We start from the raw sequence: 56,910 nt of genomic DNA, 5'->3' as shown, positions 1-56,910 counted from the left end.
TCTTCGCCGTACTCGGCCTGGTTCGGTTCGGTCTTATCACCCGGCTGAAGCAGACCCTTACGCAGGTACATCTTGATCGTCGGCAGCGGCACGCCGGTCTCGGCGCTGAGCTGCGAGACCTTCATCGGGAGCCCTGGGGAGGGAGTAGGTGTTTCGGCATATCGGGAGCATAACAGATAGTGAGGCTATCCGATATCTTCAATATCTGCAGTGTCCGAAAAAAGCGCCGGAAGCGAGACGGCTATCCCGTCCGGCTTCCGGCGTCGGCCGAGAACTACAGGGTCTTCGCCAACGGATCCCAGTCCTCTGCGAGCGGCGGGGCCGCCTTGGCCGTGCTGTCGACGGCGACGAACGCGCCACTGTTCATCGACTCGGTGATCGACACCATGGTGTCGAGCACGTGGTAGGCGAGCTTGCCCTGCGCGCGGTGGGGTGTTCCGGATCGGATGGACCGTGCCATGTCGAGGACTCCGAGCCCTCGGCCGGCCGATGTGCCCGTCGACGGGATGGTCGTCCACTCGTCGGAGCCCGCGGCCATGATCTTCAGGTCGCCGTCGAAATTGTTCGGGTCGGGCACGGCGAGTGTCCCCTCGGTTCCCGTGATCTCGACGAAGCCCATGCGGGACAGCGGCGAATCGAAACTGAAGGTGCTCTGCGACGACGCTCCCCCCTCGAACTGCAGCAGCGCTTGCACGTGGGTCGGAACCTCGACCGCGAACTCCTGGCCGGCCTTGTCTCCGGAGCCCACGGTGCGCGTCGCGCGCGACTGGGAACCGATGGCCGCGACCGAGGCCACGGCGCCGAACGTCTGAATGAGCGCGGTCAGGTAGTAGGGCCCCATGTCGAACAGAGGTCCCGCCCCGTGCTGGAACAGGAATGCCGGGTTCGGGTGCCACGCATCGGGGCCGGAATACATCATCATCGTCAGCCCGGCCAGAGGTGTGCCGATGTCGCCGCGGCTGATGGCTCGCTGCGCGGACTGCAGACCGGCGCCGAGGATCGTGTCGGGTGCGCACCCGAGGCGGATTCCCTCCTTGGCGGCGATGTCGAGAAGCGCTCGCCCACTCTCGCGGTCTAGCGAGAAGGGCTTTTCGCTCCAGACATGCTTGCCTGCGCGCACCGCGGCGGTGGCCACCTCGACGTGTGCCGCCGGCGTGGTGAGGTTGATGATGATCTCGACATCCGGATGATCGAGCGCCTGTTCGACGCTGCCCGAGTCAGCAATGCCGTACTCCGCGGCGCGCGCCGCCGCGGCCGTGGTGTCGAGGTCGGAGACGACATGCACGACGAGGTCGGGAAACCTCGTGAGGTTGTCGAGGTACTGCGTGCTGATGTTGCCGGCGCCGATGATTCCGACGCCGACGGCTCCTGTGCCGGTCACGCGGTGACCGAGGGCTTCTGCAGAAAGGCGAGACTCTCGGCGATGCCCTCGAAGACGTCGCCCGCATAGTCGTCGAATTCGACAACGCCCACTTCGAGCGCTTTCGCTGCCTCGAGAACGTCGCGCACCGGGATGCTTCCTTGACCCGCGGGAACCTGGAGGCTCGTGTCCTGCGTCGCCGGCCCATCCTTGATGTGGATGAAACGAACCCGGTCGCCGAGGAGCGTCAGTATCTCGACCGCGTCTTGTCCGCCGACGGTCACCCAGTAGGTATCGACCTCCAGCACGATTTCGGGCGCCAGATAGGTGACGAAATGCTCGAGGGCGGTCTTGCCGTCGATGACGGATTCGAGTTCCCAGGCGTGATTGTGGTACCCCACCCGGATCCCGTAGCCGGCGGCTTTCACTGCGGCGGCATTGAGCAGCTCTGCCGTCTCTCGAATGTCTTCGAGGCGCTGCCAGTGCTCGGCCGGCCGCAGCGGCTCGATGACCGTCGCGATGCCGAGTCGTTGGGCCGCGGCGAAGATGACATCTTGATCGGAGGTCAGGAGAGGTGCGTGGCCTGACGGAGCGGTGAGCCCGTTCTCTTTCAGCGCCGCATTCAACTCATCGGCTGTTGCGGCGAAGTTGTAGGGCTCGACCTGGGTGAAGCCGATGGAGGCGACCTTGGCGATGGTGCCAGGCAGGTCTGCCTCGATCGCGTCACGAAGCGAATAGAGCTGAACTGAGTACGACATGATTTCCTGTTCGACGGTAGTGATGGATTGGTGACTATTTGATGCCGGTTGTTGCGACGCCCTGCACGAAGTAGCGCTGGAGCGCCACGAACAACACCACGATCGGCGCAATGACGAGCACGGCGCCGGCGAGAAGAAGTCCGTAATCTGTGGCGCTCTGCCCGGTGGAGAAGAGGGCGAGTGCCACCGGCAGCGTGTATTTCTCCTCGCTCTGCGCCGCGACGAGTGGCCAGAGGAAGTTGTTCCAGGATGCGAGGAAGGTGAGGATGCCGAGGGTGGCCAGGGGCGGGCCGCACAGGGGCATGACGATGCGAGCGAACGTTCTCAGCTCGCCTGCACCGTCGATTCGGGCGGCTTCGATGAGCGAATCGGGAATGCCCATCATGAACTGCCGCATGAGAAAGACACCGAGTGGCGATACCAAAAAGGGAAGGATGAGCCCGGGATAGGTGTTGACGATGCCCAGCTTGCTGACCATGACGAACAGCGGCACGAAGGTCACGACGCCCGGAACCATCAGCGTGACCATGACGAGGATGAACAGGAGGCGCTTTCCGGGGAACGACATCTTGGCGAGCGCGTACCCGACCATGGAGCAGAACAGCAGATTTCCCAAGACGGTGAAACCGGCCACGATCAGGCTGTTGACGAAGAACTGCCCGATGCCCAGGTCGTTGAACCACGCCGAGTAGTTCGCGAGGGTCGGCTCATCGGGCCACCAGGTGACCGGGCGACGAAGCAGCTCGCCCTGTGTCTTGAAGGAGCCGAGAAGCATCCACACGAAAGGCAGCAACGTGACGAACGCGGCGACGATCAGGCCGACGTAGGTCCACACGCGGCGGCTGCGGCGACGACGACGAGGCCCGGTCACGGGGACCGGCCTGGCTGGCTGATCGGAGACATCGATGGCGGGTAGAAGTTGAGTCACGAGGTGTTCTCCTTAGTCTTTCGATCGCAGTGCTCGAAATTGCACGAGGCTGAGGATCACGATCGCGACGAACAGCACGTAACTCGCGGCCGAGGCCTGGCCGTATTGACCGAAGCCGAATTCGTTGTAGGTGAAGTAGCTGACCGACAACGTCGAATCGAGCGGCCCGCCGCCTGTCATGACGAACGGTTCTTCGAAGAACTGCAGATAGCCGACAGACAGCAGCACTCCACCGAGCAGGAGGGTCGGGCGAAGCGCGGGAAGGGTGATGCTGAAGAATCGTTGCCGGGCGTTGGCGCCATCGACCTCCGCGGCCTCCAGCATCTCTTGGGAGATGGTCTGCAGACCGGCCAGGAAGATGATCATCAACGTGCCCATGTTGCGCCACACGGCCATGAGGATCATCGACGGCATGGCCCAGGCGGTGTCGTTCAGCCAATTGGGACCGGTCACCCCAATCGAGCCGAGGACGATGTTGATCAGACCGTCGTCTTGCAGGATGAACCGCCAGACGACCGCGATGGCCACGATGCTCGTCACCACAGGGGTGAAGAATCCGGTGCGGAAGACCGTGCGGAATCGGGTGATGCCGCTGTTCAATGCGACAGCGAGCGCGAGCGCCACAATCATCGTCAGCGGAATGCCGACGACGACGAAGTAGGCGGTGTTGATCATCGATCGACGGAACTGAGCGTCGGCGAAGAGTGCGGTGTACTGGTCGAGTCCAGTGAACGCCACCGCGAATGGCGACTGCACATCCCGGCTCGTGAAGTCGGTGAACGACATGACAAACGACGAGAGGAGGGGCACGAGCATGAACGCGCCGAAGATGATCACGAACGGAAGTGCGAAGAGCCAGGCGACAAGACCGTTTTTGCGCTGGCGGGACCGCTGGGGCCTGCTGCTGCGAACGGCAGCAGGCCCCGGCGTCGAGACGATGGTCGCCACTGTTAGTCGCCGGTACCGAGGGAGTCGGCGGCGCTCTGCAGAGCCTTCATGGCTTCAGCGGGGCTCTTGCCCGCTTTGACGATCTTCTCGAGTTCCGTGTCAGCAGCGGCACCCACCTGGGTCCAGGTGGCGACCGTCGGAGGCGAGTTGGTGTCTGTCAGCTGGTCGCCGAACTCGGCGAGCTTCTCATCCGCCGCCAGCTCTGGGGTGTCCCACGACTCGGCCACGGCCGGAAGGTCGCCGGCCAGCCGGTTCCACTTGACCTGGATCTCCGGCTGAGCGAGCCACTTCACGAGCTTCCACGAAGCATCCCGGTTGTCGGTGTCCTTGAAGACGACGAGGTCGCCGCCGCCCGTGAAGGAGGTGGAACTGGTCTGCGCGGGGACCCGTGCGACGGTGTATTTGTCGGCGAACTCGGGGCCGCCCGCGGCCGTGAGTTGACCGATCATCGACGGGCCGGCGAACAGCATCGGCGTCGATCCGTCGACGAAAGCCGATACATCGGCGCCCGGATCGGTCACCACATTCGGGTCGGCGATTCCCTCTGTGAAGAACGACTGGTAGTACTCCAGCGCCGAGACCATCTCGGGGGTGTCGAACGTCCATTCGGTGTCGTCGGCGTTGATCAGTTCAGCACCGTTCGACCAGGGGAAGGAGAGCATCGATTGGAAGGAGTCGGGACCACCGGTCGGCAGGTTGACGCCGAACTTGGCACCCGCCTTGGATTGGAACGCCTGGGCGAGCTGCTTGAACCCGTCCCACGTCTCCGGGAACGTCTCGAACCCGGCCTGGGCCGCGAGATCCGTGCGGTAGTACACCATTCTGGTGTCGACGTACCACGGGACCCCGACATTGGCGCCGTCGACCTCTGTGGTGCCTAGCGGCCCGGGGAAGAATCCGCTCGTGTCGATTTCGGCGGGAACCGGATCGAACGCGTAGCCGAAGTCGCCCATCCACGTCGTTCCCATGTGGGCGACGTCCGGAGCACTTCCGCCCGCGATTGCCGTCTGATACTTGTTGTGCGCGGCTTCCCACGGGATGGCGGTCACCTTCACCGTGACGTCGGGGTTCTCGGCTTCGAATTCTTCGAGGAGTTTCGGCAGGGCCTCGGCTTCGGCCGCCTGAGCCCACACGTTCACGGTGCCGCTGGCCTTGCCGTCGGTCAGCGCGGCGCCCTCTTTCTGTGCACCGTCACCGCCGTCGGACCGCCCGCAGCCGGTCAAGAGCAGCGTTGTCGCCAGCCCGATCGCAACGAGAGCTTTGGTCTTCATCTGGATCACCATTGTTCCTTTCGTGAAATGTACTGTGGCGCGATTTGCAGCGCTTTTCAGGACATGCCGCCGGGTAGTGAGTCCGTGAGCGGACGACGGCACTGTCTTGACGCTGGAATGCTTGTTTTAGTATCTAAGCGCATAGAACTGATAGGGGCAAGCGTTTTTCCGGCCCGGCACCGGCCGTCACCTGATTGTTATCAGCGGCCGCAACCGCAGCTCTCGCCGAGAACGATCTCGACTTTCAGTTGCTCATTTCTCGGGGGCAGATCCGGCTGCTCGGATCGTTCGATCAGGATCGAGGCCGCGATGCGGCCCATCTCCTCCATCGGCTGCCGGGCGGTTGTCAGCATCGGGGTACTCACCCGCCCCGCGACGACGCCGTCGAACCCGGTCACGGCCACATCCTGAGGCACCCTGATGCCCGCCGCGGTCAATGCGTCGATGAGCCGGAGTGCGTATTCGTCCAACGCACAGACGATTCCCGCGGGCAGCTCTTTCTGCGCGAGCAGACTGCTGACGACATCGGCTGCGGACCGCGCTGTGCCGGCGCCGAACGCGAGAAGGCTTCGAGGAGGATCGATTCCCGAATCGCGCAGTGCGTCTTGGAAGCCGTGGAAGCGTGCCTGGAAATCCGATGACGTATCCGCGGGGCCGGCGAAATGAAGCTCGGTCAACTGATGTTCGTCGATCAGGTGTTTGGTCAGGGAGTAGGTGCCGCTGGCGTTGTCGACGGTGACGTGGCTGAGAGCGTCGTTGTGCGACGGCTCAGACAGGTGCACGACCGGAATCCGGGATGCGATGAGCGCGAGCACGTCGTCGGGGATCGATCTGGCGAGGACCGCCAGCCCATCGACCTGACCCGCGATGTCCGCCGCGCTCCCGCTCGACGGCTGGCTTCCGCCTGAGACCATGAGGGTGTAGCCACGGTGCCAGCACTCCAGCGCGACACCCCGCTGAACTTCGTCGACGTACAACGGAAAGAGTCTGAAGTCGGAATTGTCCGCCCTCCCCCCAGAAAAAAGCGGCTGGTCCAATTTGTAGAAGTCGAAGGAATAGATGCCGAGGATGGCGGTCTTTCCGCGTGCGAGACCACGTGCTGTTCCGCTGGGGAGGTACCCGAGTTCCTGAGCGGCGGCGAGGACGGCATCACGAGTGGTCACCTTCACCCGATGCGGCTGACGGAACGTGAACGAGACGGTGGCGATCGACACGCCGGCGCGTTCTGCGACGTCGTACACGGTAGGACCTTTGACCACGCTGAACTCCGCTCTCGACCTCGACTCCGAGTTCAGGATAGAACCGGCACGTGCCCGACACGGCATTCACGACCCCTCGCTGGGTCACCGGTCGCTTCTCGCAGTACAGCTAGCCGATGATGAAGGTGGCCCCCGGCGCGGCGAAATCGATGGGGCCGGGGTAGTTCTCCGCGGCTCGCGTTGTTGCCTCGTGAGGGGTGAGAAACCTGCCCACATGTGTGACGATCAGTCGCTTGGCTCGAGCATGTCGGGCCGTCGCGCCCGTGTCTTCCGGGGTGTGGTGAACCTGGGGTTCATGCTCTGGCGCGGCAGTGCTTTCAGACTCGCACAAGAGAGCGTCGCAGTTCTGGGCGAGATCGATGAGGCTGTCGCACGGCGCCGTATCGCCCGAGAAGGCGAGCGATGTGGTCGGGCTCGAGATGCGAACGCCGAAGGCAGGAATTCCATGGGATACCGCCCGCGTAGAGAGTGTCACGTCGCCGACGAGGGCTTCGTGTCCGTCGTAGAGTTCGTGCACCTCGAAGGCCGCGGAGATCGGCGCCCGCGTAGCGCCGTTGGTCAAATAGTCTTCGAGCCGTTGTGCTATTCCTGGAGGACCGTACAGGGGAACCGGCTTGTTCCTGTGCACATCGGCCCAGACGAGCGCGTAGAACGCGGTGAGCAGATCGGCGCTGTGATCGGCATGGAGGTGGGAGATCCAGATCGCGTCGAGGGCTTCAAGGGTGGTGTGCCGTTGCAGCGGCGCCAACGTCCCTGTTCCGGCGTCCATCCAGATGGTGCTGGATGCCGAGCGCACCAGGTAACCGGAGCACGGGTTGTCGACGCTGGGGTACGGCGTCGAACTGCCCAGAACGGTCACGGTCAGCTGCTGAGTCGACATCAGGCAACGATATCGGCCGCCACGGCGAGACTCGGACGGATTCACACAGCGGCGGAGCGGCCCGACTGGTAAGGGCCGGGGATCTCGCCGGAGCCGCGGGCGATCAACGTGGTCTCGAGCTTGATGCGCTGGTGAGGTTGCTCGTCGCCCGACAACCGCTCGAGCAGCATCTCGGCGGCGAGGCGACCCATCAGGGCGGGGTCTTGTGCCACGACGGTGATGCCGGGATTCAGAACGTCGCTCAACTCGAAGTCGTCGAAGCCCACGAAGGCGGGCAATGGATGCACGTCCTCCTCCCTGAGATGACGCAGAAGTCGTACGCTCCATCGGTTGTTGCCGGTGACGACCGCGGTCGGTGGCTCGGCCCGGCGCAGCACCTCATCGATTCGTTCCGCCGACGTGTCTCCCGGCGCTCGCTGAACGATCAGCCCGCCGTCGGCCGCGATTCCCGCGGCGCGAAGCGCGGCGCTGTACCCGGTGCGTCGTTCGGCAGACGTGTAGACCGACTTCTCGTCGCCGAAGAAAGCGATCCGTCGATGCCCGTGCGCGATCAGGTGTTCGGTGCCGGCGGCCGCGCCGCCCACGTTGTCGGCCAGCACCGAGTCGGCGGCGATACCAGGAACCGGCCTGTCGACGAAGACCATCGAGCATCCGGCCGCGATCTCGGTCTGCAGAAAATGAGGATCGATGCCCGTGGCCGGAGCCATGAGGATGCCGTTGGCGCCGTGAGAACTGAACGACGCGACGGTGCGCTTCAGACGGGAATGGTCTTCGGCCGACGAGGCCGAGAGCAGCAGATAACCCTGTCGAAGCGTCACCTCTTCGACCGCGCGGGTCAAAACCGAGTAGAAGGGGTCGGCGACGTCTTCGAGAACGAGACCGATGGTGGCCGCCGTTCCCTGACGCAGCTGACGGGCCGATTCATTTCGTCGGAACTTGAGCCGATCGATCGCCGTCTGCACGGCGGCCAGGGTGTCGGCGCCGACATACCCCTCTCCGTTCACGACGCGGGAGACGGTCTTGAGGCTCACTCCGGCCGCAGCCGCAACGTCGACCATCGTGGGGCGCGAGCGCGGCGGAGGATTGCTCATGGGCAAAGGTTATCGCCTCTCCGTCGCACGACGCCGACAAATAGGACAACGTTGACAGACAACGTCGCCTGACAACGTTGACACACGGCCCGTGTTGTTGATAGCTTTGCGCTCGGTCGTGATCTATCGACCCTTCCCCTGCCGTTTCAGCGTCGAAAGGCCCCGCATGCCGGTGCACCGCTTACCCCTCCGTTCACCCCGCTTCGCTGCGAAGCATTTTCGCAAGGTCGGCGCGCCTCTCGCGGTCGCGGCCCTCGTCGCGGCACTGATCCCGATCGGCGCGGCACCCGCAAGCGCCGCCCCCGCGCCCGACTTCTCGAACTCGTTCGAAGACGCGCAGACCGCGCCCTTCGGAAACAGAGTCGAACTCGACGCCAACAACGCTCCGCAGCAGCTGAACGTTCACGGAACGTCGGGCGGCAGTGTTCTGCCCAGTGTCTCCACCGTCACCGCGAGCGGCCAGAACGCCCCGGGCGAGGCCGCCATCTGGGCGGCCGACGGCAACGCCGGCACGAAGTGGCTCGTGTTCACCCCCACGGGGTGGCTGCAGTATCAGCTTCGAAGCTCTGCCACCGCGACGAGCTACACCCTCACCTCCGGCGGTGACGCACCCGAGCGCGACCCGAAGAGCTGGACGATCAAGGGATCGAACGACGGAGCCGTCTGGACGACCCTCGACACGCAGACGAACCAGACCTGGGCCGCCAACGAGCGGGGAGTGAAGAAGACATATCAGATCCCCACGACGGGTGCCTACACGTACTATCGCCTCGACGACATCGTGAACCACTCGGGCAACCTCATCCAGCTCGCCGACTGGGATCTCATCGAGCCGACCGACACCGACCCGGGTAACACCCCGATCACCACCTCCGTGGGAGCCGGCCCGACCACGGGCTACAACATGAAGGCGCGTGTCGGATGGACGGGCACGCACTCGCTCCGCTTTGCCGGAGAACACAGCGCCGACGGCCCCGCCGCTGTCACCAATCGACTCTTCGACGTCTCGATCCCCGTAGGCGCGACCTCTCGTCTGAGCTACATGATCTTCCCCGAGCTCACCGCGAACGACCTGCAGTATCCCTCGACCTACACCGCCGTCGATCTGCGCTTCAGCGACGGGAGCCAGCTGTCCGGTCTCTCCCCGACCGACATCTACGGCCTGGATGCGACCGCGGCGGGTCAGGGCGCGAGCAACGTGCTCTACCCGAACCAATGGAACAAGGTGCAGATCGACCTCGGGCCCGTGGCCACTGGCAAGACGGTGACCTCGGTGCAGTTCCGCTACGACAACCCCAACGGTTCGGCGAAGACCGCGTTCTCGGGGTACCTCGACGACATCACGATCGAAGCGACGCCTGCCACCATCGACGGGTCGAGCCTCACGAACTACGTCGACACGCGTCGCGGCACGAACTCGTCGAGCGCTTTCTCTCGCGGCTCGAACGAGGCAATCACGTCGATGCCGAACGGGTTCAACTTTCTCGTTCCTCTGACCAACGCGGGCGCCAATTCGCGCGAGTACTCGTGGCAGCAAGACAACAACGACCAGAACCGCACCCGCTTCGAAGGCCTGGGCGTGTCGCACGAACCCAGCCCGTGGATGAGTGACCGCAACCAGTTCTCGGTCATGCCCGTTGCCGGCTCCGGCGTTCCGGCGGGCGACTGGCACCAGCGCGCAGGCTCCTTCGGCCACGACAAAGAGATCGCTCAGCCCGACTACTACAGCGTCACCCTCGACAACGGCGTGAAGGCCGAGATGACCCCCACCGATCACGCCGGAGTTCAGCGCTTCACCTTCGCGGGCGATTCCGGAAACATCGTGATCGACGCTCCCAACGGCAACCCGAACGAGGGCAGCTTCACGATCGCGGCCGACGGCACCGTATCCGGCTGGGTCGAGAACGGCGCCGCGGGCAACACGGGCCGCACGCGCATGTTCGTCTCCGGCACCTTCGACCGCGCCCCTGCCTCGACCGGCACAGCCCCGAACGGTCGTCAACTCACCAAGTACGCGGCGTTCGACACCAAGTCCGACACGACCGTCGAGTTCCGTTTCGCGACGTCGTTCCTCAGCCTCGACCAGGCGGCTGACAACCTCAGCATGGAGATCGGCGACAAGTCCTTCGACGATGTTCGCGACATCGCGAAAGCCGCCTGGACCGACCGCCTCGGCGTCATCGCGGTCGAAGGTGCCTCGGAGACCGAGCAGCGCACCCTCTACAGCAACCTCTACCGACTGAACCTGTACCCGAACTCGCAGTTCGAGAATGTCGGAACCACCGCGGCGCCCATATACAAGTACGCGAGCCCTGTCTCTGCCCAGACTTCTCAGAGCACAGACACGGTGACCGGCGCAGCCGTCAAAGACGGCAAGATGTATGTCAACAACGGCTTCTGGGACACCTACCGCACCACCTGGCCCGCGTACTCCATCCTCTACCCCGAGCTCGCGGCCGAACTTGTAGACGGCTTCACCCAGCAGTACCGCGATGGCGGCTGGATCGCCCGCTGGTCGTCTCCCGGTTACGCGAACATCATGACGGGCACCAGCTCAGACGTGGCGTTCGCCGACAGCTACCTGCGCGACGTACCGCTGGTAGACGCGCTCGCCACCTATGACGCGGCGGTGAAGAACGCATCGACCCCCTCCAGCAACGAGAGCGTCGGGCGCAAGAGCCTGTCGACGTCGATCTTCCTGGGCTACACCCCCGCATCGCAGGGCGAGAGCGTCTCCTGGGGAACAGAGGGCTACATCAACGACTACGGCATCGGAAACATGGCCGCAGCGCTCGCTGCCAACCCCAATACTCCGGCAGACCGCGTGGAGCAGTTGAAGGCCGACAGCGAGTACTACCTCGATCGCGCCACCGGCTACGTCAACCTGTTCGATCCCGCCATCGGTTTCTTCCAGGCGCGCAATGCCGACGGCACCTTCGTCACCCCCGCGAAACAGTACGACCCGAAGAACTGGTGGGGCCCGTACACCGAGACCAACGGCTGGAACTTCGCGTTCCATGCTCCTCAAGACCCCAACGGCCTCGCGAACCTCTATGGAGGCCAGAAGGGCCTGGAGAAGAAGCTCGATGATTTCTTCGCGACTCCCGAGACCACGCTGGGCGGCATCCACGAAATGGTCGAGGCGCGCGACAGCCGATTCGGCCAGTGGGGCGTGAGCAACCAGGTCAGCCACCACATCCCGTTCTTCTACAACGAAGCCGGTGCCCCCTCCAAGGCACAGGCCGTCGTTCGCGAAGCACTGCAGCGTTCCTATGCCGGCGGAGAGATCGGCCAGGGTTACGCGGGTGACGAAGACAACGGCGAGATGAGCGCCTGGTATATCTTCAACGCACTCGGGTTCTATCCGCTGCAGGTCGGTTCTGATCAGGTCGTATTGGGGTCGCCGTTGTTCACCAAGGCGACCGTGAACCTGGCCGGAGGCAAGAAGCTGGTCATCAACGCACCCGAGAACAGCACGAAGAACATCTACGTGCAGTCCGTGAAGGTCAACGGCGAAGATCACCCGACAACCTCGATCGACTCCCGCATCCTCACCGAGGGCGCCACGCTCGACTTCGCGATGGGCTCCGAGCCCAGCGCGTGGGGCACGGGAGAGAACGCCGGTCTGCCCTCGCTCACAACGGGAGAAGCCGTAGCCACCCCGCTGGTCGACTCGACCGGGCCGTCCCTCGTCTTGGCGAGCAGTGCCGGCGGAGAGAACGTGACGGCGCTCGTCGACGGCACCTCTCGCAGCCAGGTCACCTTCGCCTCGGCGACGCCGGCCGTGACCATGAAGTACAAGGGCGCCAAGCAACGTCCGACGTTCTACACGCTCACTTCTGCGGCCGCCACGGCGGCGGGCGACCCGACCGCGTGGACCCTCGAAGGCAGCAACGACGGACAGAACTGGTCGCCGGTCGATTCGCGAACGGGCCAGAAGTTCGCAGAGCGCAATCAGACGGTTCCGTTCAAGATCCCGAACCCCACCGCCTTCCAGCAGTTCCGGCTCTCGATCACTGCCGGCGCAACCGCGGGAACGAATGTCGCACTGTCAGAGCTCGAACTCCTGACCGACGGAACGGGTTCAGAGTCGAACGAGCTCGCCTTCAACCCGGGCACGGGGCTCTCGACCGCGACCGGAACCTCGGCGCAGTTCGAGCTCGGCGTGATCTCTGGAGGACAGGCCAGCGGCTACAAGGCCACCGTCAACTGGGGCGACGGATCAGCTTCCGAAGCCGCGGCGATCAGCACCGCAGCACTCGGCAACTACCCCGTCACCGCAACCCACGCATACTCCGAACCGGGCGTCTACCAGGCGACCGTCACGGTGACCGATGGGGTCTCCACGGTCTCGGCCTCGACCTCGATCAGCGTCGAGTACGTTCAGCCGGGCGGATTGCGCGATGCCTTCGACACCGTGTGCATCGGTGACGATGGTGTCGGTGCGAACTGCGACGCGAAGAACTTCTCGTTCCCCCGCGCCGGACTGAAAGAGGGTGGCCTGACGGCCGGAATCCAGCACGATGTTCCCGGCACCGACCTGCACTTCACCCTGCCGATCGTTCCCGCCGGAGCGCCCGACAACGCCACCGGCGACGGCCAGACCATCGCGGTCGACCTCGGCGCAAACGCGACGAAGTTCTCGTTCATCGGAGCGGCGACGGAGCGCAACCAGGACACGACGGCGACGGTGACGTTCACCGACGGCACGACGGCGGTCACACCCCTGCAGTTCTCGGACTGGACCAAGGGTGCCAACCAGGCCGCAACGCCGCCCTTCGGCAACCTCGAGGCCGTGAAGTCGCCCTACAGGTTGAACGGCGGCGGGCGAGACGGAACCGCGTCGTACTTCTTCTCGACCGTGCCGTACTCCATTCCCGAGGGCAAGACGGTGCAGAGCATCACCCTGCCCGATCAGGAGGGCGAGCCCGGCGTGACCGGACGAGTGCACATCTTCGCCATCGCGACCAACGGCGTCGAATCCGACCTCGGCTTCACCGTCGAGGCAGGTGATGACTTCGCCGCGACGGCCGGCGAATCGGTCAGCGCATCGCTCGCAACCGTCACCACGGCATCGGAAACGACCCCGGTCGTGCGAGTGCAGTGGGGTGATGGATCCGTGACGGAAGACGCCACGGTCACGTCTGAAGATGACGGCACCCTCACCGTGTCGGGCACGCATGTCTACACAGCAGCGGGCAGTTACGACGTCTCCGCGACGATCGCAACGGCCGACCGCACCGAGCATGTGGCGCTGAAGGCAACAGTCGAAGCCGCTCCCGTCTACAACACCACCCTGGCGGCAGATCCCGTCGACGAGGTGCTTGCCGGCACAGACATCACGGTGTCCGGCGACGGATACAAGGCCGGCGAGACGGTGAAGATCGAACTGCAGACGCCCAAACCGGTGTCTCAGACGGTCACAGCCGATGACTCGGGCCGCATCACCGCGGTGCTGACCGTGCCGGCCGACACCACTCCCGCGATCTACCCGATCGTCGCAACGGGAGCCGAATCGAAGATGCCCGCGACGGTGACCATCCAGGTCGTGCCCGTCGTCGCTCCTCCGGTCTACACGCCGCAGCTGCACGCCGACTCGAACTCCGGTCGCCCCGGTGACCTCGTGACGGTAATCGGTGAGGGCTTCGCACCGGGCGAGCAGATCGCTGTGGAACTGCGCTCGGACCCTGTGTCCGTGGGCACGGCGACTGCCAGCGACAAGGGTGCGTTCAGCCTCACCTTCGCGCTGCCCGAGGTGCCGGTGGGTGACCACACGATCGTCGCCGAAGGAGCAACGTCGAACGTTCCGGTAGCGCTGCCCTTCGAGGTGCTCGCGCCTCAGCTGCCCGGTGACGGCAGCACGGGCTCGTCCGGAGCTACCGACACGTCTGTGACGGATCGACTGAGTTCCACCGGAATCGATGGATCGAGCCTCGGAGTTATCACAGGAGGTGCACTGCTCGTCATTCTCGTCGGCGGCGTGCTGATGGTGCTGCGACGACGCCCACGTCAGTCCTGATCTAAGACGAACGCCTGGGGTGGGTCGGATCTCCGACCCACCCCGGGCGTTCGTCAGTTAACGCTGCGCGAACTTGACTCTGCACCGGGGTGCAGGGTGAACAGTGGCAGAATGACTTCACTTCGTGTTCGACGCACCGTTCGCATCTCTGCTCTCTACGATCTCGTTGTCACCGCCGGCTTCGCGCTGCTATTCACGGCACCCGCCCTGTTCGACGCCTTCGGGGTTCTGCAATCGAATCTCGGGCTGCCGGGGGTCGTGCCCGACGCGGGCGACCCGTTCACGGTGATGGTCGCCAACCTGATGGGATCGCTGGTCGTGGTGTGGGCTGTGTTCAGGCTTGCGCGCCCCACCCGTGCCGCGGGCGCCGCCGACACCGCCGGCCGCACCCTGTTCTCGATCGGGATGGCGGAAGCACTCCTGCACGGCGCATCGCCGCTCGTCTTCGGCATGCTCATCCTCGAGGTGCTGTGGGCCGTGGTGCAGGGCGCCGTTGTCGCATCCGCTCGTCGCCCGGTCATGGCCTCAGGTCGGCATGTGCGCATAGCAGAGTTGGCCCGGCGAGCCGGAGTGACAGTGTCGACGGCGCGGTTCTACGAGAGATCCGGCGTTCTCGCCGGCGAAGAGACCGGGTCAGCCCCGCCAGCTGTGCTTCGGGTCGTAGCCGAGCAGACGGCGGGCCTTGTCGATCGACAGCAGCGTGTTCGTGTTGTCGAGGTCGCCCCGGGTCTCGACGCCCGGAAAGACCTCGGCCACGAGCTCGGCGTTCGTGCGGCTCATCACCGTGTCGGGTGACGCGATGATGAAGCGGTCGAATCCGGTGTGCTGCCACTCGAGCGCCTTCAGCACCGCCTGGGCTCCGTCTCGGGCGTCGATGTAGCTCCATAGGTTCCACTTGCGTGAGCGTGCGTCCGCGTCGAACGACGCGAACTCGGCGTAGTCGGATTCGTACATCACGTTCGAGAAGCGCAGGGCCACGATCTTCAGTTCGGGGTTCCAGCGCGTGAACTCGATCGCCATCGTCTCCTCGAGGTGCTTGACGAGGGAGTAGGTGCTTTCGGGACGCGCCGGATACCCCTCGTCGACGGGAATGTAGGGCGGCGGCGTATCGAAGGGCAGGCCGAGCACGGTCTCGCTCGAGGCGTACACGATATTCGTGATGCCGAGGCGCTTCGCGGCCTGGAACACGTGGAAGGTGCCGAGCATGTTGTTCTCGAACGTCGCGACGTCGCTGCGGATGCTCGGGGCCGGGATGGCCGCGAGGTGCACGACCGCGTCGAAACCGTCGGGTCCGTCGTCGACGCCGTGGAAGGCATCCAGCACGTCGCCGTAGTTCGCGAGGTCGATGCGCACGAAACCCTCACCCCGTTCGCCGATCGCGTCGAAGTTGGTCACGGCATGGCCCTGCTCACGCAGGTAGGGCAGCACCACGCTGCCGAGTTTTCCAGAACCACCGGTCAGGGCAATGCGCATTCGAACTCCCGTGTCGTGAAGCGAGGCGCGCGCGTGGTCACAGAACCCGATCACGCCGCGTCATCCCAGTCTGTCACCGGTCGTGGGAGAGAATAGACCGGTGACCCGTCAGCCGATGCTCTCCTTTCCGTGGGAAGAAGAGCAGAAGCCGGCCCGCCCCGCGCACCTCGATCGCATGGTCGCCGACGGCACGAATCGCGTCGAATGGCTGCGCGCCCGTAGCCGCGGAGTCACCGCCACCGACGTTGCCCGACTCACCGGGCCGCAGAACCTCGAATCGGTCGCCTTCGACAAGATCAATGGCACGGGCTTCGGGGGCAACATCTTCACCGACCACGGCAAAGACCGCGAGCCGCACATCGCGCGCTACGTGCGGGCCATGTTCGGCGTGCTGCCCAGCTCGTCGCTGTTTCACGCAGAAGGCGAACGGCGGCACCTCGCGACCCCCGACGGGGTTGCGGTCACGAAGCACGGCACCCTCGAGCTCGCCGAGATCAAGACCACGAACAAGGCCTGGCGCTCGATTCCCCGGCACTATCTGCGGCAGGTCTGGTGGCAGCAGTACGTGCTCGGGGCCGAACGCACCATCGTGGTGTGGGAACAGCACGACAACTTCATGCCCGTCGATCCCGAACCGCAGAGCCGGTGGGTCGATCGCGACGAGAACGAGATCGCGCGCCTCGTGCACCTGGCCGACAGGCTGCTCGCGCTCCTCCAGCCCGCCCGATGACCGTCGCGCTGCTACACGGCGTGGGCGGTGGCAGCTCCCAGTCGCTCAGCCTGTTCCTTCAGGCAGGCGCGTGCCCATGCGAGAGGGTTGCTGTTTCGAGCTCGCGTCGTGAAGAAACCCCAACCTTCTTGTAGATGCTCTGGAGTTGGGTCTTCACCGTGTTGACGGACACAAACAATGCGTCGGCTACTCGCGGAATACTCTTGCCTGTCAACAACTCCGACAAGACGCTGCGTTCTCTCGCTGACAGCGAACCGAAAGGGTCAGTGCGATCGGTTCGCGCGTGGGCCAGCACCACCGGCTGTGTCTCGATCGGCAGGGCATCCGGACACAGAGCGATGAGCTCTTCAAGTTCGGGCGCGCTCAGCACGGTAAAGGAATGATGGAGGCGGTGCTGACGGGCGAGAGTCCCCGCTCGGGTGAAGGATTCGATCGCGCCGGTTTCATCGTTCTGGCGCAGCCGGCTGACTGCCGTCAACGCGAGAGCCGTGACATAGGGGCGCGGAGATGAAATGGGCATCGCTCGGATCGGAGCCACTCGCCTTATCGCGCCTGCGTAATCGCCCGCACGAACGGCAAGATCCGCTTGGGCGCACCACACCATCTGCTCGGGGAGAGTGGTCGTGTCCGCGTGGACGACATCCAGAGCCTTTCTCGCGCCTGCGCCGTTGCCGAGACGGTGATGGAGCAGCGATCGGGCAAGAGCCGCGACCACGGCATTCGCCCCCCGACGGGCGTCCGTCTGCCGGAATGCAACGGAAGACGCATCAATCTGGGACAACAGCGCGAGTGCGGTTGCAGGTTCGGGTTCGAGTGTTGCGGCCAAGAACTTCTGGAACGGCCACCGCTCGGGTGCCGAAACCAGGTTGATCCGAGACAACTCGCTCCGAGCCTCATCTATTCGTAGGTCATCGATTAGAAGAAGAGGTCTCGCGAGGATGGCAGGCGCGGAACTGCGGCTCTCCCACCAGGTACCAGCACCGTCGGGCAGCCGATCCAGCCACTGGGTGGCCTGGATGTTTCGCCCGGCAAAGGCGTGCACCCAGGCGAGGGCACCGGCTGCCTTAGTCTGAGCCATCTCGTTTCCGTCTCGAACAGCCGCGTCGAAACTCTCGACATACTCGTGGGTCGCGCGGTCGGAATCCCCGACGTACTCCCAGACCATGCCCCACTCGAACTGCAATTCCGGAAGGGCCGACGACAATCGCATCACGGCATCGGGAGTCGCCCCATCGAGCAAACCCCGTGCCTCCGCCGCCGCCGAAGCGGATTCATCGATCCGCCAGCTCTGCCGCGCTGCAGCACCTCGACTGGTCAGCTGCGCCAACGCGTCGAGCAGGCCACGAGGCGCGGCTACCGGCACGCCGCCCCGGAACCGGGTCGTGGCAGCAGTGGGGCCCCCGACGAGTTGATCGAGGTACTCTCGAGCCAACCCCCAACGAGGATTGCTCGCCACGACAGAGCTGGGCAGATCAGTGACGACGTCGCGAATGAGTTCGGGTGCCGCCGATATCAACTCGGACCACTGCTCATCGAGGATGCGAACGACCTCCCGCCATTCGCCTCGATCGACCGCGCGGGTCAACATGCTCACGGAGTCAGGCAGGTCGGCAGGTAGCGATGAACTCACTTGAGGCAGCTTAGCCGTCCCCCCGAACGGGGTGGGATGACGGTGGGTCCGAGACCAGAGGAGCGCCGGCACCTTAGGGGGAAAGGCCGGCGCTCCAAGCAGACGTTAGTAGCCGCGTGCTCTCCTGCTGAACGAGAACCGGCTTTTTCACCCCGCCTTTCACCCCATCCCTGTGAGAGGCGTTCCTCGGCAATTGTTCGCGCGGCTGAGGCCGCGCCTTCGACGACCGCGCGCCGTCACGCGGTTTCTCGGCTGGAGCGCGACGTAGCACCGAGCAGCGCGAGCGCGAGTGCGGCGAGCCAGAGAAGTGCCACGGTGGTCGCGGCGAACTCGAGCAGGCCGCCGAGGTTCACCATGAAGCGGGCCAGAGACAGGATGCCGCCGGCTGCGGCGACGACCGCGACCACGACGGCCGAGACCAAAGAGAGACGGGCAAGACCCGGATGGTTCTTCGCCGTCGCGACCTGCAGCATCGCGACGCAGGCCGCCGCGAATCCGAGCACGGCGATGCTCGTGTGGATCAGGTCCTGCCAGGTGAACGACTCACCGACCGGAAGGGGGCAGCCGCTCGTGCAGGTGACCTGCGAGGCGATCGCGAAGAATGCGCCGGCGACGACGAGCGATACCGACGGCGTCCACAGCGCCAGGAGTCGCACCCGCGAGCGCAGGGTGCGACCTGCCGCGGCGACGATCACGGCGGCCGACGCGACGAGCAGCAGCGCCCAGCGGAAGGCCCACGCGGTGGGCTCCCCGTCTGCCCCGAGTTCGCTGACGTACGCGAATCGGTTCGCGGCGACGCGCGCTCCCCACAGCAGGGTGAGCCCGAAGATCACCGCCACGGCCGCGAGCACGAGAAGGGTTCGACGCAGCACGGATGACGCGGCGAGGGGAACAGAGACTGTCACGATATGCGAATCGTACCCGGGGTGCCGTTTGTTTGCCTCGGCCGTTTGTTTGCCTCGCAGGAACACCGCCGTAACACCGGTGAATCAATCGACCGATTGACTGGAGCCTGCGGGACGCACAGGCCCCGCCGATGAAAGGCCAGCGATGACGCAGCACGAGACCCGTTCGACACCCCCGAGCTCCGTCAGCACTCCCCCGTCGATGCCTCCCGCCAGCATGCCTCCCGCCAGCATGAAGGCGATCGTGTTCGATGAGCCGGGCGACCCATCCGTTCTGCGTCTGGCCGACGTGCCGACGCCGGTACGGGTCGGCTCCGAGGTTCTGGTGAGAGTGCTGGCCGCGGGAGTCAATCCGATCGACGCGAAGACCCGGGCCCAATCCGGCGTGTCCGTCGCCATCCCGCTCTACCCCGCAGTGATCGGCCTCGACTTCTGCGGCATCGTCGTCGAGAGTCCCTACGACGGGCATCCGCTCAAGCCTGGTGACGAGGTCTACGGCATCACGGCCGCGCCCCGGGCGTTCGGGTCGTATGCGCAGTACGTGTCGGTTCCGAGCCTGCAGGTCGCCCGCAAACCGCGTCGGCTCACGCCCATCGAGGCCGGTGCCGTGCCGACCGCGGCGCTGACGGCCTGGGGTCTCGTCGTCGACCTGGCCAAGGCGCATGAGGGGCAGCGGATGCTCATCCACGCGGGCGCGGGCGGCGTCGGCCACCTGGCGGTGCAGCTGGCCGCCTATTTCGGGGCGCGGGTGATCGCCACGACCTCCACCGCCAACGTCAGCTGGCTGCGCGAGCTCGGCGCCGAGGAGGTCATCGACTACACGACGACGCGCTTCGAAGACCGGGTGTCGGATGTCGATGTCGTGATCGATCTCGTCGGCAACGTTCACGACAACACCGGAACACGCTCGCTCGCCGTGCTCCGCCACGGCGGACTCATCATCTCGGTGCCCACCGGCGGCTGGCCCGGTCTCGCGGCGGAGGCCGAGGAGGCCGGTGTGCGCTATAGCGGGTTCGCCGTCTCTCCCGACGCCGCGTGCCTGTCCATCGTCTCGAGGCTCATCGATTCGGGAGACCTGCACGTGCGCGTCTCCGAGATCTTTCCCCTCGAAGACGCGGCCGACGCGCACGCCCTGCTCGAGCGCGGGCACACGCGTGGAAAGATCGTGCTCGAGGTTTCCTGAGCGGTCGGCATAGTGCCGTGTCGCGGGCTCCGCGTACGCTGGGGCGCGTGACCAGATCCCCGCTCCGGCTGACGACATCCATGCTGACGACATCCACCGACGACCGTCTTGCCGCGGCGATCTCGGCCATTCGCACAGACCTCGACCTGCCCGAGTCGTTTCCACCCGATGTCGAGCGCGAGGCGCAGCGCGTTGCTGCCTCGAATCCCCTGCCCACCGCCGACCTCACCGACGTGCCATTTCTCACCATCGATCCCGAGGGATCCACCGACCTCGACCAGGCCCTGCAGATCGAGCGGCGGGGCGACGGATTTCTCCTGCGTTACGCCATCGCCGACGTGCCGGCGTTCGTCGAGCCGCGTGGCGCGGTCGACGCCGAGGCCAGGCTCCGAGGCCAGACGTTCTACGCACCCGACGGGCGCATTCCCCTGCATCCACCCGTCATCAGCGAGAACGCGGCCTCGCTGCTGCCGAACGTCGTGCGCAGCGCTTTCGTGTGGCAGTTCGCGTTGGGGCCCGATGGCGCTGTGCTCTCGACCGACCTCGCTCGTGCGCGCATCCGCAGCATTCGCCAGCTGTCGTACGTCGACGCGCAGCGTGAGATCGACGCGGGCGCCGTCGAGTCGGGCGCCGCGGCGCCGACACTCCTGCTTCTGGCCGAGGTCGGTCCGGCACGCCGCGTGCTCGAGCGGTTGCGAGGCGGGGCGAGCCTGTCCCGGCCCGAGCAGCTCGTGACCTCGGTCGACGGGCACTACACGCTCGAGCGTCGATCGCCGCTGCCCGTCGAACAGTGGAACGCGCAGATCTCTCTGCTCACCGGCATGGAGGCCGCACGCATCATGCTCGACGGTCGCGTCGGCATCCTGCGCACGATGCCTGAACCCGACGCCGAGACCATCGAGCGGTTTCGGCTGCGCACCGCGGCGCTCGGCCACGCCTGGTCGGCCGATGTTCGCTACGGCGAGTACCTCTCCTCACTCGACCCGACCGACCCCCTGCAGCTCTCGATCACCCACGCCGCCGGCTCCCTGTTTCGAGGCGCCGGCTACACGGCTTTCGACGGCGAGGTGCCCGATCAGGCGATCCAAGCGGCGGTCGCGGCACCCTACGCGCACACCACCGCGCCGCTCCGGCGACTGGTCGATCGCTTCACCCTCGTGGTGTGCGAGGCGTTGAGCGCGGGCGAGGCCCCGCCGCAGTGGGCGCGCGATGCCCTCGCATCCCTGCCCAAGATCATGTCTGCATCCGATTCGCGAGCCTCGCAACTCGACAACAGGGCTGTGGCGGCCGTAGAGGCGGCGCTGCTCTCGGCTCGCATCGGCGAGCTCTTCGATGCGGCGGTCATCGCGGCGAAAGACGGTGGCGGCGTGGTTCAGCTCATCGATCCCGCGGTCGATGCCGAGTGCACGGGCAGCCTGACGCCCGGCGATCGTGTGCGCGTGCGCCTGGTCGAGGCCACGATCGAGACCGGGCGGGTGCTGTTCGAGCTCGTGGCGTAGGCCGTCGCGTTTGCCTGGTAGCTACCCGTTTCTCAACCCGCCGGGGCGTCGAGCACCAGCTCGCGCACGAAGTCGTCTTCGTAGGTGTCGCCCACGAGAAAGCGCTTCGTGCCGACTCTTACGAAGCCGTTCTTCTCGTAGAACCGATTGGCGCGAGCGTTCTCCTCGTTGACACCGAGCCACACTGCGGCCGCCCCTCGGCGCCGCGACAGGGTGAGCGTCTCGGCCATGAGATCGGCGGCGACGCCCTGGCCGTGGTGGCCCGGCATCACATAGAACTTGCTCAGTTCGATCGAGGGCCGCGTCGTCAGGGCCTGTGACACCACCGGATCGGACGGCTCGGCGAACACCAGCATCGTATAACCCACCGCCTCGCCCTCGATCTCGGCGATCAGAATGTCGCGGGCCGGGTCTGCGAGGTAGCCGTCGAAGCTCGTTCGGCTGAGGTGGGTCGCGATGAAGGCGGCCTTGGCCTCGTCGGTGGTGTGCTGAGGACACGCGAGCGGAAAGGTGACGGCCGCCACCCGCGCGAGCACCTCGCTGTCAGCGGCGACGCCGCGCCGCACAGAAGTAGCCATCCGGCCAGGATACCGCGCCGCTGCTGCACTGTTTCGGGCCGCGAACGCAGAACGGCCGCCCTCGCGATGCGAGAGCGGCCGTTCAGAAGCGCTGAGCCTAGATGGCGTTGACGTCGAGCGGGATGCCCGGGCCGAACGTCGTGGAGACCGTGCCCTTGTGGATGTAGCGGCCCTTGGAGGACGACGGCTTCAACCGCACGACCTCTTCGAGGGCGGCCTTGATGTTGTCGGTGAGCTGGTCTTCAGAGAACGAGGCCTTGCCGGCGACGAAGTGCACGTTCGAGTGCTTGTCGACGCGGAACTCGATCTTTCCGCCCTTGATCTCGTTGACGGCCTTGGCGACGTCGGGCGTCACGGTGCCGGTCTTCGGGTTGGGCATGAGGCCGCGGGGGCCGAGCACCTTTCCGAGACGACCGACCTTGCCCATGAGCTCGGGGGTGGAGACGGCCGAGTCGAAACTCGTGTAGCCGGCGGCCACCTTCTCGATCAGCTCGTCGCCACCGACCTCGTCGGCGCCGGCCGCGATGGCGGCTTCGGCGGCGGGGCCCGTCGCGAAAACGATGACGCGGGCGGTCTTGCCGGTGCCGTGAGGAAGAATCACGGTGCCGCGAACCATCTGGTCGGCCTTGCGGGGGTCGACGCCGAGCTTGAGTGCAACCTCGACGGTGCTGTCGAATTTGGCGGAGCCGGTCTCGCGGGCCAGGGCCACTGCCTCGGTGGGCGAGTAGACCTTGCCCTCTTCGATCTTTGCTGCCGCGGCCTTGTAGGCCTTGGAGTTCTTTGCCATTATGCGATTCTCCTGAATCTGAGAGTGTGGTTTACGTGAGCCTGGCTGGCTCTCCCACGTCGTGCGGTGAAACGGTGAGGTCAGGCCTCGACCGTGATGCCCATGGAGCGAGCGGTGCCGGCGATGATCTTCGATGCGGCCTCGACGTCGTTGGCGTTGAGGTCGGCCATCTTGGTCTCGGCGATCTCGCGCACCTGGGCCTGGGTCAGCTTCGCAACCTTGACGGTGTGCGGCGTTCCCGATCCCTTGGCGACGCCGGCTGCCTTCTTGATGAGCTCGGCTGCGGGGGGCGTCTTCAGGATGAACGTGAACGAACGATCTTCGTACACGGTGATCTCAACCGGGATGACGTTGCCGCGCTGGGCCTCGGTCGCCGCGTTGTACTGCTTGCAGAACTCCATGATGTTGACGCCGTGCTGTCCGAGCGCCGGCCCGATGGGCGGTGCGGGGTTGGCGGCGCCGGCCTTGATCTGAAGCTTGATCAGACCGGTAACCTTCTTCTTCGGTGCCATTCTTCTTCTCTTCCTTTTATGTGTCGAGCTCGCCCTGATTGGCCAGCTCTCCCGCCGTTCGGTGAACGCGGTCTGTGGCCGACTTCGTCAGCGCGTCAGAGGGCGCGCCGGTATGAGGACAACCCTCCAAGCATACGCGATGGATGCCCGGGGCGAAAGTGCGGCCCGGCCCGGCCGAGGGGCCGCGCGTTCTCGAGATGCCCGGCCGCACCAGTGTCGGTGGCTGCGTATTGAATTAGAGACATGGAGACACTCGGCTACTACTCGCAGCAGAGCCGGCCCGAGGTGCGCATCGATAACGCACTCGCGGCGGCGCAGTACGAGCAGCGTGCCGTCAACTCCCACCATGCGGCGACGATCGTCGCCGTGCACGAGGTGCTGCACGAGGCTCGCGAGAATCCTGAGGTCTACATCGGCGACCACGCCTCGCGATCGAACCGCGATCACGTGCAGTTCGCCGAGCGGGCCGCAGTCGCCGACCTGGCCGTGAGGCTCGCAGTGTCAGAGAACACCATTCGGGCCCACGACCATCAGGCCGCCGTCATGATCTCCCGCACTCCCGACGTGTGGCAGAAGTTCCGCTGGGGCGAGATCTCCGCCGCCAACGCCCGTGCGGTCGCCGAGTTCGCATCCACCCTGCCCGACGGCGACGCCTCGACGTTCGCCGCGTTCGATTCAGCGCTGGCCGAGCCCGCGGGCCGAATGGCGCCCGCGCGGTTCCGTTCACACGCGCGCAGGCTGCGCGAGACCCTGGTCGCCGAGACCGCGGCCGACAGGCACGAGACCGAGAAGGCCACGCGCCGCGTCGTGTTCGAGCCCGACATAGACGGCATGGCGTGGGTCAGCGCCTACCTCCCCGCCCAGGTCGCCACCGCAGCGATTGTGCGGCTCGATGCCGAAGCCCTCGCCCTCGTCGCCGCACCCGCAGAAGACCGCACGATGGCGCAGCTGCGGGCAGACATCTTCGGCGAATGGATGACCGGGGTCGGCAGCTCCGCGCCGGTCGGGGTGCGGGTGGGCGTGCTCGTGCCCATGCTCAGTCTCTTCGGGCTCTCCGAACAGCCCGCGAGCCTCGAGGGCTACGGCCCCATCGACGCTGAGACGGCCAGGCAGCTCGTCGATGAGGCGAGCTCTTTCTTCCGCGTGCTCACCGATCCGGTCTCCGGCGCGATCCTCGACATCGACCAGCCCACGAGGCACATTCCCCAGGGCCTGCGGCGCATGCGGCAACTGATCGACGAGACCTGCACCTTCCCCGGGTGTGGCAGACGCGCCCAGAACTGCGACCTCGACCACACCGTCGACAGACAATTCGAGGGCAGAACGAAACTCACGAATCTGTCGCACCTGTGTCGCAAGCACCACCGCGTCAAACATCAGACGGGGTGGGCGATCACACAAGACGAGTCGCGCACCATCCAGTGGACGAGCCCCACCGGGTACGTCGCGAAGCCCGATCCGCCGCCGTTCTAGCGGGCGCGTTCCAATTAGAAGTTCTCAGCCGGCTGCCCGCTCGACGGCGACCACGGTGTCGAACAGTCCGTAGCGTCGGAGACCTTCGTGCGACTCGATGCCGGTATATGCGAGCGAGGCGTCCTCGTAGCGCCGGAAGGCGAACACCGCCTGGTTCATGTGCCCCGCGTTGAACACTCCGAGCGAGACGAGCAGGTTGAAGTCGGCGACCGTGAGTCCGGTAACAGCTTGAAAAAGTCCGGGCTCGATCTTCGTGATGACGTCGTAGAGCGTGTTCTCGCGATAGTCCGTCAGGTACATGAAGGCCGGGATGCGCGTGGCGAACTTGATCAGCTTCTCCTGGATCTGCTTGCGCTTCGACTTGTACTCCTTCTCCTCCTCTGACAGCGACTTCTTCTCGCCCGGGGTGATGTCGTCGCCCTTCTCTTTCTTGGTCTTGCCCACGGCTTCGCTCTTGTTCACGACGGTCTCGAACACGCTCGAGCCGAGCGCCCGGAAGCCCTCGATGTTCATCACGGCATCCATCGCCGCTTGGGAGTCCATGATCTTCTTGAGCGTGTTGTTGTCGACGTTGACGAGGATCGCCGACTCCCACTTGCGTGCGAGGAGTGTGGCGGACGTTCCGGCCATCGCGATGTCGAGGATGCCGGCCGCGTCGACCTGGGTCATGTTCGATCCGTCGTACGCCAGCACCGGGAGGAATGCGACGAGTTCTTCGACCGCCCGCTCGGGATTCGGGGTCTCTGGCGAGAGTCCCCGGGCGTACTCGCTGATCTGTCGCAGCGCTCGGGTCGGGGCGAAGTCGAAGACGAAGCACACGGGCTTCAGGATCGCTTCTTCGTTCGGGTCATCACCGTTCGGGTTGCGGATGGCCCAGGGCGACTGCACCCGGAAGGCCGCCTGGAAGTAGGTCTCCGGCGCTTGCAGGTTGCGCAGCATCAAGATCGACGACCACTGCGGAACGGTCACCCCGGTGGTCAGCTTGCCGACCGTCAGAGTGATCGTCTTGGTGTCGAACCCGCTCTTGATCGCGTCGCGCACCGGCGGCAGCGCATCCAGCCCCACGCCGACGCCGGGCGCCGACACGTTCACGACCGCGTAGTCGCGCCAGAAGGCGTTCTGCGGCTCGGCCAGCAGATTGGCCATGGCGGCGCAGGATGACGTTCGCGGCAGCATCCAGAGCGAGTGCTGCAGGTAGGGCAGCAGGCGTGTGTCGGAGTAAGGAAACGGCGGCCGGGTGCCTGCCTTGAGCGCGTCGACCTGCGTCGGCGCGTAATTGCCGCGGATGATGTCGAGCCACTTTTGCACGTCGTCTTTGTAGGTGAACTGCGCATCGACGCCCACGCCTTTCGCCTCGAAGAAGGCGTTGAGGTCGAACTCATCGAACTCGCCCTGGCTGGCGATCGCGACGAGTTCCTCGGGCATCTGGTAGGTGAGCAGGCGCATCTCGGGCAGTGACGCGTAGGGGTTGGGCTCAGCTGGATGCTGCTCGGAGTACTCGGCCTTGGCTCGCTGTTCGTCGCTGTAGGTCCAGTTGAAGATCTGCTCCTCGATGAAGCGTCCCTCGCGCAACACCTTGAAGGGAGTGCCCGAGAGGTAGAGGTACGAGCGCGCCTTGATCGGCACGAAGGCGTCCTCGTCGCTGCCGCGTTCCTCGAGCTCCTCAGCGAAGGTCTCCTCGGCCGGCGAGAACTCGAGAGCCGCTTCCTTTTTGCGAACGGCGTCGTCTTCACCCTCGAACAGCTCCTTCGCCGTGTCGCGCCACGCGCCGAAGTGGTACTCGTCGAAGATCACGACATCCCACATCACCTCGGTGAGCCAGCGGTGTTTCGGCTTGAAGTTGCCAGCCGCGTCACGGCCCATCAGGTCTTGGAATGAGCCGAAGAAGACCAGCGGCTGGTCAGGATCGACCGCTTCCGGCTCTCCCCCGGTCGCCCGAGACAGGTACTGCCAGCCGTCGAAGTCGACGTGAGACTTGAGGTCGGTCTCCCAGGCATCCTCGACGGCCGGCTTGAACGTGATGACGAGAATTCGCTTCGCCTCGAGGCGCTTGGCGAACTGATACGCGGTGAAGGTCTTGCCGAAACGCATCTTCGCGTTCCAGAGAAACTCGGGAACCGCGTCGGAGTCCTCGGCCCAGATCGACTGGAAGTACTCGTAGGTCTTGTCGACGGCCGCGCGCTGCTCTGTGCGCAACGGGAAATCGGCGTGGTGCGAGCCCGAGTAGCTCTGGCCTGAGCGCAGCTCGGCGATGACGCCGCGCACGTCGTCGACGGTGCACTCCATCCACTCGAGCATCGGGTTGCCGAAGCCCTTCTCCTTGAGCCTGGCGCGAACATCGAAGTCCCGAAAGATAGTTCCGTCGTCCCTGTCGGCCGGCTCGTCGAGCACGATCTCGAAGTTCTGGATGGCCGCCGTCTTGAGCTGCTGTGCGACCCGCGTCTTCACGTTCTGCGTTGTGTGACCGACCTTCAGCAGTCCCGCGTGGGCGTCGTCGTCGATTGTGTACGCATAGATCCGAAGGCGAGCTGCAATTTTCGGCGCGAACAGTTCGTCGTCCGACTTACCCATGGCTGTTAGCCACGCCCGTTTTGTCGTCGTGCGCCGCGATCTGTGACTCCACGAAGGCGATCTCCTCGCCCGACAACTCGTACCGGTCATACAGCGCCGCGTCGGACCATTCGACCTCGAAGTCAAGAACCGGAACGAATGAGTACACGTCTCGGTTCGCGTGCTGTGTCGCCTTGCGCAACGAGACGAGGAACCGCACGAATCTAGACCGCAAAAAACTCGCAAACATTCTCGCTTGGTTCTCCGTCGCGAAGGCTGCTGCGACGAGGTAGGTCTCCGTGCACGCCGAGCCCGGGGGCGCGACGATCGGCTTGCTTAAAAATTTGGTTTCTACGGCCGCGCTTGTCCCTTGCACCGCTGTCATCAAGACCTTCCAGTCATCGATCCAAGCGGAATTCTGATGGATCACGGACCGCTCGACCCAAGTTATCTTTTGCGAGCCGTAGAGCTTGACTGGATCATTCAAACCTTTTTGCGACGCCTGCCCATGAAAGAACGTGCGAAGCCCGAACGGTTTACCCGCAGAGATGACTGACTCGAGAGTTGGTTCCTCGCGTGCGCGCACCTTCTTCAAGATGGAGATTGCCTCATTACGCCGCACGAGGACGTCGAACTCGTCAAGGTAGCGGGCCACGGGCTCGCCCAAAGGTTCGCCATCCCACATCGTCTGAATCACGCAAGCACCGTCATAGTCCCGATCCCGCAGAAAGTACGAGATTCCACCGCGGATCTTTACGCCGGGAAACGCGTCATACAACTTGGGATAGTCGACCAAGTGACGCAGGCGGCGAGATGCAAGCATCCTTTCGCGATACTTATCCAGACCGCGGCCGCCGGTGAACCACCTTGAGGGCGTCACCATCACAACGAACCGCGGATCAAGAGCGATTGCCGCATCGACGAAATGCTGATAAATCGGTGCAGCCGAGTTGTTATGGCCACCATCATCAAGCTGGTACGGGGGGTTCCCGATGACTACGTCGAATTGCATGCCGACTCCAAAGATTTCCTGGATTCGCTTCTTGACGTCGCGAGTATGTATGAAGGCGTACGCGTGCGTTTCTAGCTGATCAGAGCGGGCATACTCGGACCTTGCCGCACCGCAGTAAGCGCATTTGTCGCCAGCCCACGTGTGCTCGGTGCGCTCGAACCAGATGTTGCCCCAGTCGCGATCGAAGCTCGTCGCGATCGAGTGCTCGCCCGTCGCATCCTTCGAGCAATACACGCTGCGACGCGCGAGCAGGCTCGTGAGACGGGTGATTCCGATGCCATAGACCTGCTTGGCGAGGATGTGATCGACGCGCTCGTTAAGGTCTGGAATCTGAGATTTCAGCCCGGCGTTGAGACGAGACACGATCTCGCGAAGGAAGACCCCCGACTTCGCGAACGGGTCGAGGAAGGTTACGGTCGGGTCGGACCAGATGCTCGCGCCGTTGTTCGCCTCAGACCAGGCCACCTCGAGGCTGTCGAGCATCTGATTCGCCAGCTGTGGCGGGGTGAACACCTCGTCGTTGGACAAATTCGCGATGCAGGTGAGCACGTCGGGATTGTGACTGCGTAGCTCGAAGGGTGCCTGTGTGGCGAATTCGGTCGAACTCATGCGGTGAGCTCCCGCACCGTCGTCGCGGGGTAGGTGCGCAGCGGTGTGAAGATCTCGTGTTCTTCGAAATGCGTACCATTCCGTCGAGATGCCAGCGAACGCTGCTTGAGGCTGTCGTAACGAAAATCGCGCCGCTGATATCTGCCGCGGCCGAGGTAGCCCCACTCGGGAAAAGTGATCGGGTCACCGTCTGCCGTCGTCAACTTGAGCGCGTCGCCGTTAACGATGTTGACGGCCAATACTGAACGGGCGGCTTCCGGCCATTCGTCGCCGACGCGAGGTCCAACAAACTTCACGAACGCAACGAGCAGGTTCTCACGGCACTCGGCCACGTTGTCGGCGAGCAGCTCGATGCCGTAGACGCACATGAGGGCGAAGAGTGCGTAGTGGCGCTTCTCGAAGTCGCTTTGCGCATAGCGGGCCTGCACCGCGGCAAATTTGCGCTCGAGCACCGGAATGAGGAAGTTGCCCGAACCGCAGGCCGGCTCGAGAAACCGCGAGTCGATGCGCTCGGTCTCGCTGTGGACGAGGTCGAGCATGTCTTGCACGAGCCAGTCCGGCGTGAACACCTCTCCGTGGTCAGAGACCCGTTGACGCGACTTGATCAGCCTTCCGGCTTCGGTATCCCCTGTTGGCATACCTACGAGAGTACAAGTACCCGGTGACTTTGACTCTGGTACACACGCCCGGGCACTTACAGGCTTGGTGGATGCCTCGAGTTCCGTCAGACGCTGCCGCCCACGTCGGGCGTCTGATTGTCGAGAACCGGCTTCGAGTAGCCCTAACTCAGGACCAACTGGCGGCGGGCAGCGGAATCGACTCGTCGAACATTCGGGCGTTCGAGAACGGGCGCGCCATGCCGAGCGTTCACTCGCTGGTTCGGATCGCGGGTGCCCTCGGGCTGGAGCCCGGCACGCTGCTTGTGGGGCTCACGCCCGAGCTGTTCGCCGTGGCGGCAGACGACGGGCGTCGCCGCAGTGCCTGATGCGGCAGTGCGGGCGGAGAATTACACGCAGGAGCCGAGGAACCTGGCTACTTCGAAAAAACGCACACGAGCCCGCCGAATGAACGACGGGCTCGATGTGGTTTCGATACGCCGCAAGCGGCTACTCGACCAGCGCGACTGTGACCAGCGCGGTGCTAGAGCTTGGTGACCTGGTCGAAGCTGAGCTCGACGGGAGTCTCGCGCTCGAACAGCGACACGAGCACGGTGAGCTTGCCGCTCTCGGGCTTGATCTCGCTGATCGAACCGGGCAGGCCCGCGAACGAGCCTTCCTTGATCGTGATGGTCTCGCCGACCTCGAAGTCGACCTCGGCCGGAATCGAGCGCGAGACGGCCTTGCCGCCCTTGCCGCCGGCGGCCTTGGCCACCGGAACCTCAGCGACGACCACGAGCGACTGCAGCATCGAGAACGCCTCTTCGAAGCGCAGCGGCGTCGGGTTGTGCGAGTTGCCCACGAAGCCGGTGACACCGGGCGTGTGGCGCACGACGCTCCAGCTGTCTTCGTTCAAGAACATGCGCACGAGCACATAGCCGGGGATGCGAACTCGGGTGACGAGCTTGCGCTGGCCGTTCTTGATCTCGACGACGTCTTCCATCGGAACCTCGACCTGAAAGACGAAGTCCTCCATGCCCATCGAGGTCTTGCGGCTCTCGATGTTCTGCTTCACGCGCTTCTCGAAGCCGGCGTAGCTGTGAATGACGTACCACTTGCCGGGCAGCGTGCGGAGTTCTTTGCGGAACGCGTCATAGGGGTCGACCTCGGCGGCGTCGCCGCTTTCGCCCTCGGCTGCGTCGCCGGATGCCTCGGGCTGAGCCTCGGCGTCGATCGCGTCGGCCTCCGCCTCGGCTTCGGCAACCGCGGTGGCGATGTCGTCGGCGTCTCCGTTGAGAACAGTGCCCGCGTCGGGATCTTCGAGCACATCGAGGGCAGCAGCCGCCTCATCGGCGTCGCTGATGTCGAGGGCGTCATCGACGACCGCGTCGGCTTCGGGGTCGGGATTCGCGTCGATCGCTTCGAGGAGCGCATCGAGGTCGGCGGGCGTCTCGCGCACCGCGGAGCTCTGGGCGGGGGTCTCTTCGGCTGCGACGATATCGACGTCGTCGCGCTCTGACTCTGACACGTAAATCCGTTCCAATTCGTTGATTTCTGCGCACCGCGCATGAGGCCTCGAGCAGCGCTCTGCAGCGGGCCCGGCCGTACTACCCGTTCAGGTCGTACTCGTACTTCTTGTCTAGACGGGGTTTCCGAAGACCATCAGTGCAAGCCAGGCGAACACCGCGTCGAGACCCGATACCAGCGCCATCATGATGATGACGAAGACAAGAACGACCGCGGTGTAGCTCAGCAGCTCTTTGCGCGTCGGGGTGACGACCTTCTTGAGCTCTTGAAAGACCTGCTTGATGAAGAGCACGATACGGGCGAGCGGATTTCGGCGAGCCGCCCGCTCTTTTTTGGCGCTCTCGACGACGTCTTCGCTCGGTTCGTCGATTACTTTGCGTGCCACGTAAGTAGTTACCCTTCACAATTCGGCCATCCGGCCCAATCGCATCCGTTCTCCCCCGCCGAACAGCGAGGGCTACCGGATTCGATCAGCAGGGCGGACAGGACTCGAACCTGCAACCTGCGGTTTTGGAGACCGCTGCTCTACCAATTGAGCCACCACCCTTCGGGCTGAATCAGCCCGGAGCTCAAGCGAACCAAGACCCTCGAACCCAAAATGGGCACGAAAAAGCTTGGCAGACTTCAACTACCTCGACCAAGTGTAGGCGAGAGCAGAACGAGAGTAAAGCCAGTGCCCAGACGGGCCGGAGACGGCCCCGGTTACTATGGGGAAATCTTTTCGTCGACTTCAGGAGATCTCAGTGCGCAAGCTTCTCGTTACCGGTGGGGCCGGTTTCATCGGTTCGAATTTCGTGCACTACGTGCTCGAGAACACCGATGACCACGTGACGGTGCTCGACAACCTCACCTATGCCGGCAACCTCGCATCGCTCGACGGACTCGACCCCGAGCGCTTCGCATTCGTCAAGGGCGACATCGCCGACGCGGCCCTGGTCGACGGCCTCGTGAGAGACTCCGACGTCGTCGTGCACTACGCCGCCGAGAGCCACAACGACAACTCGCTGCACGACCCGCGCCCGTTCCTCGACACGAACATCATCGGCACGTTCACCCTCATCGAAGCGGCCCGCACTCACGACGTGCGCTTTCACCACATCTCGACCGACGAGGTCTACGGCGACCTCGAACTCGACGACCCGGAGCGCTTCACCGAGCAGACCCCGTACAACCCGTCGTCGCCGTACTCCTCGACCAAGGCCGGCAGCGACCTGCTGGTGCGCGCCTGGGTGCGCTCGTTCGGGCTGCGCGCCACCATCTCGAACTGCTCGAACAACTACGGTCCCTACCAGCACGTCGAGAAGTTCATCCCGCGCCAGATCACGAACGTGCTCACGGGCGAGCGTCCCAAGCTCTATGGAGCGGGCGAGAACGTGCGCGACTGGATCCACGCCAACGACCACTCCTCGGCCGTGCTCACGATCATCGACACGGGCGAGATCGGCGAGACCTACCTCATCGGCGCCGATGGCGAGAAGAACAACAAGCAGGTCGTCGAGCTCATCCTCGAGGCCCTCGGCCAGCCCTCAGACGCCTACGACCATGTCATCGACCGTCCCGGCCACGACCTGCGCTACGCCATCGACTCCACCAAGCTGCGCACGCAGCTCGGCTGGAGCCCGCAGTACTCCGACTTCGAGTCGGGTCTCGCCTCCACCGTGGCCTGGTACCGCGACAACGAGAGCTGGTGGAAGCCGCAGAAGGCCGACACCGAGGCGAAGTACCAGCTCCAGGGCCAGTAGGTCGTCGGCTATGACCTCGACTCCCCGACTCGTCGCCTTCGATCTCGACGACACCCTCGCTCCGTCGAAGACGGCGATCGACCCGCGCATGGCGAAGCTGCTCGTGACGCTGCTCGACCGTGTCGAGGTGTGCATCATCTCGGGCGGTCAATACGGCCAGTTCACCGCCCAGGTGATCAACAATCTCACCGGCGCAAGCCCCGAGGCGCTCGGGCGGTTGCACCTGATGCCCACCTGCGGCACACAGTACTACCGCTTCGAGAAGGGCTCGTGGAACCAGGTCTACGCGCAGAACCTCACCGATGACGAGAAGCAGCGCGCCCTGGCCGCCGTCGAGTCCGAGGCCAAGCGCCTCGGCTTCTGGGAGTCGGACACCTGGGGCCCCATCCTCGAGGATCGCGGATCGCAGATCACGTTCTCGGCTCTCGGTCAGGGCGCGCCCGTCGCCGCGAAAACAGCCTGGGACGCCGACGGCGTCAAGAAGAACACTCTGCGCGAGGCGGCGCAGGCGCTGCTTCCCGACCTCGAGGTGCGCAGCGGCGGGTCGACCTCCGTCGATATCACCAGGCGAGGAATCGACAAGGCCTACGGCATGACCCGACTGGCCGAGCTCACGGGCATCCCCCTCGACGACATGCTGTTCGTCGGAGACCGTCTCGACGTGAACGGCAACGACTATCCGGTGAAAGCGCTCGGCGTAGAGTGCCACGCGGTCGATGGTTGGCACGACACGGCCGACTACCTCGACGACCTCATCCCGACGCTGTAGTCGACGGGCCGAGGCGCAGCAGGCGACGCGCCCAGCGCAGCCACGGCAGGTCGTGCGGCCAGTGGATCACGAGCGAATGGAACCCGCGGCGAATGCGGGTCGCGAAGCCGCTCGCGTCGAACAGCGGGCGCATCGAGATGCCCATTCCGAGGCCGCGCACATAGCGGATGCGCTGGCGCGGCCCGATGTGCATCGACAGGTCCATGTCGTCGTGCACGAACGCGTCGCCGCGGTGCACCGCGTCGCTCACGGCCAGCCAGGCGTAGCGTCGCATCGCGAAGTTCGATCCGAACAGCGGAATGTGTCCCATGCCGAGGTACACCGTGCCGAAATACGCACCCAGGTAGAAGGCCGCCAGCGGCGCCCGCAGCAGCCGCGGCCCGTCGATGAAGTGCGCCGCGCCCGTGACGGCCACGGCATCCGGATGCCTGATGAACGCCCGTTCTACACGCTCGAGCCAGTCGCGCCCGGGTAGGCAATCGGCATCCAGCCTCGCGATGACCGCGCAGGCGGCCGCGTCGTAGCCGGCCGCACTGGCCGAGGGGATTCCGCCGCCGCCGACGAAGACGACGCGGGCGCCGGCATCCCTCGCCACCCGCGCGCTGTCGTCGCTCGAGCCGTTGTCGACGACCACGATCTCGTCGGGCCGACGTGTCTGCTCGGCGATCGCCTCGAGACAGCGCTTCAGCAGTTCGCCGTCGTCTTTGACCGGGATGACGACAGAGATCGTCAGTTCGATGAGAGCTCGTCTCCCGACGCCTCGAAGAGATCCGACTCCGCGTCAGCGCCTTCCTCGATGCGCTCGCCCGGCAAGCTCCGCTGCTCGGGCTCGTCTTCGACCTGCGGGTCCTCGAGCGTGGCAGACGCCGGGATGCGCACCCGCAGCGCCTCCGCATCGACCCAGGTGCGAAACGCGACCGCCGTGCCGAAGCTGTCGCCGTCGAGCTCGATGTCGTGGGCGCGGTCGAGCTTGACGACCAGCTCCTTGCCCTTGACGTAGTTGAGCGCGCGCACCTCTCTCGAAAGGCCGGCGAGGCGACGGCCCACGGCCGAGCGGCGCAGCACCCCGTTCTCCCACACGATCTTCACGATGATCTGCACCCAGCCCCCGACACCCTGGGGGCGCAGCATCACGATGTCGAACAGCCCGTCGTCGACGGCAGCCTCGGGAAGCAGCAGGATGTTGGCCGGCAGCGACCCGCAGTTGCCGATGATGATCGTGTGCGCGCGAACGGAATGATTGCCCTGCCCATCGAGGTTGTAGCGCATGCGCAGCTCGTTCTTGTCGCGCAGCGCCTTGCCGATCGCGCCGACGTAGGCGAGCCAGCCCACCCTTTTCTTGAGCTCGTCGTCGGTGTTCGCGATCATCGTCGCATCGATACCGAGGCCGGCCATCACGACGAAGGCGAACTTCTCGACCGACGAGTTCTCGCGCCGCACCTGGATGAGGCCGACGTCGATGGCGCGGTCGTCTCCCGAGAACGCAGTCTGCACGGCGTGGTCGAGGTCGTTGAGGGTGAGCTCGAGGTTGCGGGCGAGCAGATTGCCCGTTCCGCTCGGAAGCAGCGCGAGCGAGGCGTCTCCTCCGAGCAGAGCCTCCGCGACCGAGCGCACCGTTCCGTCGCCGCCGGCCGCGAGAACCATCGAGGCGCCGGCATCCAGGGCCTCGGCCGTGACACCCTGCCCCGGGTCGTCGACGCTCGTCTCGAACCAGAGCGTCTCGCCCCAGCCGTTCGGGCCCTCGTGCCTCGCGACGGCGTCGCGAAGCTCGTCGACGTCGACCTTGATCGGGTTGTAGACGACCGCGGCGACGGGCTTCTGCTCGTCGAATGCGTCGGGCTGGTTTTCGCTCATACCGACAGATTATGGGCCACTCGCCGAAGGGGTTGCATCTAGGCTTGACTCTCGTGACCGAACTCACCCGCATTTCGCACCGCATCGCATCCATCGCCGAATCGGCGACTCTCAAGGTCGACGGAAAGGCGAAAGCGCTTCAGGCACAGGGCCGCCCTGTGATCAGCTATGCGGCGGGCGAGCCCGACTTCGCCACGCCCGCGCACATCGTCGAGGCGGCGTCTCGCGCGGTGCTCGATCCGAAGAACTACAGGTACACCCCCGCGGCGGGCCTGCCCGAGCTTCGCGAGGCGATCGCGGCGAAGACGCTGCGCGACTCGGGCCTCGAGGTCTCGCCCTCGCAGGTCATCGTCACCAACGGCGGCAAGCAGGCCGTCTACCAGAGCTTCGCCACGCTGCTCGATCCGGGCGACGAGGTGCTGCTGCCCACCCCGTACTGGACCACCTACCCCGAGGCCATCCGCCTCGCGGGCGGCGTTCCCGTCGACGTCTTCGCGGGCAGCGACCAGAACTACCTCGTCACGGTCGAGCAGCTCGAGGCCGCGCGTACCGAGCGCACCAAGGTGCTGCTGTTCGTGTCGCCGTCGAACCCCACCGGGGCCGTGTACTCCCCCGAAGAGACGAAGGCGATCGGCGAGTGGGCCGAGGCGCACGGGCTCTGGGTCATCAGCGACGAGATCTACCAGAACCTCACCTACGACGAAGTGCGCGCGTTGTCCATCGTCGAGGCCGTTCCCTCGCTGGCCGACCGCACGATCCTGGTCAACGGCGTCGCCAAGACGTATGCCATGACCGGATGGCGGGTCGGCTGGATGGTCGGCCCGGCCGACGCCATCCTGGGCGCCGCGAACCTGCAGTCGCACCTGTCGAGCAACGTCTCGAACATCTCGCAGCGGGCCGCCATCGAGGCGCTGAACGGGCCGCAGGATGCGGTCGAAGAGATGCGGCTGGCGTTCGATCGCCGTCGCACGACCATCGTCGCGGGCCTCAATGCCATCGAGGGCATCGTCTGCCCCACGCCGGAGGGCGCGTTCTACGCGTACCCCGATGTCACCGGGCTGCTCGGCCGCTCCTGGGGCGGGGTCACGCCGACCACGTCGCTCGAGCTGGCCGATCTCATTCTCGACCAGGCCGAGGTCGCCGCGGTTCCGGGTGAGGCGTTCGGCCCGAGCGGGTTTCTGCGCCTGTCGTACGCGCTGGGCGACGAGCCGCTTGCCGAGGGAATCGCGCGGCTGCAGGCGCTCTTCGCGGTCTAGCGAGAATCCGGCCAGGGCGCTCGGCTACTTCGAAGACTTCTTCTCTTTCTTCGAGATCGTGGCCCGCTCGGCCTCGAGCGTCGCGCGCAGCGTGTCGTCGATGCGGTCGTCGACGACGCCGATGAACGGGTTCGTCATACGCTTCTTCGCCGGCAGCGACGAGAGGTAGGCGGTGGCCGCCTTCTGCACGCGAACGGTCGCCCGCTCTGTCTTCGAGACAGACGCATCGGGCGTGGCAGCGATCTCTGCATGCTTGCCCAGGGCCTTGATGAGTTCGGTCAACGCCGTGGTGATCTTCTTCGTCATGACTGCATTGTGTCAGGCGAAAGTTAACGCGCAAGTCGGTGTCATTCCTGCCTGCCGGGGCGCGAGGCGAGCGGCCCGCCTACCATGGAGGATGGGCCCCAGGGAGACACCGGATCGCCCCTCGCTCGCCCTCGACGAAAGCTCCTCCTCTCATGCGCATCGAACTCATCCGCCACGGCCAGACCGATTGGAATCGTGATGACCGCCTGCAGGGATCGAGCGACATTCCCCTGAACGCCACCGGACGCGCGCAGGCCGTCGAGACCGCAGCGGTACTCGCCGACCAGGGCCTCTCGGCGATCGTCTCGTCGCCCCTGATGCGCGCCCGCGACACCGCGCGCATCATCGCCGAGATCCTCGACATCGAGCTCGGGGCAAGTTACGACGACCTCATCGAACGCGACTACGCCAGCTTCGAGGGAACGGTGGCGTCGGGCCCCATGCCCGACGAGCCGGATGCCGAGTATCCCGACGTGGAGAGACGCGAATCGGTGACCGAGCGGGGCATGCGCGCGATCGCCGAGATCAAAGACACGCGTCTGCCCATCGACGGGCCGGATGCGACGATCGCCGCGGTCTGCCACGGCACGATCATCCGCTTCGTCCTCTCCGAGATCCTCGGCGAGGAGATTCCCCACATTCACAATGCCGCGATCAACTCGATCGAGTGGGTCGGAGACTCGTGGCGCGTCCTGAGCGTCAACGGCACCGCCAGGGCCCTGCGTTAGAGCGGCGCCACCAGGCCGAGCAGTTCGACCCGGCTACGTCTGGGCCCCACCTGGCCCACGACCCGGCCGCCGGCCATGGCCACGATACGGTCGCTGACAGCGTAGAGCTCGTTCAGGTCGGCCGAGGTCATGATCACCGCCTTGCCCGCCGCCGCGATCTCACCCACCAGACGCCACACCTCGGCACGCTGCTCGGGGTCGAGCTCGCGGGTCGGCTCGACGAGCAGCAGCACCCGATGCTCCGACGCCGGGAACAGTTCGAGCAGGCTGTGGATGCGCACCCACTCTTCGTCACGGCCACGCAGGCGCACGGCATCCAGCGCGCGGGCACCGGGAGTGGCCGGATGCGGCTCGTCGTCTCGACTCACCAGCCCCGTGTTCATCAGCGCGGGCAGCATCGACGGCGTCGCGGCAGCAGAGATGCCTCCGACGATGCGCACGCGGTACTTGGGCTGCACCGTCACGATCGCGAAGATGCCGGTGCGGATCGCGGCCATCGTGGTGCTCGTGTCGACCACGAGCCCCTCGAGCAGCACGGCCCCCGAGGGCACTGTGCCCGCGGTGCGCCCGAACACACTCAGCAGCAGCTCGTTGCGGCTGGAGCCGTCGAGGCCCGCGATCCCCACGATCTCGCCCGCCGCCGCGCTCAGCGACGCGTCGACGACGACCGGGGTGACGCGGTCGAACTCGTCGAGCGTGCTCCAGTTCACGATCTCGACGAGGGGTGCGGATGGCGACTGGGCCGCCCCGGCAGGTCGCGCGCTGCCGGCGGCGCCGCCCTCGTTGTCCGGCGCGCCGTCGGCCATGGCCTCGAGGAGCCGGCCACGGGCATCCACCCGGCCGTCGCCGGGCCGCAGCACGGCCGCGATAGATCCCGTTGACAGCCCCGACGAGAGCACCGACACCACGTCGCCGATCTCGAGGGCGAAGCTCGGGCGCTGGGATGCGATGACCACCGTGATTCCGTCGTTCGCGAGGCGGCGCAGCACCCGCGTGACCCGGTCTGCAGCGGCATCCGTGAGCCCGGCGGCGGGCTCGAAGAGCGCGAGAACCGTCGATTCGTGCGCGAGTGCGCGGGCCACTTCGACGAGCACACGCGACGCGCCGTCGAGCTCCGCCGCGAGCGTGGGCACGGGCGTGTAGACGTCGACCCTGCGCAGTAGAGCGGTCGCCCGCCTGCGCATCGCCGCATTGTCGACGATTCCGGGGAGGCCGAAGAAGCGACGGCGCGGCTCGATGCCGAGAAAGAGGTTGTCGGCCAGGCCGAGGGTGGGCGTGAGCGACGAGATCCGGCGCACGTGCGCGAACGGAGTTTCGCCCGCGAGCTTCGCAAGCACGGCGTCGAGCCCGGACGAGTCCACGCCGAGGACGACGTGGATCTCGCCCGGGCTCGGGCTGAACGCTTCTGAAAGCGACGTGGGGCTGATCAACGTCCTCCGGAGCGGCGCTTGTTGTAGACATCGAAGGCCACGGCGAAGAGCAGAACAAGGCCCTTCACAGCCTGCTGCCACTCGATGCCGATGCCCATGATCGACATGCCGTTGTTCAGCACACCGATGATCAGACCACCGATGATGGCGCCGCCGATCGTGCCGACGCCGCCCTGCACGGCCGCGCCACCGATGAAGGCGGCCGAGATCGCCTCGAGTTCGAAGCCGTCACCGGCCTTGGGGCCGGCGAGGTTGAGCCGGGCGGTGAAGATGAGGCCGGCGAGCGCGGCGAGGAAGCCCATGTTGACGAACAGCCAGAACGTGACGGTGCGGGTCTTGATGCCCGACAACTCGGCCGCGTGCAGGTTGCCGCCGATCGCGTAGATGTGCCGGCCGAAAACCGAGCGGTTCATCACGATGCCGTAGACGAGCACCAGCACGGCGAGAACGATCAGGGTGATCGGAATGCCCTTGTAGCTCGCGAGCGCGTAGGCGAAGAATCCGATGGCCACGGCGATGAGTACGAGCTTGGCGACGAACCAGACGAGCGGCTCGACGGCCTGGCCGTAGCTCGACCGGCCTTTGCGGGTGCGGAACTGCTGCACGACGAGCGCGATGATCGCGATCGCCGCGACGCCGAGGGTGAGCGGGTCGAGTTCGAGTTCGCCGAAGACGTTGCTGAGAAAGCCGTTGCCGAGAGCGCGGTACTCGGTGGGGAACGAGCCGATGTTGGCGTTGCCGAGCACCACGAGCGCCAGGCCCCGGAATATGAGCATGCCCGCGAGCGTCACGATGAACGCGGGTATGCCCACGAAGGCGATCCAGAAGCCTTGCCAGACCCCCACGAGGGCTCCGACCAGCAGCGACAACACGATCGACAGCCACCAGGGCAGGCCCCACTGAACGGCGAAGACGCCGGAGACGGCGCCGACGAACGCGGCGACCGATCCGACCGAGAGGTCGATGTGGCCGGCGATGATGACCATCACCATGCCGATCGCGAGAACGAGGATGTAGCCGTTCTGCACGATCAGGTTCGAGATGTTCTGCGGCCGCAACAGGATGCCGTTGGTCAGCACGCTGAACAGCACGACCACCAGGATCAGGGCGATGAAGATGCCGTTCTTGCCCAGGTCGCTCAAAATGTGGCTGAACCGTTCGGTGAACCTGTTCTCAATCGGGTTCACCTGGCTGCCGGCCGCGACGCCGTCGGCGGGTTTGGTCTCGAGGTCAGACATGTCGTTGTGCTCCTCTATCCACCAGCGCGAGCGCTAGCGGGCCTTTTCCATGGTCATGAGTTTGAGCAGAGCCTCGGGGCTCGCTTCTTCGATCGGCAGCTCGCCGGTGATGCGCCCCTCGCTGAGCGCATAGATGCGGTCGCAGATGCCGAGCAGCTCGGGCAGCTCGCTCGAGATGACGATCACGCCCTTGCCCTCGGCGGCCAGCTTGTTGATGATGCTGTAGATCTCGTACTTCGCACCCACGTCGATTCCGCGGGTGGGCTCATCGAGAATCAGCACGTCGGGATCGGAGTAGATCCACTTCGACAGAACGACCTTCTGCTGGTTGCCGCCCGACAGCTTGCCGGTCTTCGCCAGCACCGTCGGCGACTTGATGTTCATGCTCTTGCGGTACTCGTTCGCGACGGTCCACTCCTGGCCGTCGTTGACGAGACCGAGCCTCTCGAGCTTGTTCAGCGCGGCCATCGAGATGTTGCGCTTGATGTCGTCGATGAGGTTGAGGCCGTAGGTCTTGCGGTCTTCTGTCGCGTATGCCAGGCCGTTCGAGATGGCCTCCGACACCGTGCGGGTCTTGATCTCGGCGCCGTTCTTGAACACGCGACCGCTGATCTTCGAGCCGTAGCTGCGGCCGAACAGACTCATCGCGAACTCGGTGCGGCCGGCGCCCATGAGGCCCGCGATGCCCACGATCTCGCCGCGGCGCACGGTGAGGTTGACGTTGTCGACCATCACGCGGCCGGGGTCTTGCGGGTGGTGGGCCGTCCAGTCTTCGACGCGCAGGATCTCGTCGCCGATGTGCGGCGTGTGATCGGGATAGCGGTGTTCGAGGTCGCGGCCCACCATGTCTTTGATGATGCGCTCTTCGGTGACGTCGCTCTTCTTGATCGTCTCGATCGTCTTGCCGTCACGGATCACCGTGACGGAGTCGGCGACCTTCTTGATCTCGTTCAGCTTGTGGCTGATGATGATGGCCGTGATGCCCTGCTCTTTGAGGTGCAGGATCAGGTTCAGCAGATGGTCGCTGTCTTCGTCGTTGAGCGCCGCGGTGGGCTCGTCGAGGATGAGCAGCTTGACGCGCTTCGACAGCGCCTTCGCGATCTCGACGAGTTGCTGCTTGCCGACTCCGATGTCCATGATCTTGGTGGTCGGGTTCTCGCGCAGGCCGACCCGGGCGAGCAGCTTGGCCGCCTCGGCGTTGGTCTTGTTCCAGTCGATGAGGCCGAGGGCCCCGCGCTGCTCGTTGTTGAGAAAGATGTTCTCGGCGATCGAGAGGTACGGGCTGAGCGCCAGCTCCTGGTGGATGATGACGATGCCCTCGGCCTCGGAGTCGCGGATGTCTTTGAATTCGACCGTCGTGTTCTCGAAGACGATGTCGCCCGAGTAGGTGCCGAACGGGTAGACCCCCGACAGAACTTTCATGAGCGTCGACTTGCCGGCGCCGTTCTCGCCGCAGATGGCGTGAACCTGGCCCCGGCCGACCTCGATGGTGACGTCTTGAAGCGCCTTGACGCCGGGGAACGTCTTGGTGATGCCCCGCATCTCGAGGATGTTGAGAGGAGCGTCGACCGTGTCGGTCATCGTACGAACCTGCTTCCTTGCTGGTTGTGGTGTGAGACTGCCCATCGCCTCGGGCGGCGACGAAGAGAATGGATGCGCCGGGCGCGTGACCGTGTCGGGTCGCGCGCCCGGAACATCCGGCATCTTTTTCGGGTGTCAGCCCGTGATCTCGTCTTCGGTCCAGTAGCCGGAATCGACCAGAACCTCGGTGATGTTGTCTTTCACGACGATCTGCGACTCGAGCAGGTACGAGGGAACGACCTTGGAGCCGTTGTCGTAGTCTTCGGTGTTGTTCACCTCGGGCTTCTCGTCGTTCAGGATCGCGGTCGCCATGTCGACGGCGACCTTCGCGAGCTCACGCGTGTCTTTGAAGATGGTCGCGTACTGCTCGCCCGAGTTGATGGCCTTGACGCTGTCGAGCTCGGCGTCCTGGCCGGAGATCGTGGGCCATTCGGCGCCCACCGTGTAGCCCGCGTCGGTCAGTGCCGAGATGATGCCTCGCGACAGGCCGTCGTAGGGAGAGAGAACGCCGTTGACCTTGGTTCCGTCGGAGTACGTGGAGGTCAGGATGTCCTCCATGCGGCTCTGCGCGACCTCGCCGTCCCAACGAAGGGTTGCGACCTGCTCGAAGTCGGTCTGGCCACTGCCGACGACGAGAACGCCGCTGTCGATGAGGGGCTGGATCTCTTCCATCGCTCCGTCGAAGAAGAAAGTCGCGTTGTTGTCGTCGGGCGAACCGGCGAAGAGTTCGATGGTGAACGGGCCGGCCGGCGCGCCCTCGATGGGTGTTCCGTCGAGCTCGGTGAGACCGAGGCCGTTCAGCATCGACCAAGCCTGCTGCTGGCCGACCTTGAAGTTGTCGAACGACGCGTAGTAGTCGACGTTCTCGGTGTCGCGGATGAGACGGTCGTAGGCGATGACGGGGATGTCGGCGTCAGCGGCATCCTGCAGCACGCTCGTGAGCGTGGTGCCGTCGATCGATGCGACGATCAGGGCTTTGGCGCCCTTGGTGATCATGTTCTCGATCTGCGAGACCTGGGTGGGGATGTCGTCTTCTGCGTACTGCAGGTCGACGGTGAAGCCGGCGTCTTCGAGCTGCGACTTCACGGCGTCGCCGTCCTGGATCCAGCGCTCACTCGACTTGGTCGGCATCGCGACGCCGATGAGGCCGCCGTCTCCGCCGCCGTCGCCGCCACCGGAGCCTCCGGATCCGCCGGAACAGGCGGAGAGACCGACGATCATCGCGCCGGCGGCAACGCCGGCGAGGAGGGTTTTCATTTTCACTGTGTGAATTCCTTTCGAATGTGCACTAAACGTCGTTGTCTGCAGTGGTGCGCGAACCGGCATCGTCCCGGAGACCGGTTCGTTCGCATGCTTCGTGCGTGGTGTGAATTCACATTCCTTGTGAACGTTCACAACGCGTGTTCATAATAGACCCGCAGCAGACGACCGTGTCAACCATCCTCGTGCGACAGTGTCACGATCGTTACCGAGACGCTGGCGGCGCGGTCGATCCGCGCACGAGGAGAGTCGGCTGGATGCTCCCGGCGTATTCTTCGCCCGCCTCGAGACCGCCCAGCAGCAACGCCATGCACCGCCGGCCGAGCTCGACGAAATCCTGCCGGATCGTCGTGAGCGGCGGCCAGAAGTGTGCGGCATCCGGAATGTCGTCGAAGCCGACGATGCTGATGTCGCCCGGCACGTCGAGCGAGGCGTCGCGGATGGCGTGCATCAGCCCCAGTGCCATCTGGTCGTTCGCTGCGAAGATCGCCGTGAAGTCGCGCACTCGCAGCAGCTCGCGGCCCGCGAAGTACCCGAATTCGGCGGTCCAGTCGCCCAGGATCGGCGCCGTCGTGGGCACATCCTGCTCGTTCATCTCGTCGAGGAAGCCGGTCATGCGTGCTTCGGCCTCGATCCAGTCCTGCGGGCCCGCGAGGTGGTAGATGGCGCGGTGGCCCAGCTCGATCAGGTGTCTGGTGGCGAGCCGCGCCCCCGTGATCTGATCGACCGACAGCGACCTGTCGCTGCCGGTTCCCGTCGACTGCAGCGTGACGATCGGCAGCCGCAAAGACATGCCTGCCAGAGTGTCGAACACCCGGCGCTGCGGCGCGATCACGACGAGACCCTCGATCGCCTGGTCGAGCAGGCGATCGATGGCGTTCACGATCGAGCCGGACTCGAAACCGTTGATGTTGGCCGTCGTGACCGAGTAGCCGGCCTCACTGGCGGCATCCTCGATGGCCTGGATGCTGGCGGCCGGGCCGTACATCGTGCGCGACGCAGACAGGATGCCGATGGTGCGGGAACGAGAGGTGACCAGCGCACGAGCCGCGCGGTTGGGGCGGTATTGCAACTGCTCCATCGAATCGAGCACACGCTGCTTGGTCTCGTCGCGGATATTCGGCAGGTCGTTGATCACGCGGGAGACGGTCTGATGGCTGACACCGGCGAGGCGCGCCACATCGTGCATGCTCGGCGCCCGCGACTTCTTCGCCGCCGGCTCGGTTTCCTGTGCCACGCGTCCCAGACCTCTACGTTGTTCACGTTCACAAGGGTGAGCGCCTACTTATTATGCACGCGCAGCCCCCAAGCGCCACCGCTCCATGGGCTGGATGGCGCTCCTCCCGGCGCGCCTGTCGCTCGTTTGCAGGAAAAACGTGCGCGGAAGGCGGTTCTCGTCGACGGTCACCCTGTTCCTCTCGCCACATCGCTCTCGGCGACGCGACTCATGAACCTCTGGACTCCGCCAGACAACACCCTTCATGTGGCCATGCCACCCAAAGGCAGCAGGCTGCATGTACCTGAAACGCCTCGACCCTCCTCGATCTCGCGTCCGGCCATCTGTCTTCACTGGCGTCAGCACCGCGACAGTTCTCGGGCTGGTGTCTCATCGGTGACCGACGCGCTCGCCGACGCAGTGCAATGCCAGTCGGAGGAGTACGCGGTCGTGGTGATCGACTCGGCCCTGAACAAGGGCCTCATCACGCTGCGAGAACTCGAGGCGGCATTCGCGACGCTGCCTCGACGCTGTAAGCGAGCGCTCAGCCGCTCAAACGGGCGAAGTGAGTCCGGCCCCGAGACTCTCGTTCGGATGAGGCTTCGCGCTCTCGGCATCCCCGTCACGGTGCAGGTACGAATCTCAGGAGTCGGGCGCGTGGATCTCGTCATCGGGGACCGCTTCGTCATCGAATGTGACAGCAGAGAGTTCCACACGGGCTCGGAGAGGTACCGCGCAGACCGACGCCGAGACCGCACGCTCATCGGACTCGGCTACCTGCCCATGCGGATCACGTACGAAATGGTCATGTTCGATTGGGCCGAGACCGAAAGGGTCATACTCCACCGCATTCGCCAGCGAGATCATCTCTGGGGGGGTCGCTGCAGGGCGCGGTAGCGCTGCAGCTAGCGGCCGAAGGCCTGGGCTGCCGGGCAGTCGAACGGGTCGCCGCCGGCCGCGAGCCCTACCTTGTTGAGATAGCGGATGACGATGCTGTACGACTGCCTCAGACCGGTCTCGGTGTAGAGGATGTCGTGCTTCTGGCAGTACTCCTTGGCGATGGCCTGGGCCTTCTTGAGGTTGGGGCGCGCCATGTTCGGAAAGAGGTGGTGCTCGACCTGGTAGTTGAGCCCGCCCATGAACGTGTCCATCGCGAACCCGCCTCGGATGTTGCGCGAGGTGAGCACCTGGCGGCGCAAGAAGTCCACCTTGCTGTCATGAGGCAGCGTGGGCATTCCCTTGTGGTTCGGCGCGAACGACGCCCCCATGTAGACGCCGAAGACGGCGAGCTGCACGCCGATGAAGGCGAAGGCCATTCCGGGCTCGAGCAGCAGAAAGATGACGAGCACGTAGGCCGCGATGCGCGTCGTGAGCATGCTGATCTCGAGCCAGCGCTTGTCGACCTTGCCGCGGCCGAAGACCGTGCGGAACCCGTGGATGTGCAGGTTGAGGCCCTCGAACATCAACACGGGAAAGAAGATGTAGCCCTGGCGCTTGGTCGCCCAGGCGTAGAGGCCGCGCGACTTGGCCGCGTCTTCGGGGATGAACGAGATGAAGTCGCGCTCGATGTCGGGGTCTTTGCCGAGCACGTTGGGGTTGGCGTGGTGCCTCGAGTGCTTCGTCATCCACCAGGAGTAGCTGATGCCTACGAACAGGTTGGCCAAGGTGCGACCGGCGATGTCGTTGGCCTTGCCCGAGGTGAAGACCTGGCGGTGCGAGGCCTCGTGGGCGAGAAACGCGAATTGCGTGAAGATGATTCCGAGGGCCGCGGCCATGAGCAGTTGGAACCAGGAGTCGCCGAGGAGCATGATTCCGACACCGACTCCGCCGAGTGCCGCGATGAGCACACCGAACATGGAGTAGTAGAAGCCTTTACGGCGGCGAAGGAGTCCGGCGTCTCGCACTGTATTGAGAAGCGACGAGTACTCGCTCGTCGGGCTGGTGCGCGCTCCTCCAGGCTTGGTCTTGGTGAAGGTGATACGCGGTTTAGCTATGTCAGTCACAGAGGCCCCCTTCGGCCATCGGGCCCGAGCAGGGCAGCAAGACAACCGGGTACTAGGGGTGACTTGTTCTCACTCTAGGGGGCGGGGCTCGAGTGCGGCGTCGATGGCTCGGATGCACGGGCTACCCACAGCCGGTTGCCAGCTGCGACTGACGATATATGCCTCGCGCGGCGTGCACTTACATAGCCCGAAAGGAATATATTCGGGCCCGAGTGCAGGGGCGCTACCGGTGCGAGGGTGCCAGGTAGTGCGTCAATGCCACGTCGCCGTCACGAGGAACGAACCCGACTGCGGCGAGCTTGCCGAGGGGCAGCACGCTCGCCAGCGGACGCGGTGCCGCGGACTTGCCGGCGAAGTAATCCGCCGTCGAAATGCCTGTGACCTTCTCGCCCGAGTGGCCCGTGAGCTCGTAGACCCGGGCGGCGATCGCGGCCCACGACTGCGGCTCACCCTCGTTGGTGAGGTTGTACGTTCCATACTCGGCTTTCGCCGACAACAGGTGCCGGATGCCTGCGGCCAGGTCGGTGGTGAACGTCAGGCGCCCGATCTGGTCGTTCACCACGCTCGGCGCCACCCCGCGCGTTGCGAGCGACGCCATGGTGCGCACGAAGTTGTTGCCCTCGCCGATGACCCAACTGGTGCGCACGATGTAATGCCGGGGCACGGTAGACACGATCGCATCGGCGGCCGCCTTGGTCTGCCCGTAGACGCCGAGCGGCGAGAACGGCTCGTCTTCGAGGTGCTCGGCCGCGGTTCCGTCGAAGACGTAGTCGCTCGAGATGTGCACGAGGGTGAGCCGGTTCGCGGTGGCGACCGATGCGAGCAACGCGACGGCCGAGACGTTCGCGGCCCAGGCATCCGCCCGGCCCGTGGCCGTCTCAGCCTCGTCGACCTTTGTGTATGCGGCGGCGTTGACGATCGTGTCGTAGTGGCCCCAGTGCCGGGATGCGTAGCTGGCCGGGTCGGCGACGTCGAAGTCGGCGCGCGAGACGTATTCGGCGTCGGGGAACTCGACGCGCAGAGCGAGACCGAGCTGTCCGCCGGCACCGAGAACCAGGGTCCGCGCTCCCTTCATGGGAACGACATCGGCCAGGCGCGGATGGGCCTGGTCTTTGGCGCTGATCTCGACGTCGGCGAGTGCGATCGGCCACGGGATGTTCGCGGTCTCGTCGGCGAGGTTGAGGAACGTGTAAGAGGCGGCCGGGCTCCAGTGGTCGTTGACCAGGTAGGTGTAGGCCGTGTCCTCTTCGAGGGTCTGATACGAATTGCCGACTCCGCGCGGCACGTAGACGGCGCGGCCCGCGTCGAGTTCGACGGTGACGACGGCGCCGAACGTGTCACCCTCGCGCAGATCGACCCAGGCTCCGAAGATGCGGCCGGTCGCGACCGACACGTACTTGTCCCACGGCTCTGCGTGAATTCCCCGGGTCGTTCCGGTCTTGCCGTTGAACGAGATGTTGTTCTGCACCGGGCCGAAGTCGGGCAGGCCCAAGGCCACCATCTTCTCGCGCTGCCAGTTCTCTTTGAACCATCCGCGGTTGTCGCCGTGCACGGGCAGATCGAGGATGACGAGCCCCGGAATCGCCGTCTCGGTCAGACGGAGTTCTGTTGCTTCGGTCATCGGTGTCACCTTGTTTTCTCTCGCCGAACGCGTTCGGTCGCGCGCAGCGAGCCTACCGGGATCGCGGGTCGAATTCTTCGAACGCATCCTGCATTCGACATGGGCCGGGAGGGACGGCCATGATTGAGGCAACGCCACAACCCAGGCGGGGCACAGGGCCCGAGAAAATACAGGGGAGGTCTCGTGAAGTTCATCCGGTGCCAGGGCAAGTCGTTCGTGACCACCGACGACGTGGCGCACGCTGTCGTCAATTTCTCGGCTGCCGCCCGCAAACGCTGTCGCGTCGTCATCATCGACGTTCCCGTCGTGGTCGACGGGAATGGCCCGGTGGTGCAGTTGGTGCTATTTCCCGGCGAGATCGTCGAAGTGTCGGAGTCGGCCATGCCCGACCAGGAACTCGACACCACTCCATTGATCCGCTCCCTCGCCAATCGCCGTCTGGCCTGGCTTCCCCACCGCGCTGCGGACGAGTGATCCGACGCATCACCGTGCTCGTGTTCCCGAGTCGCGCTGAATTCCCGGATACCCTGAGAATGACGAGCTGAACTTTCGACAACACAGCTCCGTGGGGAAGCGAACAATGAAACTCTCTGTCATCGGATGCGGCTACCTGGGCGCGGTTCATGCCGCCTCGATGGCCGAATTGGGTCACGACGTGATCGGCATCGATATCGACCAGTCGAAAATCGACGCGCTGGCTGCGGGCAAGGCGCCGTTCTTCGAGCCGGGCCTTCCCGAGATCCTCACCTCGGCCACGGCCACGGGTCGTCTGCGCTTTTCGACCGACCTGGCAGACGCCGCCGGTTCTCAGGTGCACTTCATCGCAGTGGGAACGCCACAGAAGAAGGGCAGCTATGCCGCCGACCTCACGTATGTGAACGCGGCCCTCGATGGGCTGCTCCCCTACCTCTCCGAGGGTGACCTCGTGGTCGGCAAGTCGACCGTTCCCGTCGGCACCGCAACCGACCTCGCCGCGACGATCGCCGCCAGCGGCACCGGGGCGATGCTCGCCTGGAACCCCGAATTCCTGCGCGAGGGCTTTGCCGTGCAGGACACGATCTCTCCCGACCGTCTCGTCTACGGGTTGCCGCCCGAGCCCGGCCAGGCCGAGGCATCCAAGGCCCTCCTCGACGGCGTCTACGAAACGGCCCTCGGCAAGGACACGCCCCTGGTGGTCACCGACTACGCGACCGCCGAGCTCGTCAAGGTCTCGGCCAACGCGTTTCTCGCCACCAAGATCTCATTCATCAACGCGATGGCCGAGATCGCCGAGGTCACCGGAGCCGATGTCACACAGCTGTCGACCGCGATCGGCCTCGACGACCGCATCGGCTGGAAGTTCTTGAAGGCGGGCGTCGGCTTCGGCGGCGGCTGCCTGCCCAAAGACATCCGTGCGTTCACTGCCCGCGCCGAAGAACTCGGCCGCGGCGAATCCGTGGCGTTTCTCAAAGAGGTCGACGCCATCAACCTGCGCCGTCGCCAACGTGTCGTCGACCTCGCCGTCGAGGCGCTGGGAGGCCAGGTCAACGGCAAGAAGATCTCGGTTCTCGGTCTGGCATTCAAGCCGCACTCCGACGACATTCGCGACAGCCCGGCGCTCGACGTGGCGGTGCAGCTGAAGGGTCTCGGCGCCAACGTCGTTGCGACCGACCCCGAGGCGATTCACACGGCCAGCCGTGTGCATCCGCAGCTCACGTACGAGGCCGACCCGGCCGTCGCGCTGCGGGATGCCGACCTGGTCGTGCTGGTCACGGAATGGGACGAGTTCCGCCACATGGACCCAGCCTGGGCACGGCAACTGGTGAAGGCCGCCACGATCATCGACGGTCGCAATACCCTCGATGCGGCCGCTTGGCGCGCCGCGGGCTGGACCTATATCGGCCTCGGCCGCCCGTAAGCTCGAGTCGCGCCCGTGCGGCCACTGCCGCCACCGTGCCCGGTTTGTGCCGCGCCGCCCTATCGGGCGTCTAGTTCGCCGCAGTCAGGGCGCTGAAACCGTCGGCGGAGTCGGTCTCGAAGGCCGACCTTACTGCGGCGAAGGCATCCCAGTCGACGTTGACGATCGACTGACCGTCGCTCGACGTTCCCGTGCCACTGGTCGGAGCCGTGAAGAACGACACGTCACTCGGCGTAACGTCGCGCAACTCGAGTGCCAACTGCCCCACGTAGGCGGCGTCGAATCCGGAATCGACGACCAGGTAGGGCGCTATCGCCGATACGAGTCCGCCGATGCGTGCGGGGTTCGCGAGAACGGCGGCGTTCATGAACTCGCTCATCACCCCTTTCGCGAACTCCTGCTGGTTGCGGGCCCGCTGAAAGTCTCCGTCGTCGAAGGCGTAGCGCTCACGAACGAAAGCGAGCGCTTCGTCGCCGTTCATGACCTGCATGCCGCGCTCGAAGTAGTGACCGGGCATCTTCGACGACTCGAAAGCGACGGAGTTGTAGACGTCTACCCCGCCGAGCGCGTCGGCGACACCGCGAAAGCCCGTGAAGTCGACGACGGCCACGTGATCGATGCGGGTGCCGATCATGCCCTCGATCGTCTGAACGGCCAGCGGTACTCCTCCGAAAGAGAGTGCCGCGTTGATCTTCGCCTGTCCGTGGCCGGGAATGTCGACCCAGCTGTCGCGCATGATGGACATGACGGTGATCCGCTGGCGATCCGCCGGAATGTGCACGACCATGATGGCGTCGGAACGCTGACCTTCGAGGGCGTCGATCGTGGTGTTACTGTCACCCCGGGTATCAGAGCCGAGCACGAGAATGTTCTGGGCGACGTGGGTCTCACTGGGCGCCAGCGGCTCGGGTCGCACCTCATCGGCAGGGAAGGCGTCCGCGAGTTTGACCGTCTTCTCGTCCCACGTGTGCCCGAGCTGCATGGCGTAGGCGGTGGCCGACCCACCTCCGACGAGCGCCAGCACGCCGACGATCACGGCGGCTGTCCTCCACGGATGGCGACGCACCCGCGTAGTCGCTGTGTTCTTCGACATATCATCACTTCCCATAAAATGAATAATACTCACTTTATGGTGAAAATCTCTGAGACGCTACCCCCTCTTCGGTGGCTGAGGGCACACACGCAGAATGCCCCCGGCTCTCGCCGGAGGGCATTCTGCGTAAAACGCCTACTAGAAGCTATCCGAGTGTCAGTTCAAGACACCTTCCAGGCATTTGCTAGACCGACGCTTTCTGGCGACGAACGATGGTGAGAACCACGGTCAGAGCGATACCGAGAGCAAGAGCGCCGGCAGCACCCCAGATGATCAGCATCGGGGTCTCAAGACCCGTGTTGGGCAGAGCACCGTTCGAGTCTGCGCCCGAACCGCTTCCGGCACCTGAGTCAGCAGGCACAACGGTCAGTGTTCCCACTGCCACCTTGCCGGAGACGCCGGTCACGGTCACCGTGTAGGTACCGGGCGTGGATGCCGTGACCGAGTAAGACACGACTCCCGAAGCGTTGGCCGCACGGGAGAACGTCGAAACAACCTTGACGACTCCGAGCGTTACCGCGTCGGGTGCTGATGCGGTGGTGGGCTCGTTTGCGCCGAAGCCGGAGAACGTCATGGTGACCGCAGTTCCCGGTGTCGTGGTGACATCGGAACCGTCGGTCACTTCGTATGCGTTCGCTGCTGCTGGAACGGCGAATACCGCGAGAACTGCAAGTAAGCCTGTTGCAAGGATCTTTTTGAACATATAAAACTACCCCCAAAATAGTTTGTGATTTTCCCCGACACTGGCAGCCCTAGTGGGCATTTACCCCAGATTAGGGTACTTCTACTGTAAGGCACTTTCACAGCCAAGATCAATGTTCGATGTTCCGAGGCTGTAAACAAGCGGTGTATGTTCTACAACCATCTTCTTCGGCTGCGCGTCTCCGCCCAGGAATTGAAACTCCAGCACGGTGCTCTCGCCGGGCGCCAGCTCGACCTGAAGATTACTCAGTGTGTAGCCCGAGTCCGACGTGGGGTGATATCCCACCTCAGACTTGTCTCGCAGTACGCCCAAGTTGAAGGATCCGGGCGGACCATAAACCGTGACGTTGGTGCGGATGCTTCCAGGCGGAACTCCGCTCGCACCTCCCCCCGTAACGTACTCCGGTAGCGTGGCACCAGCATCTCCGGGCGCGGTGTTGGTGACAGTCGCCACAATCGAGTAGTTCGGAAGCCCGTCGGATCGACATACTTTTTGAGCTTTTGATATTTTCACGTCCAGGTAGTTGTCCATCTTCGCGGCAGTGGCGTCGTTTAGATATAAGCCAAAGGCCTCGGTGGTTGAACTACTGAGCGGCAGCGCGCCTGATAGAGAAGTTCCCTCAAGAAGCGCATCGTCGTCATCGTGCGAACTCCAGACAAGAAGTCGCCGTTCTTCTGCGGCAGATCCCAGCGCCTTCACCAGTTTGGTGGGGTTCAGGTCACCGCTGGCAACTTTGTTAAAGACCGAAGCGGCCGCATTAGCGAAAAACGCATCTTGATCCGCTGGATCTTCGAACATGGAGTAGACATCCTGCAGCAGCAGCCGCACGGCATTGTCACTCGACAATTTTTGACCATTGGATAACTCAACGGGGCCTGTTGCATCTAGTAGGTAGGACAGTGCCACAGGGTCGAGAGAGATGACACCGTCCACCTCCACTCCGAATTGTCTCTTCCACATCTCGCGTGCGATCTGTCCGGTTAACTCGAACTGAGGCGTGAAGGTCACGTCCTGAATGTATTCAGCCGTGTGATTCCCGTACAACGACCGGGTTTCAATAGGAAGCTCGATTACCGGCGAATCGAACTTTTCAAAGTCGCGCGACGACGCCTGCTGCGCCAAGCTGATGCGACCGCCCGACGTCGAAATTAGCGCCATCGCCCCGGGTATACCTCCAGACGATCTCAGTTCCGCATTGTTTTGGAAAAGAACAAGGTAGTTCCGTGGGGAATCCTGCCCCAACATAGATGGAATGAGGGTAGCGGCCTTATCTACTGCGTCCACGCCAGCCGCCACATCCGAAACCGCACCCTCGAGATCGTTCTTGGCTCGCTCAATCGGTTCGAAGAGGCCGGACGCATCCACGCCGCGAATCTGGGCCAGAGTCTCATGGACCTGACTGTTCGCTTGGCCTATCACGGGCTGGGAGTCAACGAAGGGCTGCAGAACTATCCCTCCGTCCACCGGCTTGAGATCATCTAGCGAAATCGATCTCGTCAGATCGGCGAGGGGGATAAGAACTCCCTCGGACAGGTCGTCGACGCTCGACGCTAAGACTCGTGTCACCGATAGATTTGCACCGAGCACAGGGACGAGCTCGTAGGCACACCAGACAGGGTCGCTCGTGAGATCGGCAGCCGCTCGAGAATGTTTCGCCAGAGATTGAGCGGACGAATAAGCTCCCTGCGAATCGCCCTCCGCAATCTGTTCTCGGGCCTGTCCCGCAAGTTTGAGAGCGTCTTCGAGTTCACCTTTCGCTAAATATCCGCGAACGCCAACCCAAAGCAGAGAGGCGAGAACCAGAAGAACAAAAACCCCTATTACCCAGCGCAGATACCGGGGCCGCTTAGCCTTAGCCCCTGAACCTGCCCGTCTTGGCCGCAGAGCCTCTTGCGTCATGCTGTGATCCCCACTCCATGTTTCATGGACATTTTTGAACTAGTGAGCCGCACGTGATCTCAGGCGACATTTGCACCGGCGTCGGCGCCCCATAGATCAAATGGGAACGCCTTCAACAAAGGCTCTGAGCTCCACACAGGAGGCTGTTCTCCCCCCATCTCGACTGCTTCTTCAACTGACCCGGCAGCCTGAAAATTGGTTCGCCCGGTGCCCAGGTAGTAGTCGCGGTACTTGAAGTCCGGTTCCTTCTGAGCCTTGATCAACCGAGCTGGAATACCGAAGGATTCGGCCACCACGATGGCGTGCAGAGACGACCCCGTCACGAAACTGCTACGTGCGATGGATCTAATCACCTCAGTTACCTCAGACCGAGGACTCACATAGCGTGGGTCCTGGGCGAGCGCGGCCGAGTCGTTCAGATTAGGAATGACGGTGATCTCTCGCGCGGGTAAATCATCCTTCCAGAACTCCGGCCCCCACAAGGTTCCGACCAAGAGTCCCGGATCGCCATATACGGCAGGGGAAGAAATACCCAGTCCGGCGAGAAATTCTGCAGTAAGAGGCCCCCGCACTGCCCGGACGTCAAGGGTTGAGAAGTCGTAGACTCCGTCGAGCGACTTCCCGTTGGCGCCCGTCCCCCAGACCACATCACCATCCCGCGCCATCCGAAGTATCGATCCGACTGCGACAAGCCGACGAGATTCGTCATGACTCACTACGCCCGAGATGTCGTTCAACTCCAGAATGCGGTTGACGATCATCGGCCCAAGAAGATCGCCGAAGTTATTAACGGGCCGACGCACTGGAATGAGCCTACCCAGACGACCACGAAACACAGGCCTTGACGGATTCCAGTGGACGATATTGATCGATCCCAAACCGATTCCCCTGTCGTTTGAGTATTCCTGCGACTCCGCCAATATTCACATAGTTCGATGACGCGGCAAACCGAATCCGATCCGTGGATCCAACTCGGCCTTCGCGCCGCTGGCGCAATCTCGGCTACAGTAACAGCACTTCAGGTCACCGAAGTCGTTGAGTCCAGAATCAAGATCGAGTCCAGATGCGCTGTGCGTGGCCGATCATTTTTGACCGCACTTCATTGGGGGATGACGTGGCGATGACCGCCTCAACTTCGTCGAGTTCATGCGTTACGAGCACATCGGCCGGTGCATAGTTCGATGGGGAAGGAACGAGGACTAGGCGCTTCGGCTTCGCGCGGTGCGGCGTTCACTATGGGCGGTCAACTCACCCGCGTGTTGATCCAGCTCCTGGGAGTGGCGGTTCTCGCTCGACTTCTCAGCCCCGGCGATTACGGATTGATCGCAATGGTCTTAGCGATCATCGGTGTCGGAGAACTCGTTCGCGACTTCGGATTGTCGTCGGCGTCGATTCAAGCCAAGACCCTGACGTCAGATCAGCGAGACAATCTCTTCTGGATCAGCACCGGCCTAGGGACCTTCTTCGCGGCGTTGGTGATCGCATTCTCACCACTCATCGCCGCCCTCTACGGCGAGCCGAAGCTGCAGATTCTCTCGATCGCTTTGTCGTCCACTTTCATCCTGAACGGAATGAGCGCGCAATTTCGTGCCGGCCTAACCCGGACCCTGAAACTCGGCACCCTGTCCCTCATTGAGATCGTCGCCCAGGCTCTCGGGCTGGGCGTCGGTATTCTCATGGCACTTCTAGGCACCGGATACTGGGCGCTCGCTGGCCAGCAAATTGGTCAGGGTCTTACGCTGCTCGTTGGAATGGCTGTTTTTTCTCGGTGGCGACCAGGCCGATACCACCGAGCTGCGCCCATGAGGGGTTTGATGTCCTTCGGGCTCAACCTATTTGCTTCTCAATTGCTGGTATACGCGAGCCGAAATGTCGACTCTGTGATCATCGGAGCTCGTCTCGGCGCGGAACCCCTAGGCCTCTACAACCGGGCATTTCAGCTTCTGTTGCTTCCGCTGAACCAGATAAACGCGCCCGCGAGCCGCGTGGCATTACCGGTGCTGTCCCGCCTGCAAGATGAGGCTTCGCGATACCGGGACTATCTCATCGCGGGCCAGACAGTTGTCCTGCAGGTTGTGATGGCCGTCTTCTCGGTCGGGTGCGCGCTGGCGGACCCGCTTGTGAGGTTAGTTCTCGGAGACCAGTGGAGCGGTAGCGTACCTCTATTCCAGATTCTTTGCGTAGCAGGTACATTTCAGGCTGCGGGCTACGCCACGTACTGGGTGTTCCTATCCAAGGGGCTCACGAAATCTCAACTCTCCTTCTCCCTCGCCACGAGGCCTGCCCTAATCGGATTGATCCTCGTAGGTTCGGTCTGGGGTGTAACCGGAGTGGCCTGGGCGTACTCGCTGGGCACCATGGCCTTATGGCCGATCGGCCTCCTTTGGCTCGCGCGGGTTTCAGACGCCCCAGTACGCGACATGTTCATCACTGGCCTGAGAACAATCGTTGGATTCGGCCTCGCGGGATTGGCCTGCTTCGCAGTGCCATACCTTTTCATTCGGCCGAATGGCGACGTACTCACTATCTTCTGGGGTGCCGCTGGGTGGCTGGCGTGTTGGCTCATCCAGCTCCTCATCTGGCCCGCGTTCCGACGCAATGCTCTCATAGTCATTCAGACGCTCAAATTTCTCCGTATGTAGGTGTCGGGCCTCTCAGACCTGACGAGCCTTTCCAAGGTGCCCTGGAGATGTCGCGCGTGTTACGAATGGTCGCGATTGCCGAGAAACAGAAACC

Annotated in this window: 48 protein-coding genes and 1 tRNA gene; 14 read left to right on the top strand and 35 right to left on the bottom strand. The window is 64.4% G+C overall.

The genetic code is table 11. The features are described from left to right. The 9 genes from ACE5CZ_RS09350 to ACE5CZ_RS09310 form a co-directional block, all read right to left on the bottom strand. Positions 1-125: MerR family transcriptional regulator (locus ACE5CZ_RS09350; RefSeq protein WP_374947058.1), on the bottom strand; the 125-nt coding region annotated here is incomplete at its 3' end. Between the two features lie 149 nt (positions 126-274). After that, entirely contained in the window at positions 275-1,381 is a 1,107-nt protein-coding gene (locus ACE5CZ_RS09345; protein ID WP_374947052.1) for a Gfo/Idh/MocA family protein, read from the bottom strand. Further along, complete coding sequence (locus ACE5CZ_RS09340) at positions 1,378-2,118, bottom strand: sugar phosphate isomerase/epimerase family protein (protein ID WP_374947051.1); 741 nt, start codon at positions 2,116-2,118, stop codon at positions 1,378-1,380. The genes ACE5CZ_RS09345 and ACE5CZ_RS09340 overlap by 4 nt, the downstream gene beginning before the upstream one ends. Positions 2,119-2,152: 34 nt before the next feature. Continuing rightward, a complete protein-coding gene (locus ACE5CZ_RS09335; RefSeq protein ID WP_374947057.1) occupies positions 2,153-2,989 on the bottom strand; it encodes a carbohydrate ABC transporter permease in 837 nt (278 codons plus the stop codon). Between the two features lie 69 nt (positions 2,990-3,058). Then, positions 3,059-3,985, bottom strand: coding sequence for a carbohydrate ABC transporter permease (locus ACE5CZ_RS09330; RefSeq protein WP_374947056.1), 927 nt, complete (start codon positions 3,983-3,985; stop codon positions 3,059-3,061). Positions 3,986-3,996: 11 nt separating this feature from the next. Beyond that, a complete protein-coding gene (locus ACE5CZ_RS09325; RefSeq protein WP_374947050.1) occupies positions 3,997-5,265 on the bottom strand; it encodes an extracellular solute-binding protein in 1,269 nt (422 codons plus the stop codon). A gap of 200 nt (positions 5,266-5,465) precedes the next feature. Next, a complete protein-coding gene (locus ACE5CZ_RS09320) occupies positions 5,466-6,524 on the bottom strand; it encodes a LacI family DNA-binding transcriptional regulator (RefSeq protein WP_374947049.1) in 1,059 nt (352 codons plus the stop codon). A gap of 109 nt (positions 6,525-6,633) precedes the next feature. Further along, entirely contained in the window at positions 6,634-7,404 is a 771-nt protein-coding gene (locus tag ACE5CZ_RS09315; RefSeq protein ID WP_374947048.1) for an MBL fold metallo-hydrolase, read from the bottom strand. Positions 7,405-7,445: 41 nt separating this feature from the next. Continuing rightward, positions 7,446-8,495 (bottom strand): LacI family DNA-binding transcriptional regulator, encoded by a 1,050-nt coding sequence (locus ACE5CZ_RS09310; protein WP_374947047.1) that lies wholly within the window; start codon positions 8,493-8,495, stop codon positions 7,446-7,448. 166 nt (positions 8,496-8,661) lie between these two features. On the opposite strand from ACE5CZ_RS09310, the gene ACE5CZ_RS09305 reads away from it, so the two are divergent. After that, on the top strand, positions 8,662-14,514 hold the full coding sequence (locus tag ACE5CZ_RS09305) for a GH92 family glycosyl hydrolase (RefSeq protein ID WP_374947046.1): 5,853 nt from the start codon (positions 8,662-8,664) through the stop codon (positions 14,512-14,514). A 633-nt stretch (positions 14,515-15,147) separates the two neighbouring features. Here the strand turns inward: ACE5CZ_RS09305 and ACE5CZ_RS09300 are convergent. After that, positions 15,148-15,987 (bottom strand): NAD-dependent epimerase/dehydratase family protein, encoded by an 840-nt coding sequence (locus ACE5CZ_RS09300; protein WP_374947045.1) that lies wholly within the window; start codon positions 15,985-15,987, stop codon positions 15,148-15,150. 115 nt (positions 15,988-16,102) lie between these two features. Between ACE5CZ_RS09300 and ACE5CZ_RS09295 the strand changes: the two genes are divergently transcribed. Next, complete coding sequence (locus ACE5CZ_RS09295) at positions 16,103-16,717, top strand: YqaJ viral recombinase family protein (RefSeq protein WP_374947055.1); 615 nt, start codon at positions 16,103-16,105, stop codon at positions 16,715-16,717. Positions 16,718-16,775: 58 nt separating this feature from the next. On the opposite strand, the gene ACE5CZ_RS09290 is transcribed toward ACE5CZ_RS09295, so the two are convergent. Then, positions 16,776-18,305, bottom strand: a complete 1,530-nt coding sequence (locus ACE5CZ_RS09290) for a LuxR C-terminal-related transcriptional regulator (protein ID WP_374947044.1) — start codon at positions 18,303-18,305, stop codon at positions 16,776-16,778. A gap of 278 nt (positions 18,306-18,583) precedes the next feature. Then, positions 18,584-19,252, bottom strand: coding sequence for a DUF998 domain-containing protein (locus ACE5CZ_RS09285; protein ID WP_374947043.1), 669 nt, complete (start codon positions 19,250-19,252; stop codon positions 18,584-18,586). A 145-nt stretch (positions 19,253-19,397) separates the two neighbouring features. On the opposite strand from ACE5CZ_RS09285, the gene ACE5CZ_RS09280 reads away from it, so the two are divergent. Together ACE5CZ_RS09280 and ACE5CZ_RS09275 are read left to right on the top strand one after the other, a co-directional pair. Continuing rightward, the gene (locus ACE5CZ_RS09280) at positions 19,398-20,435 is read left to right on the top strand and encodes an NADP-dependent oxidoreductase (protein WP_374947042.1); all 1,038 of its coding nucleotides are present in this window, start codon (positions 19,398-19,400) and stop codon (positions 20,433-20,435) included. A 47-nt stretch (positions 20,436-20,482) separates the two neighbouring features. Next, on the top strand, positions 20,483-21,934 hold the full coding sequence (locus ACE5CZ_RS09275) for an RNB domain-containing ribonuclease (RefSeq protein WP_374947041.1): 1,452 nt from the start codon (positions 20,483-20,485) through the stop codon (positions 21,932-21,934). 32 nt (positions 21,935-21,966) lie between these two features. Here ACE5CZ_RS09275 and ACE5CZ_RS09270 read toward each other — a convergent pair whose 3' ends face one another. The 3 genes from ACE5CZ_RS09270 to rplK all read right to left on the bottom strand — a co-directional run bounded on the left by ACE5CZ_RS09270 (position 21,967) and on the right by rplK (position 23,811). Further along, positions 21,967-22,512, bottom strand: a complete 546-nt coding sequence (locus ACE5CZ_RS09270; RefSeq protein WP_374947040.1) for a GNAT family N-acetyltransferase — start codon at positions 22,510-22,512, stop codon at positions 21,967-21,969. A 97-nt stretch (positions 22,513-22,609) separates the two neighbouring features. Further along, positions 22,610-23,299 carry a 50S ribosomal protein L1 gene (gene rplA, locus ACE5CZ_RS09265; RefSeq protein WP_374947039.1) on the bottom strand — a complete coding sequence of 230 codons (690 nt, stop codon included), beginning with the start codon at positions 23,297-23,299 and terminating at the stop codon, positions 22,610-22,612. Between the two features lie 80 nt (positions 23,300-23,379). Next, the gene (gene rplK, locus ACE5CZ_RS09260; protein ID WP_374947038.1) at positions 23,380-23,811 is read right to left on the bottom strand and encodes a 50S ribosomal protein L11; all 432 of its coding nucleotides are present in this window, start codon (positions 23,809-23,811) and stop codon (positions 23,380-23,382) included. A 243-nt stretch (positions 23,812-24,054) separates the two neighbouring features. Between rplK and ACE5CZ_RS09255 the strand changes: the two genes are divergently transcribed. Next, positions 24,055-25,284 carry a DUF222 domain-containing protein gene (locus ACE5CZ_RS09255; RefSeq protein WP_374947037.1) on the top strand — a complete coding sequence of 410 codons (1,230 nt, stop codon included), beginning with the start codon at positions 24,055-24,057 and terminating at the stop codon, positions 25,282-25,284. Between the two features lie 24 nt (positions 25,285-25,308). On the opposite strand, the gene ACE5CZ_RS09250 is transcribed toward ACE5CZ_RS09255, so the two are convergent. From ACE5CZ_RS09250 to ACE5CZ_RS09240, 3 genes are read right to left on the bottom strand one after another with little or no spacing between them, the layout of a single operon-like run. Continuing rightward, positions 25,309-27,855, bottom strand: a complete 2,547-nt coding sequence (locus ACE5CZ_RS09250; protein WP_374947036.1) for a DEAD/DEAH box helicase family protein — start codon at positions 27,853-27,855, stop codon at positions 25,309-25,311. After that, positions 27,848-29,455: an Eco57I restriction-modification methylase domain-containing protein gene (locus ACE5CZ_RS09245; RefSeq protein WP_374947035.1), complete on the bottom strand. Its 1,608-nt coding sequence runs from the start codon at positions 29,453-29,455 to the stop codon at positions 27,848-27,850. Before ACE5CZ_RS09245 ends, ACE5CZ_RS09250 begins: the two co-directional genes overlap by 8 nt. Continuing rightward, on the bottom strand, positions 29,452-30,093 hold the full coding sequence (locus ACE5CZ_RS09240; RefSeq protein ID WP_374947034.1) for an N-6 DNA methylase: 642 nt from the start codon (positions 30,091-30,093) through the stop codon (positions 29,452-29,454). Before ACE5CZ_RS09240 ends, ACE5CZ_RS09245 begins: the two co-directional genes overlap by 4 nt. 71 nt (positions 30,094-30,164) lie before the next feature. On the opposite strand from ACE5CZ_RS09240, the gene ACE5CZ_RS09235 reads away from it, so the two are divergent. Beyond that, the gene (locus ACE5CZ_RS09235; protein WP_374947033.1) at positions 30,165-30,440 is read left to right on the top strand and encodes a helix-turn-helix domain-containing protein; all 276 of its coding nucleotides are present in this window, start codon (positions 30,165-30,167) and stop codon (positions 30,438-30,440) included. Between the two features lie 155 nt (positions 30,441-30,595). On the opposite strand, the gene nusG is transcribed toward ACE5CZ_RS09235, so the two are convergent. The 3 genes from nusG to ACE5CZ_RS09220 all read right to left on the bottom strand — a co-directional run bounded on the left by nusG (position 30,596) and on the right by ACE5CZ_RS09220 (position 32,125). After that, entirely contained in the window at positions 30,596-31,579 is a 984-nt protein-coding gene (gene nusG, locus ACE5CZ_RS09230; protein WP_374947032.1) for a transcription termination/antitermination protein NusG, read from the bottom strand. A 111-nt stretch (positions 31,580-31,690) separates the two neighbouring features. Further along, complete coding sequence (secE, locus tag ACE5CZ_RS09225; protein WP_374947031.1) at positions 31,691-31,963, bottom strand: preprotein translocase subunit SecE; 273 nt, start codon at positions 31,961-31,963, stop codon at positions 31,691-31,693. A gap of 89 nt (positions 31,964-32,052) precedes the next feature. After that, positions 32,053-32,125: transfer RNA gene (locus ACE5CZ_RS09220), tRNA-Trp, on the bottom strand. 196 nt (positions 32,126-32,321) lie between these two features. On the opposite strand from ACE5CZ_RS09220, the gene rfbB reads away from it, so the two are divergent. Further along, positions 32,322-33,320, top strand: coding sequence for a dTDP-glucose 4,6-dehydratase (gene rfbB, locus ACE5CZ_RS09215; RefSeq protein WP_374947030.1), 999 nt, complete (start codon positions 32,322-32,324; stop codon positions 33,318-33,320). A 10-nt stretch (positions 33,321-33,330) separates the two neighbouring features. Continuing rightward, entirely contained in the window at positions 33,331-34,089 is a 759-nt protein-coding gene (locus ACE5CZ_RS09210) for an HAD-IIB family hydrolase (protein WP_374947029.1), read from the top strand. On the opposite strand, the gene ACE5CZ_RS09205 is transcribed toward ACE5CZ_RS09210, so the two are convergent. Both ACE5CZ_RS09205 and ACE5CZ_RS09200 read right to left on the bottom strand, forming a co-directional pair. Beyond that, a complete protein-coding gene (locus ACE5CZ_RS09205; protein ID WP_374947054.1) occupies positions 34,073-34,804 on the bottom strand; it encodes a glycosyltransferase family A protein in 732 nt (243 codons plus the stop codon). The genes ACE5CZ_RS09210 and ACE5CZ_RS09205 overlap by 17 nt on opposite strands. A gap of 14 nt (positions 34,805-34,818) precedes the next feature. Further along, entirely contained in the window at positions 34,819-35,943 is a 1,125-nt protein-coding gene (locus ACE5CZ_RS09200; protein WP_374947028.1) for a diacylglycerol/lipid kinase family protein, read from the bottom strand. A gap of 11 nt (positions 35,944-35,954) precedes the next feature. On the opposite strand from ACE5CZ_RS09200, the gene ACE5CZ_RS09195 reads away from it, so the two are divergent. Continuing rightward, positions 35,955-37,199 carry a pyridoxal phosphate-dependent aminotransferase gene (locus tag ACE5CZ_RS09195; protein WP_374947027.1) on the top strand — a complete coding sequence of 415 codons (1,245 nt, stop codon included), beginning with the start codon at positions 35,955-35,957 and terminating at the stop codon, positions 37,197-37,199. A gap of 24 nt (positions 37,200-37,223) precedes the next feature. On the opposite strand, the gene ACE5CZ_RS09190 is transcribed toward ACE5CZ_RS09195, so the two are convergent. Then, positions 37,224-37,505, bottom strand: a complete 282-nt coding sequence (locus ACE5CZ_RS09190; protein WP_374947026.1) for a hypothetical protein — start codon at positions 37,503-37,505, stop codon at positions 37,224-37,226. Between the two features lie 152 nt (positions 37,506-37,657). On the opposite strand from ACE5CZ_RS09190, the gene ACE5CZ_RS09185 reads away from it, so the two are divergent. After that, the gene (locus tag ACE5CZ_RS09185; RefSeq protein WP_374947025.1) at positions 37,658-38,233 is read left to right on the top strand and encodes a histidine phosphatase family protein; all 576 of its coding nucleotides are present in this window, start codon (positions 37,658-37,660) and stop codon (positions 38,231-38,233) included. Here ACE5CZ_RS09185 and ACE5CZ_RS09180 read toward each other — a convergent pair. From ACE5CZ_RS09180 to ACE5CZ_RS09160, 5 genes are all read right to left on the bottom strand, one after another. Beyond that, on the bottom strand, positions 38,230-39,663 hold the full coding sequence (locus ACE5CZ_RS09180; protein WP_374947024.1) for a hypothetical protein: 1,434 nt from the start codon (positions 39,661-39,663) through the stop codon (positions 38,230-38,232). The two genes, ACE5CZ_RS09185 and ACE5CZ_RS09180, sit on opposite strands and share 4 nt — an antisense overlap. Continuing rightward, positions 39,660-40,901 (bottom strand): multiple monosaccharide ABC transporter permease, encoded by a 1,242-nt coding sequence (gene mmsB, locus ACE5CZ_RS09175; RefSeq protein WP_374947023.1) that lies wholly within the window; start codon positions 40,899-40,901, stop codon positions 39,660-39,662. The genes ACE5CZ_RS09180 and mmsB overlap by 4 nt, the downstream gene beginning before the upstream one ends. A 33-nt stretch (positions 40,902-40,934) precedes the next feature. After that, on the bottom strand, positions 40,935-42,482 hold the full coding sequence (mmsA, locus tag ACE5CZ_RS09170; protein WP_374947022.1) for a multiple monosaccharide ABC transporter ATP-binding protein: 1,548 nt from the start codon (positions 42,480-42,482) through the stop codon (positions 40,935-40,937). Between the two features lie 135 nt (positions 42,483-42,617). Then, complete coding sequence (gene chvE / locus ACE5CZ_RS09165; protein WP_374947021.1) at positions 42,618-43,739, bottom strand: multiple monosaccharide ABC transporter substrate-binding protein; 1,122 nt, start codon at positions 43,737-43,739, stop codon at positions 42,618-42,620. 208 nt (positions 43,740-43,947) lie between these two features. Beyond that, positions 43,948-44,931 (bottom strand): LacI family DNA-binding transcriptional regulator, encoded by a 984-nt coding sequence (locus ACE5CZ_RS09160; protein ID WP_374947053.1) that lies wholly within the window; start codon positions 44,929-44,931, stop codon positions 43,948-43,950. A 423-nt stretch (positions 44,932-45,354) separates the two neighbouring features. Here ACE5CZ_RS09160 and ACE5CZ_RS09155 point away from each other — a divergent pair, with 423 nt between their 5' ends. Continuing rightward, a complete protein-coding gene (locus tag ACE5CZ_RS09155; RefSeq protein WP_374947020.1) occupies positions 45,355-45,855 on the top strand; it encodes a hypothetical protein in 501 nt (166 codons plus the stop codon). 8 nt (positions 45,856-45,863) lie between these two features. On the opposite strand, the gene ACE5CZ_RS09150 is transcribed toward ACE5CZ_RS09155, so the two are convergent. Beyond that, positions 45,864-46,961 (bottom strand): fatty acid desaturase family protein, encoded by a 1,098-nt coding sequence (locus tag ACE5CZ_RS09150; RefSeq protein WP_374947019.1) that lies wholly within the window; start codon positions 46,959-46,961, stop codon positions 45,864-45,866. Positions 46,962-47,184: 223 nt separating this feature from the next. Beyond that, on the bottom strand, positions 47,185-48,582 hold the full coding sequence (locus ACE5CZ_RS09145; protein WP_374947018.1) for a sugar nucleotide-binding protein: 1,398 nt from the start codon (positions 48,580-48,582) through the stop codon (positions 47,185-47,187). A gap of 183 nt (positions 48,583-48,765) precedes the next feature. Between ACE5CZ_RS09145 and ACE5CZ_RS09140 the strand changes: the two genes are divergently transcribed. Together ACE5CZ_RS09140 and ACE5CZ_RS09135 are read left to right on the top strand one after the other, a co-directional pair. Continuing rightward, the gene (locus ACE5CZ_RS09140; protein ID WP_374947017.1) at positions 48,766-49,056 is read left to right on the top strand and encodes a hypothetical protein; all 291 of its coding nucleotides are present in this window, start codon (positions 48,766-48,768) and stop codon (positions 49,054-49,056) included. 106 nt (positions 49,057-49,162) lie between these two features. Further along, complete coding sequence (locus tag ACE5CZ_RS09135; protein ID WP_374947016.1) at positions 49,163-50,479, top strand: UDP-glucose dehydrogenase family protein; 1,317 nt, start codon at positions 49,163-49,165, stop codon at positions 50,477-50,479. A 70-nt stretch (positions 50,480-50,549) separates the two neighbouring features. Here ACE5CZ_RS09135 and ACE5CZ_RS09130 read toward each other — a convergent pair whose 3' ends face one another. The 4 genes from ACE5CZ_RS09130 to ACE5CZ_RS09115 all read right to left on the bottom strand — a co-directional run bounded on the left by ACE5CZ_RS09130 (position 50,550) and on the right by ACE5CZ_RS09115 (position 54,977). After that, entirely contained in the window at positions 50,550-51,572 is a 1,023-nt protein-coding gene (locus tag ACE5CZ_RS09130; RefSeq protein WP_374947015.1) for an LCP family protein, read from the bottom strand. Positions 51,573-51,756: 184 nt separating this feature from the next. Then, positions 51,757-52,194 carry a hypothetical protein gene (locus ACE5CZ_RS09125; RefSeq protein ID WP_374947014.1) on the bottom strand — a complete coding sequence of 146 codons (438 nt, stop codon included), beginning with the start codon at positions 52,192-52,194 and terminating at the stop codon, positions 51,757-51,759. 162 nt (positions 52,195-52,356) lie between these two features. Further along, a complete protein-coding gene (locus ACE5CZ_RS09120) occupies positions 52,357-54,174 on the bottom strand; it encodes a DUF4012 domain-containing protein (RefSeq protein ID WP_374947013.1) in 1,818 nt (605 codons plus the stop codon). Positions 54,175-54,233: 59 nt separating this feature from the next. Beyond that, complete coding sequence (locus ACE5CZ_RS09115; RefSeq protein ID WP_374947012.1) at positions 54,234-54,977, bottom strand: polysaccharide pyruvyl transferase family protein; 744 nt, start codon at positions 54,975-54,977, stop codon at positions 54,234-54,236. A gap of 378 nt (positions 54,978-55,355) precedes the next feature. Here ACE5CZ_RS09115 and ACE5CZ_RS09110 point away from each other — a divergent pair, with 378 nt between their 5' ends. Beyond that, a complete protein-coding gene (locus tag ACE5CZ_RS09110; protein WP_374947011.1) occupies positions 55,356-56,816 on the top strand; it encodes a lipopolysaccharide biosynthesis protein in 1,461 nt (486 codons plus the stop codon). Positions 56,817-56,910 lie beyond the last annotated feature (94 nt).

The sequence above is a fragment of the Agreia sp. genome (assembly GCF_964263775.1).
Taxonomy (GTDB): Bacteria; Actinomycetota; Actinomycetes; order Actinomycetales; family Microbacteriaceae; genus Agreia.
The sequence above is the reverse complement of the archived record's forward strand: the minus strand, read 5'-3'. Positions and strand labels throughout refer to the sequence as shown.

Excerpts from the sequence above, each read along its gene's own strand:
- ACE5CZ_RS09340 (WP_374947051.1), bottom strand. The coding sequence starts at position 2,118 with ATGTCGTACTCAGTTCAGCTCTATTCGCTTCGTGACGCGATCGAGGCA.
- ACE5CZ_RS09325 (WP_374947050.1), bottom strand. The coding sequence starts at position 5,265 with ATGAAGACCAAAGCTCTCGTTGCGATCGGGCTGGCGACAACGCTGCTC.
- ACE5CZ_RS09315 (WP_374947048.1), bottom strand. The coding sequence starts at position 7,404 with ATGTCGACTCAGCAGCTGACCGTGACCGTTCTGGGCAGTTCGACGCCG.
- ACE5CZ_RS09310 (WP_374947047.1), bottom strand. The coding sequence starts at position 8,495 with ATGAGCAATCCTCCGCCGCGCTCGCGCCCCACGATGGTCGACGTTGCG.
- ACE5CZ_RS09305 (WP_374947046.1), top strand. The coding sequence starts at position 8,662 with ATGCCGGTGCACCGCTTACCCCTCCGTTCACCCCGCTTCGCTGCGAAG.
- ACE5CZ_RS09300 (WP_374947045.1), bottom strand. The coding sequence starts at position 15,987 with ATGCGCATTGCCCTGACCGGTGGTTCTGGAAAACTCGGCAGCGTGGTG.
- ACE5CZ_RS09295 (WP_374947055.1), top strand. The coding sequence starts at position 16,103 with ATGCTCTCCTTTCCGTGGGAAGAAGAGCAGAAGCCGGCCCGCCCCGCG.
- ACE5CZ_RS09290 (WP_374947044.1), bottom strand. The coding sequence starts at position 18,305 with ATGTTGACCCGCGCGGTCGATCGAGGCGAATGGCGGGAGGTCGTTCGC.
- ACE5CZ_RS09280 (WP_374947042.1), top strand. The coding sequence starts at position 19,398 with ATGACGCAGCACGAGACCCGTTCGACACCCCCGAGCTCCGTCAGCACT.
- ACE5CZ_RS09270 (WP_374947040.1), bottom strand. The coding sequence starts at position 22,512 with ATGGCTACTTCTGTGCGGCGCGGCGTCGCCGCTGACAGCGAGGTGCTC.
- rplA (WP_374947039.1), bottom strand. The coding sequence starts at position 23,299 with ATGGCAAAGAACTCCAAGGCCTACAAGGCCGCGGCAGCAAAGATCGAA.
- rplK (WP_374947038.1), bottom strand. The coding sequence starts at position 23,811 with ATGGCACCGAAGAAGAAGGTTACCGGTCTGATCAAGCTTCAGATCAAG.
- ACE5CZ_RS09255 (WP_374947037.1), top strand. The coding sequence starts at position 24,055 with ATGGAGACACTCGGCTACTACTCGCAGCAGAGCCGGCCCGAGGTGCGC.
- ACE5CZ_RS09250 (WP_374947036.1), bottom strand. The coding sequence starts at position 27,855 with ATGGGTAAGTCGGACGACGAACTGTTCGCGCCGAAAATTGCAGCTCGC.
- ACE5CZ_RS09245 (WP_374947035.1), bottom strand. The coding sequence starts at position 29,455 with ATGAGTTCGACCGAATTCGCCACACAGGCACCCTTCGAGCTACGCAGT.
- ACE5CZ_RS09240 (WP_374947034.1), bottom strand. The coding sequence starts at position 30,093 with ATGCCAACAGGGGATACCGAAGCCGGAAGGCTGATCAAGTCGCGTCAA.
- ACE5CZ_RS09235 (WP_374947033.1), top strand. The coding sequence starts at position 30,165 with ATGCCTCGAGTTCCGTCAGACGCTGCCGCCCACGTCGGGCGTCTGATT.
- ACE5CZ_RS09210 (WP_374947029.1), top strand. The coding sequence starts at position 33,331 with ATGACCTCGACTCCCCGACTCGTCGCCTTCGATCTCGACGACACCCTC.
- ACE5CZ_RS09200 (WP_374947028.1), bottom strand. The coding sequence starts at position 35,943 with ATGAGCGAAAACCAGCCCGACGCATTCGACGAGCAGAAGCCCGTCGCC.
- ACE5CZ_RS09195 (WP_374947027.1), top strand. The coding sequence starts at position 35,955 with ATGGGCCACTCGCCGAAGGGGTTGCATCTAGGCTTGACTCTCGTGACC.
- ACE5CZ_RS09190 (WP_374947026.1), bottom strand. The coding sequence starts at position 37,505 with ATGACGAAGAAGATCACCACGGCGTTGACCGAACTCATCAAGGCCCTG.
- ACE5CZ_RS09185 (WP_374947025.1), top strand. The coding sequence starts at position 37,658 with ATGCGCATCGAACTCATCCGCCACGGCCAGACCGATTGGAATCGTGAT.
- mmsB (WP_374947023.1), bottom strand. The coding sequence starts at position 40,901 with ATGTCTGACCTCGAGACCAAACCCGCCGACGGCGTCGCGGCCGGCAGC.
- mmsA (WP_374947022.1), bottom strand. The coding sequence starts at position 42,482 with ATGACCGACACGGTCGACGCTCCTCTCAACATCCTCGAGATGCGGGGC.
- chvE (WP_374947021.1), bottom strand. The coding sequence starts at position 43,739 with ATGAAAACCCTCCTCGCCGGCGTTGCCGCCGGCGCGATGATCGTCGGT.
- ACE5CZ_RS09160 (WP_374947053.1), bottom strand. The coding sequence starts at position 44,931 with ATGCACGATGTGGCGCGCCTCGCCGGTGTCAGCCATCAGACCGTCTCC.
- ACE5CZ_RS09145 (WP_374947018.1), bottom strand. The coding sequence starts at position 48,582 with ATGACCGAAGCAACAGAACTCCGTCTGACCGAGACGGCGATTCCGGGG.
- ACE5CZ_RS09135 (WP_374947016.1), top strand. The coding sequence starts at position 49,163 with ATGAAACTCTCTGTCATCGGATGCGGCTACCTGGGCGCGGTTCATGCC.
- ACE5CZ_RS09130 (WP_374947015.1), bottom strand. The coding sequence starts at position 51,572 with ATGTCGAAGAACACAGCGACTACGCGGGTGCGTCGCCATCCGTGGAGG.
- ACE5CZ_RS09120 (WP_374947013.1), bottom strand. The coding sequence starts at position 54,174 with ATGACGCAAGAGGCTCTGCGGCCAAGACGGGCAGGTTCAGGGGCTAAG.
- ACE5CZ_RS09110 (WP_374947011.1), top strand. The coding sequence starts at position 55,356 with ATGGGGAAGGAACGAGGACTAGGCGCTTCGGCTTCGCGCGGTGCGGCG.